This is a genomic window from Variovorax sp. PBL-E5 (assembly GCF_901827185.1).
Lineage (GTDB): Bacteria > Pseudomonadota > Gammaproteobacteria > Burkholderiales > Burkholderiaceae_C > Variovorax.
In genome coordinates this window covers 4,454,794-4,507,491 of the sequence record NZ_LR594671.1, presented here as the reverse complement: position 1 = coordinate 4,507,491, position 52,698 = coordinate 4,454,794, and the positions used below count along the sequence as shown (strand labels likewise).

General features: G+C 68.1%; 60 protein-coding genes (2 of these 60 cut by a window edge). 32 read left to right on the top strand and 28 right to left on the bottom strand.

What is annotated here, in order from left to right; translation table 11 throughout:
* Positions 1–207: the 3' portion of a hypothetical protein gene (locus WDLP6_RS21995; protein ID WP_162594065.1), read on the top strand. The gene continues 15 nt to the left of window position 1, outside the view; the window shows 207 of its 222 coding nt (coding positions 16–222); its start codon lies off the left edge, out of view; its stop codon occupies positions 205–207.
* Positions 208–286: 79 nt separating this feature from the next.
* Positions 287–655 carry a hypothetical protein gene (locus WDLP6_RS21990; protein ID WP_162594064.1) on the top strand — a complete coding sequence of 123 codons (369 nt, stop codon included), beginning with the start codon at positions 287–289 and terminating at the stop codon, positions 653–655.
* Between the two features lie 28 nt (positions 656–683).
* Here WDLP6_RS21990 and WDLP6_RS21985 read toward each other — a convergent pair whose 3' ends face one another.
* The 10 genes from WDLP6_RS21985 to WDLP6_RS21940 form a co-directional block, all read right to left on the bottom strand.
* On the bottom strand, positions 684–1,166 hold the full coding sequence (locus WDLP6_RS21985; protein WP_162594063.1) for a MarR family winged helix-turn-helix transcriptional regulator: 483 nt from the start codon (positions 1,164–1,166) through the stop codon (positions 684–686).
* A 106-nt stretch (positions 1,167–1,272) separates the two neighbouring features.
* Complete coding sequence (locus WDLP6_RS21980; RefSeq protein WP_162594062.1) at positions 1,273–3,003, bottom strand: acyl-CoA dehydrogenase family protein; 1,731 nt, start codon at positions 3,001–3,003, stop codon at positions 1,273–1,275.
* Positions 3,000–4,730 (bottom strand): tannase/feruloyl esterase family alpha/beta hydrolase, encoded by a 1,731-nt coding sequence (locus WDLP6_RS21975; protein ID WP_162594061.1) that lies wholly within the window; start codon positions 4,728–4,730, stop codon positions 3,000–3,002. Before WDLP6_RS21975 ends, WDLP6_RS21980 begins: the two co-directional genes overlap by 4 nt.
* A gap of 20 nt (positions 4,731–4,750) precedes the next feature.
* Entirely contained in the window at positions 4,751–5,479 is a 729-nt protein-coding gene (locus WDLP6_RS21970) for an ABC transporter ATP-binding protein (protein WP_162594060.1), read from the bottom strand.
* Position 5,480: 1 nt separating this feature from the next.
* Complete coding sequence (locus WDLP6_RS21965) at positions 5,481–7,301, bottom strand: branched-chain amino acid ABC transporter ATP-binding protein/permease (protein ID WP_162594059.1); 1,821 nt, start codon at positions 7,299–7,301, stop codon at positions 5,481–5,483.
* Position 7,302: 1 nt separating this feature from the next.
* Positions 7,303–8,343, bottom strand: coding sequence for a branched-chain amino acid ABC transporter permease (locus WDLP6_RS21960; RefSeq protein WP_162594058.1), 1,041 nt, complete (start codon positions 8,341–8,343; stop codon positions 7,303–7,305).
* 34 nt (positions 8,344–8,377) lie between these two features.
* Positions 8,378–9,514 carry an ABC transporter substrate-binding protein gene (locus WDLP6_RS21955; protein WP_162594057.1) on the bottom strand — a complete coding sequence of 379 codons (1,137 nt, stop codon included), beginning with the start codon at positions 9,512–9,514 and terminating at the stop codon, positions 8,378–8,380.
* 59 nt (positions 9,515–9,573) lie between these two features.
* Positions 9,574–10,338, bottom strand: coding sequence for an SDR family NAD(P)-dependent oxidoreductase (locus tag WDLP6_RS21950; RefSeq protein ID WP_162594056.1), 765 nt, complete (start codon positions 10,336–10,338; stop codon positions 9,574–9,576).
* Between the two features lie 22 nt (positions 10,339–10,360).
* Positions 10,361–12,214: a feruloyl-CoA synthase gene (locus WDLP6_RS21945; RefSeq protein WP_162594055.1), complete on the bottom strand. Its 1,854-nt coding sequence runs from the start codon at positions 12,212–12,214 to the stop codon at positions 10,361–10,363.
* The gene (locus tag WDLP6_RS21940) at positions 12,211–12,984 is read right to left on the bottom strand and encodes a crotonase/enoyl-CoA hydratase family protein (protein WP_162594054.1); all 774 of its coding nucleotides are present in this window, start codon (positions 12,982–12,984) and stop codon (positions 12,211–12,213) included. Before WDLP6_RS21940 ends, WDLP6_RS21945 begins: the two co-directional genes overlap by 4 nt.
* 116 nt (positions 12,985–13,100) lie before the next feature.
* Between WDLP6_RS21940 and WDLP6_RS21935 the strand changes: the two genes are divergently transcribed.
* Entirely contained in the window at positions 13,101–13,970 is an 870-nt protein-coding gene (locus WDLP6_RS21935) for an amidohydrolase family protein (protein ID WP_162594053.1), read from the top strand.
* 145 nt (positions 13,971–14,115) lie between these two features.
* Here the strand turns inward: WDLP6_RS21935 and WDLP6_RS21930 are convergent, their stop codons facing one another.
* On the bottom strand, positions 14,116–14,583 hold the full coding sequence (locus WDLP6_RS21930; RefSeq protein ID WP_162594052.1) for a winged helix-turn-helix transcriptional regulator: 468 nt from the start codon (positions 14,581–14,583) through the stop codon (positions 14,116–14,118).
* A gap of 115 nt (positions 14,584–14,698) precedes the next feature.
* Between WDLP6_RS21930 and WDLP6_RS21925 the strand changes: the two genes are divergently transcribed.
* Together WDLP6_RS21925 and WDLP6_RS21920 are read left to right on the top strand one after the other, a co-directional pair.
* Entirely contained in the window at positions 14,699–15,571 is an 873-nt protein-coding gene (locus WDLP6_RS21925; protein WP_162594051.1) for an NmrA family NAD(P)-binding protein, read from the top strand.
* Positions 15,572–15,588: 17 nt separating this feature from the next.
* Positions 15,589–15,972 (top strand): DoxX family protein, encoded by a 384-nt coding sequence (locus WDLP6_RS21920; RefSeq protein WP_162594050.1) that lies wholly within the window; start codon positions 15,589–15,591, stop codon positions 15,970–15,972.
* A gap of 178 nt (positions 15,973–16,150) precedes the next feature.
* Here WDLP6_RS21920 and kefC read toward each other — a convergent pair whose 3' ends face one another.
* Together kefC and kefF are read right to left on the bottom strand one after the other, a co-directional pair.
* Complete coding sequence (gene kefC / locus WDLP6_RS21915) at positions 16,151–18,010, bottom strand: glutathione-regulated potassium-efflux system protein KefC (protein ID WP_162594049.1); 1,860 nt, start codon at positions 18,008–18,010, stop codon at positions 16,151–16,153.
* A 2-nt stretch (positions 18,011–18,012) separates the two neighbouring features.
* The gene (kefF, locus tag WDLP6_RS21910) at positions 18,013–18,651 is read right to left on the bottom strand and encodes a glutathione-regulated potassium-efflux system oxidoreductase KefF (RefSeq protein ID WP_162594048.1); all 639 of its coding nucleotides are present in this window, start codon (positions 18,649–18,651) and stop codon (positions 18,013–18,015) included.
* A 63-nt stretch (positions 18,652–18,714) separates the two neighbouring features.
* Between kefF and WDLP6_RS21905 the strand changes: the two genes are divergently transcribed.
* Together WDLP6_RS21905 and WDLP6_RS21900 are read left to right on the top strand one after the other, a co-directional pair.
* On the top strand, positions 18,715–19,335 hold the full coding sequence (locus WDLP6_RS21905) for a ParA family protein (protein ID WP_162594047.1): 621 nt from the start codon (positions 18,715–18,717) through the stop codon (positions 19,333–19,335).
* Between the two features lie 8 nt (positions 19,336–19,343).
* Entirely contained in the window at positions 19,344–19,802 is a 459-nt protein-coding gene (locus tag WDLP6_RS21900) for a MaoC family dehydratase (protein ID WP_162594046.1), read from the top strand.
* A 13-nt stretch (positions 19,803–19,815) separates the two neighbouring features.
* Here WDLP6_RS21900 and WDLP6_RS21895 read toward each other — a convergent pair whose 3' ends face one another.
* From WDLP6_RS21895 to WDLP6_RS21885, 3 genes are all read right to left on the bottom strand, one after another.
* Entirely contained in the window at positions 19,816–20,106 is a 291-nt protein-coding gene (locus WDLP6_RS21895; protein ID WP_162594045.1) for a DUF4148 domain-containing protein, read from the bottom strand.
* A 152-nt stretch (positions 20,107–20,258) separates the two neighbouring features.
* Positions 20,259–20,723 (bottom strand): tRNA (cytidine(34)-2'-O)-methyltransferase, encoded by a 465-nt coding sequence (locus tag WDLP6_RS21890; RefSeq protein WP_162594044.1) that lies wholly within the window; start codon positions 20,721–20,723, stop codon positions 20,259–20,261.
* Between the two features lie 28 nt (positions 20,724–20,751).
* The gene (locus WDLP6_RS21885; protein ID WP_162594043.1) at positions 20,752–21,468 is read right to left on the bottom strand and encodes a ComF family protein; all 717 of its coding nucleotides are present in this window, start codon (positions 21,466–21,468) and stop codon (positions 20,752–20,754) included.
* A gap of 24 nt (positions 21,469–21,492) precedes the next feature.
* Here WDLP6_RS21885 and WDLP6_RS21880 point away from each other — a divergent pair, with 24 nt between their 5' ends.
* The 7 genes from WDLP6_RS21880 (at position 21,493) to WDLP6_RS21855 (ending at position 27,645) form a co-directional block, all read left to right on the top strand.
* A complete protein-coding gene (locus WDLP6_RS21880) occupies positions 21,493–22,407 on the top strand; it encodes a biotin synthase (RefSeq protein ID WP_162594042.1) in 915 nt (304 codons plus the stop codon).
* Positions 22,408–22,529: 122 nt separating this feature from the next.
* Entirely contained in the window at positions 22,530–23,006 is a 477-nt protein-coding gene (locus WDLP6_RS21875; RefSeq protein WP_162595205.1) for a DUF2244 domain-containing protein, read from the top strand.
* Between the two features lie 67 nt (positions 23,007–23,073).
* A complete protein-coding gene (gene coxB, locus WDLP6_RS21870; RefSeq protein ID WP_162569284.1) occupies positions 23,074–24,249 on the top strand; it encodes a cytochrome c oxidase subunit II in 1,176 nt (391 codons plus the stop codon).
* A gap of 15 nt (positions 24,250–24,264) precedes the next feature.
* Positions 24,265–25,896, top strand: a complete 1,632-nt coding sequence (gene ctaD / locus WDLP6_RS21865) for a cytochrome c oxidase subunit I (RefSeq protein ID WP_162594041.1) — start codon at positions 24,265–24,267, stop codon at positions 25,894–25,896.
* 12 nt (positions 25,897–25,908) lie between these two features.
* Complete coding sequence (locus tag WDLP6_RS35155) at positions 25,909–26,016, top strand: cytochrome oxidase small assembly protein (RefSeq protein ID WP_232077209.1); 108 nt, start codon at positions 25,909–25,911, stop codon at positions 26,014–26,016.
* A gap of 21 nt (positions 26,017–26,037) precedes the next feature.
* On the top strand, positions 26,038–26,667 hold the full coding sequence (locus WDLP6_RS21860) for a cytochrome c oxidase assembly protein (RefSeq protein ID WP_162594040.1): 630 nt from the start codon (positions 26,038–26,040) through the stop codon (positions 26,665–26,667).
* A 96-nt stretch (positions 26,668–26,763) separates the two neighbouring features.
* Positions 26,764–27,645: a cytochrome c oxidase subunit 3 gene (locus WDLP6_RS21855; RefSeq protein WP_162569281.1), complete on the top strand. Its 882-nt coding sequence runs from the start codon at positions 26,764–26,766 to the stop codon at positions 27,643–27,645.
* Between the two features lie 71 nt (positions 27,646–27,716).
* Here the strand turns inward: WDLP6_RS21855 and WDLP6_RS21850 are convergent, their stop codons facing one another.
* Complete coding sequence (locus WDLP6_RS21850) at positions 27,717–27,947, bottom strand: twin transmembrane helix small protein (protein WP_162595204.1); 231 nt, start codon at positions 27,945–27,947, stop codon at positions 27,717–27,719.
* Between the two features lie 27 nt (positions 27,948–27,974).
* Between WDLP6_RS21850 and WDLP6_RS21845 the strand changes: the two genes are divergently transcribed.
* From WDLP6_RS21845 to WDLP6_RS21825, 5 genes are read left to right on the top strand one after another with little or no spacing between them, the layout of a single operon-like run.
* Complete coding sequence (locus WDLP6_RS21845) at positions 27,975–28,769, top strand: SURF1 family protein (protein ID WP_232077206.1); 795 nt, start codon at positions 27,975–27,977, stop codon at positions 28,767–28,769.
* Positions 28,711–29,433 carry an SCO family protein gene (locus WDLP6_RS21840; RefSeq protein ID WP_162594039.1) on the top strand — a complete coding sequence of 241 codons (723 nt, stop codon included), beginning with the start codon at positions 28,711–28,713 and terminating at the stop codon, positions 29,431–29,433. The genes WDLP6_RS21845 and WDLP6_RS21840 overlap by 59 nt, the downstream gene beginning before the upstream one ends.
* Positions 29,433–30,623, top strand: coding sequence for a COX15/CtaA family protein (locus WDLP6_RS21835; RefSeq protein WP_162595202.1), 1,191 nt, complete (start codon positions 29,433–29,435; stop codon positions 30,621–30,623). The genes WDLP6_RS21840 and WDLP6_RS21835 overlap by 1 nt, the downstream gene beginning before the upstream one ends.
* Positions 30,620–31,525, top strand: coding sequence for a heme o synthase (gene cyoE / locus WDLP6_RS21830; protein WP_162594038.1), 906 nt, complete (start codon positions 30,620–30,622; stop codon positions 31,523–31,525). Before WDLP6_RS21835 ends, cyoE begins: the two co-directional genes overlap by 4 nt.
* A gap of 7 nt (positions 31,526–31,532) precedes the next feature.
* Positions 31,533–32,153 carry an SCO family protein gene (locus tag WDLP6_RS21825; protein ID WP_162594037.1) on the top strand — a complete coding sequence of 207 codons (621 nt, stop codon included), beginning with the start codon at positions 31,533–31,535 and terminating at the stop codon, positions 32,151–32,153.
* A 52-nt stretch (positions 32,154–32,205) separates the two neighbouring features.
* Here the strand turns inward: WDLP6_RS21825 and rpoH are convergent, their stop codons facing one another.
* Together rpoH and WDLP6_RS21815 are read right to left on the bottom strand one after the other, a co-directional pair.
* Entirely contained in the window at positions 32,206–33,147 is a 942-nt protein-coding gene (gene rpoH, locus WDLP6_RS21820) for an RNA polymerase sigma factor RpoH (RefSeq protein ID WP_162594036.1), read from the bottom strand.
* 136 nt (positions 33,148–33,283) lie between these two features.
* Positions 33,284–33,745 (bottom strand): Mpo1 family 2-hydroxy fatty acid dioxygenase, encoded by a 462-nt coding sequence (locus WDLP6_RS21815; RefSeq protein ID WP_162594035.1) that lies wholly within the window; start codon positions 33,743–33,745, stop codon positions 33,284–33,286.
* 205 nt (positions 33,746–33,950) lie between these two features.
* Between WDLP6_RS21815 and WDLP6_RS21810 the strand changes: the two genes are divergently transcribed.
* Positions 33,951–34,277, top strand: coding sequence for an FHA domain-containing protein (locus tag WDLP6_RS21810; RefSeq protein WP_162594034.1), 327 nt, complete (start codon positions 33,951–33,953; stop codon positions 34,275–34,277).
* Between the two features lie 11 nt (positions 34,278–34,288).
* Here WDLP6_RS21810 and ftsY read toward each other — a convergent pair whose 3' ends face one another.
* Positions 34,289–35,461: a signal recognition particle-docking protein FtsY gene (ftsY, locus tag WDLP6_RS21805; protein WP_162594033.1), complete on the bottom strand. Its 1,173-nt coding sequence runs from the start codon at positions 35,459–35,461 to the stop codon at positions 34,289–34,291.
* A 29-nt stretch (positions 35,462–35,490) separates the two neighbouring features.
* Here ftsY and WDLP6_RS21800 point away from each other — a divergent pair, with 29 nt between their 5' ends.
* From WDLP6_RS21800 to pxpA, 7 genes are read left to right on the top strand one after another with little or no spacing between them, the layout of a single operon-like run.
* Positions 35,491–36,948, top strand: a complete 1,458-nt coding sequence (locus WDLP6_RS21800) for a M16 family metallopeptidase (RefSeq protein ID WP_162594032.1) — start codon at positions 35,491–35,493, stop codon at positions 36,946–36,948.
* Between the two features lie 14 nt (positions 36,949–36,962).
* The gene (locus WDLP6_RS21795) at positions 36,963–38,312 is read left to right on the top strand and encodes a M16 family metallopeptidase (protein WP_162594031.1); all 1,350 of its coding nucleotides are present in this window, start codon (positions 36,963–36,965) and stop codon (positions 38,310–38,312) included.
* A 41-nt stretch (positions 38,313–38,353) separates the two neighbouring features.
* Complete coding sequence (gene rsmD / locus WDLP6_RS21790; protein WP_162594030.1) at positions 38,354–39,004, top strand: 16S rRNA (guanine(966)-N(2))-methyltransferase RsmD; 651 nt, start codon at positions 38,354–38,356, stop codon at positions 39,002–39,004.
* Positions 39,005–39,049: 45 nt separating this feature from the next.
* Positions 39,050–39,553: a pantetheine-phosphate adenylyltransferase gene (gene coaD / locus WDLP6_RS21785; protein ID WP_162569268.1), complete on the top strand. Its 504-nt coding sequence runs from the start codon at positions 39,050–39,052 to the stop codon at positions 39,551–39,553.
* On the top strand, positions 39,550–40,209 hold the full coding sequence (pxpB, locus tag WDLP6_RS21780) for a 5-oxoprolinase subunit PxpB (protein WP_443083421.1): 660 nt from the start codon (positions 39,550–39,552) through the stop codon (positions 40,207–40,209). Before coaD ends, pxpB begins: the two co-directional genes overlap by 4 nt.
* Positions 40,209–41,252 (top strand): biotin-dependent carboxyltransferase family protein, encoded by a 1,044-nt coding sequence (locus WDLP6_RS21775; RefSeq protein ID WP_162569267.1) that lies wholly within the window; start codon positions 40,209–40,211, stop codon positions 41,250–41,252. Before pxpB ends, WDLP6_RS21775 begins: the two co-directional genes overlap by 1 nt.
* Positions 41,242–41,982: a 5-oxoprolinase subunit PxpA gene (gene pxpA / locus WDLP6_RS21770; protein ID WP_162569266.1), complete on the top strand. Its 741-nt coding sequence runs from the start codon at positions 41,242–41,244 to the stop codon at positions 41,980–41,982. The genes WDLP6_RS21775 and pxpA overlap by 11 nt, the downstream gene beginning before the upstream one ends.
* A gap of 15 nt (positions 41,983–41,997) precedes the next feature.
* Here pxpA and WDLP6_RS21765 read toward each other — a convergent pair whose 3' ends face one another.
* Complete coding sequence (locus WDLP6_RS21765) at positions 41,998–42,705, bottom strand: alpha/beta fold hydrolase (RefSeq protein WP_174259888.1); 708 nt, start codon at positions 42,703–42,705, stop codon at positions 41,998–42,000.
* Positions 42,706–42,776: 71 nt separating this feature from the next.
* On the opposite strand from WDLP6_RS21765, the gene WDLP6_RS21760 reads away from it, so the two are divergent.
* From WDLP6_RS21760 to WDLP6_RS21750, 4 genes are read left to right on the top strand one after another with little or no spacing between them, the layout of a single operon-like run.
* Entirely contained in the window at positions 42,777–43,448 is a 672-nt protein-coding gene (locus tag WDLP6_RS21760) for a histidine phosphatase family protein (protein ID WP_162594029.1), read from the top strand.
* Complete coding sequence (locus tag WDLP6_RS35150; RefSeq protein ID WP_162594028.1) at positions 43,445–44,383, top strand: nucleoside hydrolase; 939 nt, start codon at positions 43,445–43,447, stop codon at positions 44,381–44,383. The genes WDLP6_RS21760 and WDLP6_RS35150 overlap by 4 nt, the downstream gene beginning before the upstream one ends.
* Positions 44,384–44,403: 20 nt before the next feature.
* Complete coding sequence (add, locus tag WDLP6_RS21755) at positions 44,404–45,468, top strand: adenosine deaminase (RefSeq protein ID WP_232077204.1); 1,065 nt, start codon at positions 44,404–44,406, stop codon at positions 45,466–45,468.
* An 11-nt stretch (positions 45,469–45,479) separates the two neighbouring features.
* Positions 45,480–46,313 (top strand): phytanoyl-CoA dioxygenase family protein, encoded by an 834-nt coding sequence (locus WDLP6_RS21750; protein ID WP_162594027.1) that lies wholly within the window; start codon positions 45,480–45,482, stop codon positions 46,311–46,313.
* On the opposite strand, the gene WDLP6_RS21745 is transcribed toward WDLP6_RS21750, so the two are convergent.
* Together WDLP6_RS21745 and WDLP6_RS21740 are read right to left on the bottom strand one after the other, a co-directional pair.
* Positions 46,310–46,915, bottom strand: a complete 606-nt coding sequence (locus WDLP6_RS21745) for a DUF4337 domain-containing protein (RefSeq protein WP_162594026.1) — start codon at positions 46,913–46,915, stop codon at positions 46,310–46,312. The two genes, WDLP6_RS21750 and WDLP6_RS21745, sit on opposite strands and share 4 nt — an antisense overlap.
* Before the next feature lie 67 nt (positions 46,916–46,982).
* Complete coding sequence (locus WDLP6_RS21740; protein ID WP_162594025.1) at positions 46,983–48,041, bottom strand: aromatic ring-hydroxylating dioxygenase subunit alpha; 1,059 nt, start codon at positions 48,039–48,041, stop codon at positions 46,983–46,985.
* 85 nt (positions 48,042–48,126) lie between these two features.
* On the opposite strand from WDLP6_RS21740, the gene WDLP6_RS21735 reads away from it, so the two are divergent.
* A complete protein-coding gene (locus tag WDLP6_RS21735) occupies positions 48,127–48,882 on the top strand; it encodes a GntR family transcriptional regulator (protein ID WP_162594024.1) in 756 nt (251 codons plus the stop codon).
* Here the strand turns inward: WDLP6_RS21735 and WDLP6_RS21730 are convergent.
* The 5 genes in view from WDLP6_RS21730 to WDLP6_RS21710 are tightly spaced (at most 9 nt apart) and all read right to left on the bottom strand, a layout consistent with a single transcriptional unit that may run on beyond the window.
* Positions 48,801–49,541, bottom strand: coding sequence for a phosphoribosyltransferase (locus WDLP6_RS21730; protein ID WP_162594023.1), 741 nt, complete (start codon positions 49,539–49,541; stop codon positions 48,801–48,803). The genes WDLP6_RS21735 and WDLP6_RS21730 overlap by 82 nt on opposite strands.
* Before the next feature lie 9 nt (positions 49,542–49,550).
* The gene (locus WDLP6_RS21725) at positions 49,551–50,381 is read right to left on the bottom strand and encodes an ATP-binding cassette domain-containing protein (protein ID WP_162594022.1); all 831 of its coding nucleotides are present in this window, start codon (positions 50,379–50,381) and stop codon (positions 49,551–49,553) included.
* Positions 50,378–51,427: an ABC transporter ATP-binding protein gene (locus WDLP6_RS21720; protein ID WP_162594021.1), complete on the bottom strand. Its 1,050-nt coding sequence runs from the start codon at positions 51,425–51,427 to the stop codon at positions 50,378–50,380. Before WDLP6_RS21720 ends, WDLP6_RS21725 begins: the two co-directional genes overlap by 4 nt.
* Positions 51,424–52,311 carry an ABC transporter permease gene (locus WDLP6_RS21715; RefSeq protein ID WP_162594020.1) on the bottom strand — a complete coding sequence of 296 codons (888 nt, stop codon included), beginning with the start codon at positions 52,309–52,311 and terminating at the stop codon, positions 51,424–51,426. The genes WDLP6_RS21720 and WDLP6_RS21715 overlap by 4 nt, the downstream gene beginning before the upstream one ends.
* On the bottom strand, positions 52,308–52,698 hold the 3' end of the coding sequence (locus WDLP6_RS21710; RefSeq protein WP_162594019.1) for an ABC transporter permease. The gene runs 587 nt beyond the window's last position; the window shows 391 of its 978 coding nt (coding positions 588–978); its start codon lies off the right edge, out of view; the stop codon is at positions 52,308–52,310. The genes WDLP6_RS21715 and WDLP6_RS21710 overlap by 4 nt, the downstream gene beginning before the upstream one ends.

The following is a 52,698-nucleotide window of genomic DNA, read 5'->3' as shown; positions in this document are numbered from 1 at the left end:
ACGACGACGTCCGCCCACCTCGAAGATTCCGAGCTGCAGAACCTCGCGGCCGAGTGGCGCATCCGCGCCATGCAGGGCGATCAGCTCGCGCATCGCATGGCCCGGGCGCTCGAAGCCGAGCAGCGCCGTCGCATTCGCGACACCGGCCTGCAGCCGCTGCCGCCGGCGGAATCCTGCGTCAACTCGCCCTGGTGGAAGTTCTGGTGAAATCCTGATGACAGCGGGTGAAAGTTTGAGCGACACTCCGAGTCCTCCTCTTTCGCTCAACGTTCGTTCCTGATACGCCATGGACACTGCGATCGGCCTTGCCCTTCTCAGCCTTTTCGCCGCCACCCTTCTTTCCAACGTCCTCGCACGCAAGCGCGACCAGCTTCTGGCCTTCGACCCCGTCACGCACGAGGCGCGCGAACTGCTGTTGCGCGAGCGCGATGCGCCCGTTCCGCTGGGCCCGACGCTCACGCCCGAGCACTGGGCCCGCCTCGAAGCCGCGCAGCCGAGGTGGCGGCGCGAGACCTTCGACGCCGCGCGCGCCCGCTACCACGAGGCGCGCAGTGCCTTCTCGCGCAACGACCTCGATGGCCAGCTCTACTACCCGGACCCGGCCGCGATCGTCGGCGCGGCGCATGCCGTGCTGATCCTCACCGAGCGCTTCTGAGGGCTGCGGTGATCGAGGTCCGCGGACCCTACTGGTAGACCTTCTTCAGCAGCCGGATCAGCGTCTCGCGCTCGCGCGGCGTGAGGCGGGCGCTGGCATCGGCCTCGAGCTCCACCACCGTGCGCTCGGCATCGCGCACCAGCGCCTCGCCGGCCGGCGTCAGGTGAAGGCCGACCGCGCGGCCGTCGTGCGGATGCGGGCGGCGCTCGATCAGGCCGCGGCCGTCCATGGCGGCGATCAGGCTCACCAGGTTGGGCGGCAGGATGTCGAGCGTGGCGCACAGCTGGCGCGAGGTGGCGCCCGGGTTGTGCGCCAGCAGCGAGAGCACCGAGAAGTCGGCCTGCTTGAGCCCGTAGACCGCCATGCGCTCGGCGAACACCGCCGTCACCGTGAGCCAGGCGCGGCGCGCGTTGTAGCCGACGAAAGCCTCTAGCACGTGCGTATCGAGCCGCTCGGAGCGCGGCGCGATCGCAGCCACGGGCAGCGGGGATTTCTTGCGGGAGTCGGCCATGACGCGAGCGTAACTGCGTTGTGCGGATCGTGCGCGCCGTCGCGTATGAGAACCTCCGCCCTGCGGGCTGCGGTGCGAGCTTGCTTGGGGCGGCCCGGCGCTGCGCTCATGCAGCGGCCTGGCGCGCGCTCACCGCCTCGCAGGCGCGCTTGACGATGCCCAGGCGCAGCTCGAACTCCGGCAGCACCCAGCGGCGGAAGGCCGCGGCGGGACGCGACCAGCGCGCATCGCCCGCGGGCGCCGCGCGCTCGATGCGCGCCCAGGCCCAGGCCAGCATCGCCAGCATCACCACGCGCAGGTAGTCGTCGGCCACCTCGAAGGGCAGGGCGGCATCGGCCGGTGCCGCCATCGTCAGCGTGGTGCCGAGGTAGCGCAGCTGCGCGAGGCGGCGCTGCACATCGGCCTCGGCTTCGCGCGATGCATCGAGCTCGTCGCGCAATTCGATCAGCAGCGCCGACATGCCGGCGCCGCCGTCGGGCAGCACCTTGCGCACCAGCAGGTCGATCGCCTGGATCTCGTTGGTGCCTTCGTAGATCATGGTCACGCGCGCATCGCGCAGCACCTGCTCGATGCCCGATTCGCGCACGTAGCCGTGGCCGCCGAACACCTGCAGGCAGTCGCTCGCGCCGTGGAAAGCCTGCTGCGTGCACGCGGCCTTGAGCACCGGCGTGACCAGCGCGCACCAGCGCTGCGCGCGCTCGCGCGCCCGCGCGTCGCCATCGTGCCGCGCGACGTCGAGCTGCACGGCGGTGCGGTAGGCGATCAGGCGCGCGCCGTCGATCCAGGCGCGCTGCGTGTCGAGGATGCGGCGCATCGCCGGATGCTCGGCGATCAGGTCGGCCGCTTCGCCGCCGCGGCTGGCCGGTTCCGGGCCGGGCGCGCGCATCTGGCGCCGTTCGTGCGCATAGGCCTCGGCCTTCTGCCAAGCCGCGTCGAGCAGGCCGATGCCCTGCAGCGCGACATGCAGCCGCGCCGCGTTCATCATCACGAACATCGCGGCCAGCCCGCGGTTCGCCTCGCCGATCAGCCAGCCGGTCGCCGCGTCGAAGCGCATCGTGCAGGTTGCGCTGCCGTGCAGGCCCATCTTCTCCTCGATACGTTCGCAGTGCACCGCGTTGCGCGTGCCGTCGGGCAGGCGCTTGGGCACCAGTGCCAGCGACAGGCCCTTGGGTCCGGCCGGTGCATCGGGCAGCCGGCACAGCACGAGATGGACGATGTTCTCGCTCAGGTCGTGCTCGCCGCTGGAGATGAAGATCTTGCCGCCCGTCACGCGCACGCTGCCGTCCGCTTGCACCACCGCGCGCGTGCGCACCTGGCCGAGGTCGCTGCCCGCATGTGCTTCGGTGAGGCACATCGTGGGCAGCCACTCGCCGCTGGCGATCTTCGGCAGGTAGCCTGCCTTCAGTGCCTCGCTGCCGTGGTGCTTCAGGCATTCGTAGGCGCCATGCAGCAAGCCGGGCGCCATCGTGAAGCCGTGGTTGGCGGCGCTGAGCCACTCGAAGAGGATCGCTTCCAGCAGCGCGGGCAGGCCCTGGCCGCCATCCTCGGGCGCGACCGACAGCGTGGGCCAGCCGCCCTCGACGAAGGCCTTGTAGGCGTCCCGAAAACCGGGCGGCGTGATGACTTCGCCATCGGCAAAGCGGCACCCGATCTCGTCGCCCGAGCGGTTCAATGGCGCGATCAGCTCGGCGACGAACTTGCCGGCCTCGTCGAGCACCTGGGCCTGCAATGCATCGTCGACTTCGGCAAAGGGCGCGAGCGCGCGCAGGCGCGCCGGCGCATCGAGCACCGCGTTCAGCAGGAAGCGCGCTTCGTCGGGACGCGGCGTGTAGTTCATGGCGTGCGGCAGGCGAAGCTGGCAGCGCTCTCGGGATCGCCACCGGTGTAGACGGCCACGCGCGGGTAGGGGCACAGCGGACGCGTGCGGTGCGGCGACCAGTCGGCCGGCACTTCGGCATTGACGATGGCGCTGCCCGGTCCGCGCGCACGCGCGATCACCGTCTGCGGCGCCTGGCCCTGCTCGACCCAGGCGACCAGCGCGCTCAGCATGTCGAACTGATCGGTGGCCGGACCGCCCGCGCAGTGGTTCATGCCGGGCACCGGAAAGTAGCGCGCGAAGGCCGAGGCATCGCCGCCGTTCGCGGTCTGCAGCCGTTCGTACCATGCGGCCGTGTCGTCCGAGGAGAACACCGGATCGCTGGTGCCGTGATAGACCATCATCTTGGCGCCGCGGTCGCGCAGCGTCGCCAGGTTGGCGGCAGCTGGTGGCGCCATGAAGGCCATCGCCGATTCACGGTAGAGGCCGCTGGCCGCATCGATCAACGGCGCATCACGGTCCATGTCGAAGCCGAGTGCGAAGGGCAGGCCGCCGGGTCGCTTGTCGAGCGGCGGTGTGGTGAAGATGAAGCCCACTGCGCCGGCATCGCGCGTCGGCGGGCTCACGAACTTCCAGTCGCGCCAGTTGCTGCCGGCCACGCCCGCATCGAAGGGGAAGCTGCTGTAGATCGGTTGCCCCGCGCTGTTGCGCGCGCCGTCGAACACGTGGGCCAGCGCGCTCTTCTGCGGCGCACTGAGGCAACGGCCATCGCGCGCGCCGACGCAGGTGGGCACGTCGGTTTCGATGTGGAAGCGCGTGCGGCAGGCCTTCACGTCGGCCACGATGCCATCGGCCAGGCCATCGAGCGCATCGCACTTCGCGAGCACGCGGTCGGCGACCAGCCGCATCTCCGCCGGCGTGAAAGCGGTCTGCAGATCGGGCAGTCCGGCCGGCGTGTTCGCACTCGCGACCTTCGCATACTGCTGCGCGCCATAGAGCTGCGCCACCGCGGCGCGCGGCAGGTTGTAGCCGGGGTCGCCGGCGAGGATGCCGTCGTACTGATCGGCCGAGCGCGCCGCGGCCACCATCGCATGCCGGCCGCCGTTGGAGCAGCCGCCGAAATAGGAGCGGTCGGGGCCGCGGCCATAGGCCTTGGCGATCAGGTTCTTCGCCATCGGCGTGAGCTGCGCGACCGCGTTGTAGCCATAGTCGAGCCGGGCCTGCGGATCGAGGCCGAAGCGCGGTCCGAGCGCGCCCGCATGGCCGGCATCGGCGCTGATCACGGCAAAGCCCATCTGCAATGCGCTGCTGGCCGGTCCGCCGCCGCCGATGCCGCCGAGCGCCGGCACCACCACGCCGTCCAGGCCGCCATTGGCCTGGTAGAAGAAGCGGCCGTTCCACGCGAGCGGCAACCGCATCTCGAAGCCGATCGCATAGGTGTTGCCGTCGACCGGGCTCACGCGTTCGTTCATGCGGCCCTGCACCAGGCAGTGGGCGGGCGCCTGCATGCTCGCGCTGCCGACCGCGATGGCGCCGGCCGGCACTTGCGAGACGGCCGTGTAGACGGTGCCCGGCAGCGCGGCCTTGGCTGCGAGGTCGGTGCACGACAACAACGCACCGGGGCGTGCCGGCGCGAGCTGCGGCAGCGCGGCGCCCGAACGGCCCGCACCGGCACAGGCTGCGAGCAGCGCGGCGACGCCGAGCGCCACGGCGGCGATCGACAGCTTCTTCGTCGGGGTCGTCTTCATCTCGTCTCCTTGACGCGGGGTCAGGCGCGCGCGGCGCCGAGGTAGGTGTCGACCACACGCGAGTCGCCCGCGAGCTGGCGCGCCTCGCCTTCGACGCTCACGCTGCCCATCTCGAGCACATAGCCGTGGTCCGCCACTTCGAGCGCGGCGCGTGCGTTCTGCTCGACCAGCAACAGGGTCACGCCGGTCGCGCGCAATGCGCTCACGGTGCGGAAGATCTCCTGCACGACCAGCGGCGCGAGCCCGAGGCTGGGTTCGTCGAGCATCAGCAGCGTCGGCTTCGACATCAGCGCGCGGCCGACCGCGAGCATCTGGCGTTCGCCGCCCGACAGCGTGCCGGCCAGCTGCGTGCGCCGCTCCTTCAGGCGCGGAAAGAGCGTGTAAACCTGCTCGAGCTGGTCGCGCCATCCACGGTTGCGCAGCCGCACCTGGCGGAAGGCGCCGAGCACCAGGTTGTCTTCGACCGGCATGGTGCCGAAGAGCTCGCGCTTCTCGGGCACCAGCGCGATGCCGAGCATCACGCGTTCTTCGAGCGACAGGCCACCGATCGGCTGGCCCTTGTAGTCGATCGCGCCCTTCGAAGGCAGCACGCCCATCAACGCATTGAGCAGCGTCGACTTGCCGGCGCCGTTGGGGCCGATCACGGTCACCACGCTGCCCTCGCCGGCCTGCAGGTCGATGCCGTGCAGCACCTCGGCGCGGCCGTAGCCGGCACGCAGGCCGTGGATGCGAAGCAAGGGGGTCGTCATGTCAGTGTTCCGTTCCGAGGTAGGCCGCACGCACCTTCGGGCTCTGCTGCACCTCGGCCGGCGTGCCTTCCATCAGATGGGTGCCGAACTCCATCACCACGATGTGCTCGCAGATGTCCATCACCAGGCCCATGTCGTGCTCGACCAGCAGGATGCTCATGCCCTCGCCGCGCAGCGTGCGCAGCACCTCGGCCAGCGCCTGCTTCTCCTTGTGGCGCAGGCCGGCAGCCGGCTCGTCGAGCAGCAGCAGCGCGGGGTCGGCGCACAGCGCGCGCGCGATCTCCAAGAGGCGCTGCTGGCCCATCGCGAGGTTGCCGGCGATCTCGTGCAGGCAGTCGCCCATGCCGACGCGGCGCAACTGCCGCTCGGCCTCGCGCAGCAGCCGGCGCTCCTCGCCACGGTCGGTGCGCAGCATCGCGGCGATCGGGCCGCGATGGCCGCGCAGGTGGGCGCCGAGCGCGACGTTCTCGAGCACCGTCATGTCGGGCACCATCTTCACGTGCTGGAAGGTGCGCGACACGCCGCGCTGCGCGATCGCGCGCGAGGACAGCCCGCCGATCGGCTCGCCGCGAAAACGCACCGCGCCGCCCGACAGCCCGAGCACGCCGGTCACGAGGTTGAAGGTGGTCGACTTGCCGGCGCCGTTCGGCCCGATCAGGCCGACGATCTGGCCGGCGCGGATCTGGAAGCTGATGCCGTTGACCGCCACCAGGCCGCCGAAGGTCTTGCGGATCGCCTGCACGTCGAGCACCACCTCGCCGGCGGCCGGCTTGGCACGCGCCGGCAGCTCGGCCGCGTCGTGCCAGTCGACCGCGCGGAAGGGCCGCGGCAGGCGCCGGTCGACGAAGGCCCAGAGCCCATCGGGCAGGTACTTGAGCACCAGCACGATCATGATGCCGAACACGATCAGCTCGTAGTTGCCGCTGGTGCCGATGAGCTTGGGCAGGAGCACCTGCAACTGGTCTTCGAGCACCTTCACCACGCCCGCGCCGGCGATCGCGCCCCACACGTGCGCGGCGCCGCCCAGCACCACCATGAAGAGGTACTCGATGCCCATCTTGATGCCGAAGGGCGAGGGGTTCACCGTGCGCTGGAAGTGCGCGAAGAGCCAGCCGGACACCGAAGCCAGCAAGGCCGCGAACACGAAGATGCCGACCTTGTGGCGCAGCGTGTCCACGCCCATCGCCTCGGCCATCTGCGAGCCGCCCGCCAACGCGCGAATGGCGCGCCCGCTGCGCGAGTCGAGCAGCCGGATCACGGCGAAGGAGGCGGCGATCGCCAGCGTCCACACCACGGCGTAGAACATGCGCTGCTGGCCGAACTCGAAGCCAAACAGCGACAGGCCCTTGACGCCGAGGATGCCGTCGTACTTGCCGAGCGCATCGACGTTGCCCATCAGGTAGTAGAGCGAGAGCGCCCACGCGATCGTGGCCAGCGGCAGGTAGTGGCCCGACATGCGCAGCGTGATCGCGCCGATGATCGCGGCGCTCAGGCCCGTCAGCGCCAGGCCGATGAAGAGCGTGAGCCAGGGCGAGAGGCCGAAGTTCACCGACAGGTAGGCGGTGGTGTAGGCCCCGATGCCGACGAAGGCCGCCTGGCCGAAGGAGGTGAGGCCGCCGACGCCGGTCAGCAGCACCAGGCCCAGCACCGGCAGCGTGTAGATGCCGATGTAGTTGAGCTGGATGATCCAGAAGTCGGGCAAGGGCAGCAGCGGTAGCGCGATCAGCAGCAGCACCAGCGCGAGCGGTCCCCAGGTGCGCAGGCTGCTTCTGCGCGGGGCGGCGATGGACGAAGGCGTCGCCGGATTCACGAACGCTTCCATTTCAGTGTTCCTCGTCCGAATGGCCGCTGCGCAGCGAGCGCCACAACAGCACCGGCAGGATGATGGTGAACACGATCACTTCCTTGAACGAGCTGGCCCAGAACGAGCCGAAGGACTCGATCACGCCGACTGCCAGCGCGCCGAGCAGCGCGCCCGGATAGCTCGCGAGCCCGCCGATCACGCCGGCCACGAAGCCCTTGAGGCCGATGATGAAGCCCGAGTCGTAGAAGATCGTGGTGGTCGGCCCGATCAAGAGGCCCGACAGCGCGCCGATCAGCGCCGCCATCGCGAAGGTCAGCTGCCCGGCCGCCTGCGTCGAGATCCCCATCAGCCGCGCGCCGAGCCGGTTGACCGCGGTGGCGCGCAAGGCCTTGCCGAACAGGCTGCGCTCGAAGAAGAGCCACAGCCCGACGATCAGTGCCGCCGAGGCGACGAAGATGATCAGCGTCTGCCCGTTGAGATTGAGCGGCCCGAGCGCGAAGCGGTCGTCCCAGAACGGCGGATTGCGAAAGCCCTCGGCGCCGAAGAACAGCAGTCCGAGCCCGGTCATCGCGAAGTGCACGCCGACCGAGACGATCAGCAGCACCAGCGAGCTCGCGCCCGCCAGCGATTGATAGGCCACGCGATAGACCAGCGGCCCGAAGGCGGTGACGATGCACAGCGTGAGCAGGGCCTGCACCAGCAGCGGCAGGTTGCGCGGTCCGGCCCAGATCGAAATCGCGCACACCACGGCCGGCAGCGCGAAGGTGCGCAGCGCGGCCAGGAAGGCCGGCGCCGCGCGGCCGCGATGGCGCCAGGTCGTGACCAGCTCCATCGCCGCCGCGACCGCAGCCAGGATCAGCAGCAGCCACACCGTGCCCGGCACCTTGCCGGTCTGGAAGATGGCCAGCGTGAGCGCGCCATAGGCGACGAACTCGCCCTGCGGAATGAAGATGACGCGCGTCACCGTGAACACGAGCACGATGCCCATGCCCAGCAGCGCGTAGATCGCCCCGTTGGTGAGTCCGTCCAGCGTCAGGATGCCGGCGATCGAGAAATCCATGGCGGGGCTTCGGTGCGGCGCGTCGTCGCGGTGCTTACTGCTCGACCTTGAACTTGCCGTCCACGACCTTGAGCATCACGCCGGTTTCGTTGGTGTAGCCCCAGTGGTCCTGCGCGCTCCAGTTGAGCACGCCGTGCGCGAGCACGGTGCGGCCCATGGTCTCGAAGGCATCGCGCAGCGCGGCGCGGAATTCGGGCGTGCCCGGCTTGGCCTTCTTGAGCGCGATCGGCACGGCCTTCTCGAGCACGGTGAGCGCGTCGGCGCCATGGCCCGCGAACTGGTTGCGCGAGCCCGGGCCGTAGGCCTTCTCGTACTGCTGCACGAAGGCGACCGCCTGCTGCTTCGACGGATGGCTGTCGGGCAACTGCTCGGCGACGGTGGCCGGGCCCGAGACCACGAAGGTGCCGTCGGCATCCTTGCCCGCGGTGCGCATCAGGTCCTGCGTGGCGGCGGCATGCGTCTGGTAGACCTTGCCCTTGTAGCCGCGCTCCATCACCGCCTTCTGCGGCATGCCGGCGCCGCTGCCCGAGGCGACGATGAGGATCGCGTCCGGGTTGGCCGAGGTGAGCTTGAGCACCTGCGCCGTGACGCTGGTGTCGGCGCGGCCGAAGCGCTCGGTGGCGACGATCTTCATGCCGTTCTTGTCGGCCTCGGCCGTCAGCGCCTTGAGCCACAGTTCGCCGTACGCGTCGGTGTAGCCGAGGAAGCCGATGGTCTTGATCTTCTGCTTCTTCATGTGCTGCACCACGGCGTAGGCCATCACGTCGTTGGACTGCGGCAGCCGGAAGGTCCACTTGTCCTTGCCGGGTGGCAGGCCCGCGGGCGACACCGCGAGCTGCACCGTGCTCGATTCGGCGGCCACGTCGGCCATTGGAATCGCGACCGGCGTGGCGGCCGAGCCGATGATGATGTCGACCTTGTCCTCGGTGACCAGGCGCTGCGTGTCCTTGACGCCGGTGGTCGGATCGGTGGCATCGTCGAGCACGGTCACCTTGAGGTTCTCGCCGGCCAGCGTCTTGGGCCAGAGCGCGATCTGGTTCTTGACCGGAATGCCGAGGCCCGATCCCGGACCCGTGAGCGGCAGCACGACGCCGACCGTGATGTCGGCATGCGCGGCGCCGAAAAGGCCGAGCGCGAGCGCGGCGGCGAGGAGGGTGGTCTTGAATTTCATGAGGCTTGTCTCCAGGAGGGGCGAACGGGAAAGGGGTGCGCTCTATCGGCCGCGCCGGCTCAGCGCGGCGCCATCCGCAAGGCGCCGTCGAGCCGGATCACCTCGCCGTTGAGGTGGCCGTTGGTCACGATCTGGCAAGCCAGCTCGGCGAATTCGGAAGGCTTGCCCAGGCGCGGCGGGAACGGGATCGACGCCGCCAGCGATTGCTGCACGGCCTCGGGCAATTCCTTGAGCAGCGGCGTCGCGAACAGGCCGGGCGCGATCGTGCAGACGCGGATGCCGTGCTGCGCGAGGTCGCGCGCCATCGGCAGCGTCATGCCGACCAGGCCGCCCTTCGACGCGCTGTAGGCCTGCTGGCCGACCTGGCCATCGAAGGCCGCGACCGAGGCGGTGAACATCATCACGCCGCGTTCGCCACCCTCAAGCGGATCGAGCTTGACGCAGCGCGCCGCATAGAGCCGCGCCATGTTGTAGGCGCCGACCAGGTTGACGTGGACGACGCGCACGAAGTCTTCCAGCGGCGCCGGGCTGCCGTCCTTGCCGACGATGCGCTTGGCGCTGCCGATACCGGCGACGTTCATCAGGATGCGCGCGGGGCCGTGCGCCGCGGCCGCCTTGTCGAGCGCGGCGTTGACGCTGTCTGCATTCGTGATGTCGCAGACGCAGGCGATGCCGCCGATCTCGGCGGCGACCTTCTCGGCCTGGGCGGCGTTGACATCGAGCACCGCGACGCGCGCGCCGAGCCTTGCCAGTTCGCGCGCCGTGGCCTCGCCGAGGCCGGATGCGCCGCCGGTCACGAGCGCGGGCTGTGCTTCGATCTTCATGCTTGTCTCCTCGGGTCCGTGTCTATCGGGGCTGCAGGATGAAAGGCAGCGTGCCGGCATGCAGCGCATCGACCTCGGCGGCGCGGTGCCTGAGCACCGCGCGCTGGTTGATCGAGCCCTTGTCGGTCACCTCGCCCTTGTCGATCGATGGCGCCTCACTCACGAGATGCGCGCGCGCGATGCGGTTGGCGCTGCCGGTGCTGGCGGCGGCCAGCGTGTCGAGCACTTGCTGGAAATGGGCACGCACGGGAGCGCTGGCCAGCACCTCGCGCAGCGTGGCATCGGGCGCGAGGCCGGCGAGGGCGCGCACCTTCTGCGTCGGGAAGATCAGCGCCCCGACTTCCTTCAGGTTGATGCCGGTCAGCACCACGTCCTGGATGTAGGGCGCGCCGGCCGCGATGATCTTCGCGCGCAGCGGGCCGACGCTGACGAAGGTGCCGGTCGCGAGCTTGAAGTCTTCGGCGATGCGGCCGTCGAAGCGCAGGCCGCGATGGATGTCGGCCTCGTCGATCCACGTCACCGCGTCGCCGGTCGCGAAGAAGCCTTCCTCGTCGAAGGCTTCGGCCGTGGCCTCGGGTGCGCGCCAATAGCCGGGCGTGATGTTGGGGCCGCGATAGCGCACCTCGGTCTTGCCGTCGACCTCGATCAGCTTGATCTCGATGCCGGGGGCCGGCAGGCCGATGTCGCCGGACTTCACGTCGGGGCTGGTGATGTAGAGCGCGAACGGGCCGGACTCGGTCATGCCGAGGCCGGTGCCCATCACGATGCGCTCGCCGACCTCGCGCTCCTGCGTGCGGTGCAGGCTGTCCCACACCGGCTGCGAGAGCGCGGCGCCGGAATAGAAGAACATCTTCACGCGCGACAGCAGGTTGCGGCGCAGCACCTCGTCGGTTTCCATCGCCTGCGCGATCGCCTCGAAGCCGGTCGGCACGTTGAAGTAGATGGTGGGCGCGATCTCGCGCAGGTTGCGCAGCGTCTCGGCCATGCCCGCGGGCGTCGGCTTGCCGTCGTCGATGTAGAGCGTGCCGCCGTTGTCGAGCACGATGCCGACGTTGTGATTGCCGCCGAAGGTGTGGTTCCACGGCAGCCAGTCGACCAGCACTGGCGGCTCGTCGCCCAGTGCGGGAATCGAATGCCGCAATTGCTGCTGGTTGGCGCACCACATGCGGTGGGTGTTGATCACTGCCTTGGGCAGCTTGGTCGAGCCCGAGGTGAAGAGGAACTTGGTGATGGTGTCGGGGCCGGTGGCGCGCATCGCGGCATCGACCGCGGGCGTGGCCGGCGTGGCGGCGAGTTCGGCGAAGGAGGTCGTCGCGCGGCCTTCGAGCCGGCCCTCGGCGATCACGACCTCGACGTCGGCCGGCACCGCGGCGGCGATGGCGCGCGCGAAGCGTCCCGCGTCGGCGGCGAACACCAGGCCGGGCGTGAGCGTGTCCAGCACGTGGCGCAGTTTCTCGAAGTCCTGGCTCACGATCGAGTAGGGCGGCGACACCGGGCAGAAGGGCACGCCGGCGTAGAGGCAGCCGAGTGCGATCAAGGCATGCTCGATGCCGTTCTCGCTCAGGATCGCGACCGGGCGTTCGGCGCTCAGTTTGCGGTCGAGCAGGGCCTGCGCGATGCTGCGCGCCTGCTTCAAGGCATCGGCGTAACTCAGGCGCAGCCAGTCGCCGGTGCTGCCGTCGGGCCTGCGTTCGCGGCGCGCGATGAAGGTGCGGTCGGGCGCGACTTCGGCCCAGTGCGCGAGGCGGTCCGTCATGCGATCGCCGTAGGGCGCGAGCGCGATCTCGGCTTGCAGGTAGCGCACGCCGGGCGCGCCTTCGCGCAGCACGGCGCGCGTCACGCCGAAGGCGAGCGGCCGGTACTTGATCGAGCTCATCCCTTGGTGACCTTGCCTGCGCGTCCCTCGAGGAAATCGCGCACGCGTTCCTTGGCTTCGGGCGCGCTCTGCGCGATGCCGGAGATCAGCGCCTCGGTGAAGAAGCCGTGATCGGCCGGCTGTTCGGCGATGCGCGGCAGCGCGTGCATCAGTGCGTAGTTGGTCAGCGGCGCGTTGGTCGCGATGCGCTGCGCGAGTTCGATGGCGCGGTCGAAGGCGGTGCCTTCGGGCACCAGATACTGCGCGAAGCCGGCGCGCTCGCCGTCCTCGGCGTTGTAGACGCGGCCGGTCAGCATCATGTCGGTCATGCGCGCGACGCCGATCAGCTTGGGGATGCGCACCGAGCCGCCGCCGCCGACGAAGATGCCGCGCGAGCCTTCGGGCAGCGCATAGAAGGTGGTGGTGTCGGCCACGCGGATGTGGCAGGCGCTCGCCAGTTCGAGGCCGCCGCCGACCACCGCGCCGTGCAGCGCCGCGATCACCGGCACCGGGCCCTGCTGCACGTGGTCGAGCGCCGCATGCCACATGCGCGAGTGGTGCAGGCCCTGGCCGGCATCGCGCTCCTTCAGTTCCGACAGATCGAGGCCGGCGCAGAAGTGCGGGCCCTCGCCGTCGATCACCGCGGCGCGCACGGTGTCGGGCAGATTCTGGAAGGTGTCGCGCAGCGCGAGGATGAGCGCGTCGGACAGCGCATTGCGCTTGCCGGCACGTGCGAGACGGACGATCGCGATGTCGCCCCTGAGTTCGAGCTGGATGTCGGTGTGGGTCATGATTGCTTTCCGGGGCTTGATGGATTATGGTTATGAAAAATAACCAATTCAAGCTGGAGTGAAGCCGCTGGCATGCGGATTTACCCTTAGTCGACAACCTTTTCGGAAGACACGCCATGGACCACCAGAACCTGATCGCGATCGACACCCACACGCATGCCGAGGTGAGCTGCTGGAATCCCTTCGACAACTATGGTGAGGAGTACGACCGCGCGGCCGACAAGTACTTCAAGTCGGGCCGCCGCCCGACCATCCAGGAGAGCATCGACTACTACCGCGAACGCAGGATCGGGCTGGTGATGTTCATGGTCGATGCCGAGTCGAACATGGGCCGGCGCCGGATCCCGAACGAGGAGATCGCCGAGGCGGCGCAGAAGAACAGCGACATCATGATTGCCTTTGCCAGCATCGATCCGCACAAGGGAAAGATGGGCGCGCGCGAGGCGCGGCGGCTGATCGAGGAGCACGGTGTGAAGGGCTTCAAGTTCCATCCGACGGTGCAGGGCTTTCATCCCTACGACCGGATGGCGTGGCCGATCTACGAGGTGATCAACGAATACGCTTTGCCGGCCGTGTTCCACACCGGCCACAGCGGCATCGGCTCGGGCATGCGCTGCGGCGGCGGTCTCCGGCTGGAGTACAGCAATCCGATGCACCTCGATGACGTTGCGATCGACTTTCCCGACATGCAGATCGTGATGGCGCATCCGAGCTTCCCGTGGCAGGACGAGGCGCTGTCGGTCGCCACGCACAAGCCCAATGTGTGGATCGACCTGTCGGGCTGGAGCCCGAAGTATTTTCCGAAGCAACTGGTGCAGTACGCCAATACGCTGCTGAAGGACCGCGTGCTGTTCGCGAGCGACTACCCGCTGATCACGCCGGATCGCTGGCTCAAGGATTTCGAGGACGCGGGCTTCAGGCCGGAGGTTGTGCCGGGCATTCTGAAGGGCAATGCGGTGCGGTTGCTGAAGCTGGATTCGCAGTGATTTCTCTTGCTCCCTCCCCCTCTGGGGGTGGGTTGGGAGGGGGCTTTCGGGCCTTTGAACTGTGCGTTGCGTTTGATCAGAGGCCGTTGGCCGGGAATTCGCCCCGGCGACCTCCGCTCTTATCGACGACTTCGATTCGCTCGGACTATGGAGCGCCGTCCGCGAAGCGCCCAGCAGACCCGCGAACAACCGAACGCGGTACATCCCGCGGCGCGCCGTCAAAGCGGGCACGCGCGTCATGGATATCGGAATAACGACGGTCGGCCCAATCGATCAGACCCGCCATCGGGTCCAGTAGCGATTGGCCTAGAGGGGTCAGACGATATTCAACACTCGGGGGCTTGGTGGGAAAGACGTGACGGGTAATCAGTCCGTCGCGTTCCAGATCGCGCAGGGTCTGGGTGAGCATGCGCTTGGAAATGTCGCGTACGGCGCGGTGAAGCTCGCTGAAGCGCTGCGACCGCGTCGCGAGGGTCATGATCATCAGGATGCTCCATTTGTCGCCGATGCGGTCGAGCACGTCTCGCACTGGGCAGTGCACTGCGTCAACCGACTGGGCGTCGTCCGTTTGAAAACGGCTGAATCTTTCGATCGCGCTCGATGCGGTGCTCATCCGGGTTCCCCTCGCCTCTCCTGGTTACTTGAAACTGCCTCCTTGTGACGCAGGACCAAGGTCTCTACAGTAGACCTTCCCTCAATTGTAGACCCTATGGGTCAGGAGAACACGCATGTTTTTAGTCATGGGAATTACGGGACAAGTCGGCGGCTCGACGGCAAGGCATTTGTTGGCGCAGGGCAAGGCAGTACGCGCGCTGGTTCGCGACCGCGCAAAGGCGGCCAGTTGGGCGGCCCAGGGCGTCGAACTGGTTGCCGGCGATTGGAACGATGCGGACGCCATTGCGCGGGCGCTCGATGGCGTCGACGGCGTGTTTGTCATGTTGCCGGCCGTTTGGGCCCCTTCGCCGGATTTCAAGGAAGCCAAGGGCGTCATTGCAAACTTCGCCAAGGCGCTGACCGAGGCCGCGCCGCCGCGCGTCGTCGCGTTGTCGTCGATGGGGGCGCACAAATCCCACGGGCTGGGGATGATCACGGCGCTGTCGTTGCTGGAGCGCGGCTTTCGCAATCTGACATCGCCAATCGCCTTCGTGCGCGCTGGCGGCTTTTTCGAAAACTTTCTTTTCGGCCTGCATGTCGCCCAGGCCGGCACGCTCCCCGTCTTCTACAACCCGACCAACCGAAAATCAACCATGGTCGCGACCAACGACATCGGCGCCGAAGTGGCGACGCTCCTGACCGGGCCGGCGTGGTCGGGGCAGCGAGTCATCGAGCTCGGTTCGATGGTCAGCGCCGATGAAGTCGCCGCGCAATTGGGGAAGGTCCTTCAGCGCGACGTCAAAGCCTTTGCCGTTCCGCGGACCGGGTGGTCGGCAGCATTCGAGCAGTTTGGCATCCCGAAGGGACAGACAGGACAGGCCGAAGCGATGTACGAGGCGATCAACTCGGGCTGGATGGACGTCGGGGTCGAAGGTACGGAGCACGTCGCGGGCACGACATCACCCGGCGATGTCTTCGCGGCGGCAAAGAACGCCACCACGAAGTAGTTCCGAAGGACCGATCAATGTCTAAGACTACTTGGCGCCAAGTCCTACCCCTGGCTCTCGCCGCGTTTTTCGTCGTGGGGTCACTCAGTAATATTTTTGCCCCGCAATCTATCGACGAGGAATACCTGAGGTGGGGATATCCGCATTGGTTCCATTTTGTGACCGGGTCACTGGAACTCACTACCGCCATTCTGCTGGCCAGGGCACCGAGCCGCCTCCTGGGCTCCGCGCTCGGCTGCGCTGTCATGTTGGCGGCACTCGGGACCGTCACGATCCACGGCGAATATGGGCACGCGGCGCCCCCTTTCGTCGCGGCGGCACTTTCGATTTTCGTCGGCTGGATTACCTGGCGCAAGCGGCTCTCCGACTCAGGGATGACTGACACGACTCCTGCCGTCTAAAGGCTGTCTTGCATCCGGCACGCTGGCGGCGTCGCTTCTTTTGGCGAGACAAAAGAAGTGAGTCGCCCGCCGGGGCGAGTCCCGGCTCCGGCCTTCGATCAAACGCAACGCGCAAGGCAAAGGCCCGGGCGCCCTCACCCCAACCCTCTCCCAGAGGGAGAGGGAGCAAGACAAGGCCTCAGGGGATCTGCTCTTCCTCGATCCGCTCCTCCTCGAGCCGGTCCCAGTCGCGGCCCGCGCGCTCCTTGCGCTCCGCGCGCTCGCGCGAGATCTGCTCCTGGAACTGCTGGCGTCCTTCCTTGGCCACCGCGATGACCTTCGCGCGGTCCTTGTAGTGCGGATAGATCTCGCGCATGAGCTGGATGTTGCGCACGCGAAAGCGCATCGCGGCCTGACGCGCCTCGTGCGCCGGCCAGCCCAGCACCTCGAGCACCGAGCGCGCGCTGCGCAACGAGGATTCGAACAGCTCGCGCTCGACGTACTCCACGTTGCGGTCGAGCAGCTGGTAGAGGTGCCCGACATTGCGTGCGCGCGCGACGATCTTCGCGTCGGGGAAATGCTCGCGCGCGAGGTCGACGATGGCCAGCGACTGCTCGATGTCGTCGACCGCGACCACCAGCACCTTGGCCGTGCCGGCGCCGGCGGTGCGCAGCAGGTCGAGCCGCGTGGCATCGCCGTAGAACACGCGAAAGCCGAATGCGCGCAGCGACTCGATGGTGTCCGGATCGTGGTCGAGCACCGTGACCTGCATGCCTTGCGAGCCCAGCATGCGGCCGACGATCTGGCCGTAGCGGCCGAAACCGCAGATCACGACCTTGGCGTCCTGCTGCTCCGAGATCTCTTCCATCGTCACGACATGGTGCGCGCTGTAGTGCGGCAGGATCCATTTGTCGATCACCACCAGCAAGAGCGGCGAGACCAGCATCGACAGCGCCACCGCACCGATCAGGAACGAGGCGACACCGGGCGGCAGCACCTCGGGGCCGGCGGCCTGGAACACGACGAAGGCGAACTCGCCGCCCTGCGCCAGCAGCAGCGTGAACACCGGCCGCTCCTGGTAGGGCAGGCCCATCACCTTGGCGATGGCGTAGATGACGACGAACTTGAACAGCATGAAGCCGATCACCACCATCACCATCAGGCCCGGCTGCCGGAGCAGCACACCGAAGTCGATGCTCATGCCGACCGCGATGAAGAAGAGGCCGAGCAGCAAGCCCTTGAAGGGCTCGATGTCGGTTTCGAGTTCGCGCCGGTATTCGCTCTCGGCCAGCAGCACGCCGGCGAGGAAGGCGCCCAGCGCCATCGAGAGACCGATGAACTGCATCAGCGCCGCGATCGCCACCACCAGCAACAGCGAGGCGGCGGTGAAGATCTCGGGCGTGTTGCTGCGTGCGATCCAGCGCAGGAGCGGGCGCAGCGCCAGCCGGCCGCCGAGCACGATGCCGCCGATGACGGCGACGATCTTCAGCGTTTCGAGCGCGCGGTCGAGGCCGGTGATCGCCGAGCCGGTGACCGACCCCACCGCCAGCACCGGCAGCAGCGCGAGGATCGGGATCGCGGCCACGTCCTGGAACAGCAGGATCGAGAAGCCGGCCTGTCCGCTCGCGGTGCGCAGCAGGTTGCGCTCGCCGAAGACTTGCAGCGCGATCGCGGTCGACGACAGGGCCAGGCCCAGTGCCGCGACCAGCGCGACGCGCCAGCTCGCGCCGCCGGCCCAGCCGGCCAGGAACAGCACGGCCGCGCAGGCCAGCACCTGGCCCGAGCCCCAGCCGAAGATCGGGCGGCGCAGGTTCCACAGGCGCTTGGGTTCGAGTTCGAGCCCGACCAGGAACAGCATCAGCACCACGCCGAACTCGGCGAAGTGCAGGATGTCCTCGACGTTGGTGACCAGCCCCAGGCCCCAGGGGCCGATCGCGATGCCGGCCGCGAGGTAGCCGATGATCGAGCCGAGGCCGAGCGCCTTGGACAGCGGCACCACCAGCACGGCGGCGCCGAGGTAGATCAGCGAATTGACAAGCCAGGCCGGGGCGTGCTCCATGCTCAGGCCTCCTCGCGTTCGACGGGGCGGTCGGCCTCGGGCACCACGCAGGCGGGACAGCCTTCGAGGTCTTCCAGCTCGGGCCAGTCGGGATAGGACGCGAGGCGCTGCCGGAAGACCTCGACGTGGGCCGTCACCTCGCTGCGGGGTGCGCTGCGCGCGCCGTGGAACAGGAGCGGTGGCAGAAAGCGCATGCCGCAGAGCGCGGCGGTCTGCTCGTAGGGCGGCAGGAAGGCGTCGAAGAAATAGCGGTTGTAGCTTTGCGGGTGGTAGCTTGCCTCGGGGCCGCCGGTGGTCGCGACCAGCCAGCAGTCCTTGCCTTCGAGCGCCTTGCCGCCGGGACCGTAGGCCCAGCCGTAGGCGAACACCTCGTCGATCCAGAGCTTCTGCAGCGCCGGCATCGAATACCACTGGATCGGATGCAGCAGCACCAGCAGCTCGGCGCGCGCCAGCCGGGCCTGCTCGGCCTCGACGTCGATCAGGTAGTCGGGATAGCTCTCGTAGAGATCGTTGACGTCGACACCGGGTATACCCTGCGCCGCCTTCAGCAATGGCAGGTTGACGCGCGAGTCGCGCCAGTGCGGATGCGCCGCGATCAGGTAGATGCGAGGGTCGTTTCCCGGGCTGGTGGTCGTAGGCATGCCGCGAACATAGCGCATGCGCGGCTACCATGGCGCCTGTCTTCAGCCTGCGAGGAGTTTCACATGCCCGTGGTTCTGGTCGCCAATCCCAAGGGAGGGGTCGGCAAATCGACGCTTGCAACGCAGGTTGCGGGCTATTTCGCGAGCCGCGGCCATGCGGTGATGCTGGGCGATGTCGATCGCCAGCAATCCGCGCGCCTGTGGCTCGGCCTGCGGCCGCCGCAGGCGCGGTCGATCACGACCTGGGACGCTTCGGGCGACAGCAGCGTGGTGCGGCCGCCGCGCGGCACCACGCATGCGGTGCTCGACACGCCGGCCGGGCTGCATGGCTCGCGCTTCAAGGAGGTGGTGGCGCTGGCCGACAAGGTGCTGGTGCCGCTGCAGCCCAGCATCTTCGACATCTATGCCACGCGCGACTTCCTCGACAAACTGCTCAGCCATCGCAATGCAGCGAAGACTCGGATCGGCGTCGTCGGCATGCGCGTGGATGCGCGCACGCTGGCGGCCGACCGGCTGCGCGAGTTCGTCGCCGGCCTCGGCGTGCCGGTGCTGGGCGAGCTGCGCGACGCGCAGATCTACGTGCAGCTCGCGGCGCGCGGGCTCACGCTGTTCGACATCGCGCCGGGCCGCGCGCAGCGCGACCTCGAGCAATGGCAGCCCTTGTGCGAGTGGCTCGATACCTGAGTGAAACCATGAAAAGGACATTCCAGACCCTTCAGGATCTTGCTGCCTGCGTCGGCCAGGAGGTCGCGGTGAGCGACTGGCTCACCGTCACCCAGCAGCAGGTCAATCAGTTCGCAGAGGCGACCGGCGACCATCAGTGGATCCACGTCGACGTCGAACGCGCCAAGGCGGGGCCGTTCGGCGCACCCATCGCGCATGGCTTCCTGACGCTGTCGCTGCTGCCGAAGTTCTTCGAGTCGGCGATCGAGGTGATCGAGTCGCGCATGGGCGTCAACTACGGCCTCAACCGGGTGCGCTTCATGTCGCCGGTGCGGGTCGGCAGCAGGCTGCGCGCGCGCATGAAGCTGCTCGGCGCCGAGCCCATTGCCGACCAGGGCGTGCAGATGACCTGGGAAACGAGCATCGAGATCGAGGGCGCCGCCAAGCCCGCCTGCGTGGCGGAGTCGGTGGTGCGGCGCTACCCCTGATCCGGCGCGCACATCACATCGGCATGCCGAGCTTGCCGTAGTTGGCCGAGCCTTCGCGCGCGGCCTCCACGGCGGTCGCGCGCACCCCGGCACGCTCGACGTTGCCGGTGCGCAGGCCCATCGCGCCGGTGCCGCCGTTGCTGATGTGCAGCGGCTGGCGCGCTTCGACCTGGACCTGCGCACGCGTGAGCGTCGACTGGAAGGGGGCGGGCGGCAGCGGGCTCTGTTCGCCTTGGTAGGCTTGCGCGGCGCCGGCGAAGGCAAGGGTGGCGAGCGCGGCGAAGGTGATCGTTCGGGTGTTCATGGCGTGGCTCCTGAAATGCGTTGAAGGGTGGCATGCCGGCTCGAACGGATGTTTCGAACCTGCATGCCATGGATACGCCGGAGCGCGGACGGTGGATGCAGAACCATGCGGCCTGCACGCCTGTTCGTGCCGGGACCTTGTGATGCCGTGCTTCAGCCGAAGCCGTTCTGGCGCCAGGCCTCGAACACCGTCACTGCCACCGCGTTCGACAGGTTCAGGCTGCGCTGGCCGGCGCGCATCGGCAGCCGCAGGCGCTGCGCTTCGGGGAAGAAGCCGTCGCGCAAGGCGGGCGGCAGCCCGCGGGTCTCGGAGCCGAACACCAGCCAGTCGCCGGGCGCGAAGCGCAGCTCGAAGGCCGGGCGCGAGCCGCGCGTGGTCAGCGCGAACATGCGCTCGTGGGCGGGCTGCTCGTTGTCGAGCAGGGCCTGCCAGTCGGCATGGCGCCTGACCTCCGCGTACTCGTGGTAGTCGAGGCCGGCGCGGCGCAGCAGCCTGTCGTCCATCGAGAAGCCCAGCGGCTCGACCAGGTGCAGCATGCAGCCGGTGTTGGCTGCGAGCCTGATCACGTTGCCGGTGTTGGGCGGGATCTCGGGTTCGACCAGGACGATGTGGAACATGGCGCCGATTGTCGGTCGGCCCCGGCGTTCAGTCGGGGAGTTCGGTGCGCGCCAGCACCACTGCGGTGATGTTCTGCGCGCCGCCCGTGCGCAGAACCTGCGCGGCGGCGAACAGCGACGCGCCGCTGGTCATCACGTCGTCGACCAGCACGATGCGCCGACCCTGCACGGCCTGCGCACGAAGCGGCTCGAGCGCGAACGCGCCGCTGAGGTTCCGAAGCCGCTCGGCCCGCGTGAGGCCGCTTTGGGCCGTCGTCTCCCGGATGCGCAACAGCAGGCGGGCATCGGCTTTTCGCGGCGCCAGCCGGCGCGCCAGTTCGTGCGCCTGGTTGAAGCCGCGCTGCCGCAGGCGCGCCGGCGCCAGCGGCATCGGCAGCACGAGATCGGCCTGTTCGAGTGCCGGTTCCACCCAGGGTGCACTGCGCAGCAGGGTTGCGAGCGGCGCGGCCTGCCCGGCGTCGCCGCGGAACTTGAACTGCGCAAGGCACCCGGGCCATGGCCAGACGTAGGCGCAGGCGGCCAGACAGGCATCGAGCGGCGGCGGATGCAGCACGCAGTCGCCGCATTGCGCCACACCCGCCGGCACCGGCAGGGCGCAGGTTGCGCAACGCGGCGTGGGCGGCGCGAAGCGTGCCACGCAGGCGTCGCACACCGGCTGCGAGGGCCAGGCGCGGCACACTGCGCACTGGCTCGGAAGGCGCTCGAGCAAGGACGAAAAAGGCCGTTCGGACCCGCGGTGGAACATGCCCTCAATATACTGGCCGATCTGATGACCACCGATCCCGCACAGCGTCCGCCGACCATCGATGCCACGGCGGCCGCGCGCTGGAGCCGGCTCGCGCCTGCAGCGGGTTCGCCCTGGCTGCACGAGGAAATCGGCCGCCGCATGGAGGATCGCCTGCAGTGGATCAAGGCCCAGCCGAAGCGCTGGGCCGACTGGTCACCGCTGCATGGCGGCCTCGAGGCGCATGCGCTGCTGTCACGTCGCTATCGCACGGCCGAGTCGTTCGTGATCGAGCCCGAGGCGCCGCTGGTGCCGGCCACCGGCCGGGCGCTGGCGGCGCCCTGGTGGACCGCACGCCGCTGGCAGGGCCCGCGGCCGCGCTTCGAGGCGCCGCCGGAGGAGGGCGTGGACGTGCTATGGGCCAACATGGCGCTGCACATGGCGGCCGACCCGCAGGCGCTGATTGCGCGCTGGCACCGTCTGGTCGCGACCGACGGCTTCCTGATGTTCTCCTGCCTGGGGCCCGACACTCTGCGCGAACTGCGCCTGCTGCACGAGGCTTCGGGCTGGCCGCCGCCCAGCCACGAGTTCACCGATATGCACGACTGGGGCGACATGCTGGTGGGTGCCGGCTTTGCCGAGCCCGTGATGGACATGGAGCACATCGTGCTGACCTGGCCCAGCGCGGAACGCGCACTGGCCGAGCTGCGCACGCTGGGACGCAATCTCCATCCGCAGCGCTTTCGCGCATTGCGCGGCCGACGCTGGCATCAGGCGCTGTGCGAAGCGCTGCCCCGGTTCGCGCCCGCGGCGGAAGGCAACGGGCACATCGCGCTGACCTTCGAGATCATCTACGGCCATGCGTTCAAGCCCGCGCCGCGGGTGGCGCTCGCGGCCGAAAGCGCCGTGTCCCTGCGCGAAATGCGCTCGATGCTGCAGCGCGGGCGACCCGGCGCCTGAGCGCCGCTCTTCGACCCGCTACAATCCGGCGCTGCGTGAACTCCCGGGTATTGTCCCGTGATCGAGGCCTGTCAGGAATGGGTTTGACAACGCTTCGACGCACCGATTTGCCGAACTCGCCCGTGTCGAATTCCGTGTTTCGTTTTGCCACTGTGTCAGGCCAGAGCATCCACTGGTTCCTGAAGCGCAACTGCTCGGTGACGCCGAGCCAGCTCGGCTGGCTGTACGCGTCGCTGTGCGTGCTGTCGCTTGGCATCGGAATCGTGTTCTGGTGGCATGGCGCACGTCTCGTGCTGCCGTTCGCGTGGCTCGAGCTGGCCGCCGTGGGTTTCGCGTTCCTGCTGTACGCACGGCACGCGACCGACGGCGAAAAGATCGCGCTGCAGGGCGGCCGCCTTGTGGTCGAGCTCGAAAACGGTGGGCACTACGAGCGCACGGAATTCTTGCCGCACCAGGTGCGGGTCGAGCCTCATGACAGCGATCGTTCGCTGATCGAGGTCTCGGGTCAAGGTCGTTCGGTCAGGGTGGGGCGCTATGTGCGCCCGGAATTGCGTGCGGCGCTGGCGCGCGAAATTCGCATGGCACTGCGCAGCGCGTGAGGCGGCTGGGCGATGTGGCACCCGGGCTGGGCCGGTGGGTTAACTGGAAAATGAAGAAGTGAACACGATGAAGAGCATTTGGTACAAGCCGGCGAATCTGCTGTTGGCGGCCGGCGCGGCGTTCAGTGGCGCTGCGCATGCAGTCAACGACCTGCCGGGCGGCCCGATGGTGCGTCAGTTGAACCTGCCGGTGGGCGTCACCAAGATCGCGCAAGAGCAGTACCTGCTGCACAACGGGATGATGATCCTGTGCACGGTCATCTTCATCGCGGTGTTCGCGGTCATGTTCTATTCGATCTGGAAGCACCGCAAGTCGGTCGGCCACAAGGCGGCCAACTTCCACGAGTCGGTGGTGGTCGAAGTGATCTGGACCATCGTGCCCTTCATCATCGTGATCCTCATGGCGCTGCCGGCCACCAAGGTGCTGGTCGCCCAGAAGGACACCACCAATGCCGACCTCACCATCAAGACCACGGGCTATCAGTGGAAGTGGGGCTACGACTACATCACCGGCGAGGGTGCGGGCATCGGCTTCATCTCGACCCTGCTGCCGTCGCATCGCGAATTCTCGAACAGCGGCGCGAAGGGCAACGTGCCCGACAACTACCTGTTCGAGGTCGACAACCCGATGGTGGTGCCGGTCGACAAGAAGGTCCGGATCATCACCACGGCGGTCGATGTGATCCATGCCTTTGCTGTGCCGCAGTTCGGCCTCAAACAGGACGCGATCCCCGGCTTCGTGCGCGACACCTGGTTCCGCGCCGAGAAGATCGGCGACTACTATGGAGAGTGCCAGGAACTCTGCGGCAAGGAGCACGCCTTCATGCCGATCCACGTGAAAGTGGTCTCGGCCGCCGACTACACCACCTGGGTGGACGCCAAGCGCAAGGAGGCGGCGGCCAAGCTGGACGACCCGACCAAGGTCTGGACGCTGCCGGACATCATGGCGCGCGGGGAAAAGGTCTATGCGGCCAATTGCGCGGCCTGCCACCAGGCGAACGGCAAGGGCGGCGGCCCGATCAAGCCGCTCGACGGTTCGGCGGTCGTGCTGGACGCCAACCATGCCGACCAGATCGACACCGTGCTCAACGGCCGCGTCGACAAGGGCATGCCGTCCTGGAAGACGCTCAGCGACACCGACATCGCTGCCGTGATCAGCTTCACCAAGAACAACTGGTCCAACAAGACCGGCCAACTGATCCAGCCGTCTGAAATCGTGGCGGAACGCGCCAAGTTGAAGTAAGCAAGGAATTTCCCCATGAGCGCAGTCCTCGATCCCCACGGCCACGCCCCCGGCGACCATGCCCACGACGACCACCACGGCGCACCGACCGGCTGGCGCCGCTGGGTGTTCGCGACCAACCACAAGGACATCGGCACGCTGTACCTGCTGTTCTCCTTCACGATGCTGATGGCGGGCGGGGTGCTCGCGCTGCTGATCCGCGCCGAGCTGTTCCAGCCCGGCCTGCAGCTGGTCAATCCCGAGCTGTTCAACCAGTTCACGACCATGCACGGCCTGATCATGGTGTTCGGCGCGATCATGCCGGCGTTCGTGGGCTTCGCGAACTGGATGATCCCGATGCAGATCGGCGCGGCCGACATGGCCTTCGCGCGGATGAACAACTTCAGCTTCTGGCTGCTGATCCCGGCGGCGCTGATGCTGGTCGGCTCGTTCTTCATGCCCGGCGGTGCGCCGGCCGCGGGATGGACGCTCTATGCGCCGCTCACGCTGCAGATGGGCCCGTCGATGGATGCCGGCATCTTCGCGATGCACATCATGGGCGCGTCGTCGATCATGGGTTCGATCAATATCATCGTGACGATCCTGAACATGCGCGCACCCGGCATGACGCTGATGAAGATGCCGATGTTCTGCTGGACCTGGCTCATCACCGCCTACCTGCTGATCGCCGTGATGCCGGTGCTCGCCGGCGCGATCACCATGACGCTGACCGATCGCCACTTCGGCACCAGCTTCTTCAATCCCGCCGGCGGCGGCGACCCGGTGATGTACCAGCACATCTTCTGGTTCTTCGGCCACCCCGAGGTCTACATCATGATCTTGCCGGCCTTCGGCATCATCAGCCAGGTCGTGCCCGCGTTCTCGCGCAAGCGCCTGTTCGGCTATGCCTCGATGGTCTATGCGACCTCGTCGATCGCGATTCTGTCGTTCATCGTCTGGGCGCACCACATGTTCACGACCGGCATGCCGCTGACCGGCCAGCTGTTCTTCATGTACGCGACGATGCTGATCGCGGTGCCGACGGCGGTGAAGATCTTCAACTGGATCGCCACCATGTGGCAGGGCTCGATGACCTTCGAGTCGTCGATGCTGTTCGCGGTCGGCTTCATCTTCGTGTTCACCATGGGCGGCTTCACGGGCCTGATCCTTGCGGTCGCCCCGATCGATACACAGCTGCAGGACACCTATTACGTGGTGGCCCATTTCCACTACGTGCTGGTGGCCGGTTCGCTGTTTGCGATGTTCTCCGGCTTTTACTACTGGTCGCCCAAGTGGACCGGCGTGATGTACAACGAAACGCGCGGCAAGATCCATTTCTGGTGGTCGCTGATCTCGTTCAACGTCACCTTCTTCCCGATGCACTTCCTGGGGCTGGCCGGCATGCCGCGGCGCTACGCCGACTATCCGATGCAGTTCGCCGACTTCAATGCGGTGGTGTCGATCGGCGCGTTCTTCTTCGGTTTTGCGCAGGTCTATTTCTTCCTGTTCATCGTGCTGCCGACGATGAGGGGCAAGGGCGAGAAAGCGCCGCAGAAGCCGTGGGAAGCTGCCGAGGGCCTCGAATGGGAAGTGCCTTCGCCCGCACCGTTCCATACCTTCGAGACGCCGCCGCGCCTCGATCCGACGGCGACCAAGGTCATCGGCTGATCCGTTCGTGCAATGACGCCTGAACAAAAGAAAAGCAATCGGCGCATGGGGCTCACGCTGGCCTCCATCGCGCTGATCTTCTTCCTCGGCTTCATCGTGCGGATGGCCTGGGTCCACTGAGGCTGCTGAAGGATATTCATCATGGCTACCGCCGGTCAACGCATCCGCCGCGAGAACCTTCGCATGGTCGGCAAGCTCGTCGTCGTCGCCGCGGGCATGTTCGCGTTCGGCTATGCGCTGGTGCCGGTCTACCGGTCGATCTGCGAGCTGACCGGGATCAACATCCTGGCCCGGGCCGAACTCGAGGTGCCTGGGGGCGCCAGCGGCGGTGCGGACGTGCGTTTGCCGGACAACACGCAGGTCGACATGAGCCGCACGATCACTGTCGAGTTCGACTCGAACGTGCGCGGCCTGTGGGACTTCAAGCCGGCGTTGAACACCATGCAGGTGCATCCCGGGCAGCTCAACACCGTGATGTACGAATTCCAGAACGTGCAGAACCGCCGCATGTCGGCGCAGGCCATTCCGAGCTACGCGCCGCAGCAGGCTGCGCCGTACTTCAACAAGATCCAGTGCTTCTGCTTCAACCAGTACACGCTCGATCCCGGCGAGAAGAAGGAGTGGCCGGTCGCGTTCGTGATCGATCCGAAGATCTCCAAGGACGTGAAGACGATCACCTTGTCATACACCTTTTTCGAGGTCGGAAGCAAGACGCCGCCAGCGCCCGTGGCGGTCGATACCCATGCTGCCGTGGCGGAGCCGAAGTCGTGACCACGGCCGCCGCGCGTCGGCGGGTCCGATGGGTTGTCGCTCCCTGAAGACGCATCCCCACAGAATTGAATCGAGAGAAGAAAGCCAGGACCTGATATGAGTTCAACCACCCACGGCACCACGCCCTATTACTTCGTGCCCGCGCCATCGCCGTACCCGGTCATGGCGGCGATCGGGCTGCTCTTCGTGATCTTCGGCGCGGCCCAGTGGGTCAACGGCAACGACTGGGGGTCCTGGGTGCTGCTGATCGGCATGCTGTGGTGGCTCAGCACGCTGTTCGTCTGGTTTCGCCGCTCGATCTCCGAAAGCGAAGGCGGCCAGTACGGCCACAAGGTCGATCTCTCGTTCCGCTGGAGCATGAGCTGGTTCATCTTCTCCGAGGTGATGTTCTTCGGCGCGTTCTTCACCGCGCTGTGGTGGACCCGCACGCACGCGTTGCCTGCGCTCGGCAGCCTGGACAACGCCTTGCTGTGGCCCGATTTCAAGGCCGTATGGCCCACCATGGCGATCGGTGCCACCGGCTCGCCGGCCGACATCGTCGAGCCCTTCCAGACGGTCGGGCCCTTCTGGCTGCCGACCATCAACACGGCGCTGCTGCTGAGTTCCGGCGTGACGCTGACCATCGCCCACCATGCCTTGCGTGCCGATCATCGCGCGCAGGCCGTGCGCTTCATGTGGCTCACGGTGGCGCTCGGCTTCAGCTTCCTGTGCGTGCAGGGCTACGAATACCACCACCTGTACACCGAGATGAACCTCAAGCTCAGCTCCGGTGCCTACGGCTCGACCTTCTTCATGCTGACCGGCTTCCATGGCCTGCATGTGTTCATCGGCATGCTGATGCTGCTGTTCATCACGCTGCGGCTGCGCAGCGGCCATTTCACGCCGGAGCGCCATTTCGGCTTCGAGGGCGCCGCGTGGTACTGGCACTTCGTCGACGTCGTGTGGCTCGGCCTCTACATGCTGGTCTATTGGCTTTGAGCATCCGGGACGGCAAAACAAAAAAGCGCCGCAAGGCGCTTTTTTCATGGTTCTCGTGGAACGAGAACAACCTACTTGCCGAGCGGCAGGCCCCTTGGCTGGATGTAGCCGAGTTTCCAGGCCACGAGGACGCAGAGGAACAAAACGACCGAAAGGCCGATCCGAACCGTGAGCGCGCGCGCCATGCCGCCGGACTTGGCGCGGCCATCGCGCCCGTCCTTCAGCATGAAGTACAGCGCGAATCCGAGGCTCGCCAGGATGCCCAGGAAGGCGAGGGCGACGAAATATTTCATGACCCACATTATCGGCCGCCAGGGCCGCCCCATGGTTTGAACACCGACTTTCAGACGGCTTCGCGCACCTCGCGAGGTGGCCGTTTCTGGCTCGTCACCGTGGCTGCCGTGCTCACCATCGCGGCCACCGTTTCGCTCGGCCGCTGGCAGCTCTCGCGCGCCGCGCAGAAAGAAGCCATCCAAGCGGAGATCGACTCGCAGCAGAGCCTGCCGCCGCTCGACCAGCAGGCCTTTCTTGCGCTTGACCGGCCCGCTTCGTCGCTGCAACGGCCGGTGCAGCTGCGCGGCCTCTGGCTCAAGGAACAGACCGTCTATCTGGACAATCGCCAGATGCACGGCGTGCCCGGCTTCTACGTGCTGACGCCGCTCGCGCTCGAGGGCAGCGATCAGACGGTGCTGGTGCAGCGCGGCTGGATCCAGCGCAACTTCAACGACCGAACCCACCTGGAGCCGGTCGAGACGCCGTCGGGGCTGGTCGAAGTGACCGGCAGGATCGCACCACCGCCCGCGCATCTGCTCGATCTGGGCAAGGCCGATGCAGCGGCGCCGACGCAGGCGGGGGTGGGGTCTTCGCCGATCCGGCAGAATCTCGATCTCGAAGCGTTCCGCGCCGAAACCAGTCTTCCGCTGCGAACCGATGTCTCGCTCCAGCAGACCGGTGCGGCCTCCGAAGGCTTGCAGCGCGACTGGCCGGCCCCGGCGCTGGGTATCGAGCGGCACTATGGCTATGCTTTCCAGTGGTTCGGGCTCGCGGGCCTCGTCGTATTCCTCTATGTCTGGTTCCAATTCATCGCCCCCTACCGCAGCGCACGCCGTGCACGCCGCCGCTGACGAGCCGCTCGGCCTGACCGTGCACTCGATGCCGTCGCCGCGCCAGGCGCTCGACGGCGTCGAGCGGCGCACCGTGCTCGGGCGATGGAAGATGATCATCGTGGGGCTGTGCTGCGCCGCGCCGGTGATCGCCTCCTACTTCACCTACTACGTGGTTCGGCCCGAAGGCGGGCATGCGTACGGCGAACTGATCGATCCGCAGCGTCCGTTGCCCGAGCTGGTGGCGACCGCGCCCGACGGCACCCAGGTCCATTTGCCGACGCTCAAGGGCCAGTGGCTCCTGATCGCGGTGGCCGACGCGGCATGCGACGCGCTGTGCGAGCAGCAGCTCTATCTGGAGCGCCAGCTGCGCGAAAGCCTGGGGCGCGAGAAGGAGCGGCTCGACCGCGTCTGGCTGGTCAGCGATTCGGCACCGCTGCCCGAGCGCCTCGCCAACGGTCTGCATGGCGCGACCGTGCTGCGCGTACCGGCCGCCGAGCTGGCGCGTTGGCTGACCCCGGCGCCAGGCCATGCGCTGTCGGAACATCTCTATGTGGTCGATCCGATGGGCAATTGGATGATGCGCTTTCCCGCCCGCATGGATGCGGCCGGCGCCGGCCGTGCCAAGCGCGACCTCGACCGCCTGCTGCGCGCCTCCGCATCCTGGGACGAACCGGGCCGTTGATCATGAACACGACCTCGCTCTACGACCTCACACCGATCGCCTGGCTCATGGCGATGGGCGTACTGGTCGCGCTGGGCCCGCTGTTCTGGGTATGGCGGCGCAATGCCGGTAGCCGCTCGGCACGGCGGCTTCACGCGCTGACCGTGCTGACCTTGTTTCTCACCTTCGATCTCACCCTGTTCGGTGCCTTCACGCGCCTGACCGATTCGGGCCTCGGCTGCCCCGACTGGCCCGGTTGCTATGGCAATGCGAGCCCCGTGGGCGCCCGGCACGAGATCGCGGCGGCGCAGGCGGCGCAGCCGACCGGGCCGGTGACGCACGGCAAGGCCTGGGTTGAGATGGTCCATCGCTACCTGGCCACGGGCGTGGGCGTGCTGATCCTCGTGCTGGCCATCGCGACCTGGGTCGCGCGGCGGCGTCAGCGGCTGGCCGAGCATGCGCACGAGCGCGCGCTCAGTGCATGGTGGCCGGCGGCAACGCTGGCGTGGGTGTGCCTGCAGGGCGCCTTCGGCGCCATGACCGTGACCTGGCGGCTCTATCCCGCCATCGTCACGCTCCATCTGATCGGCGCGGTCGTCCTGCTGGCCCTGCTGTGCATCCAGGCGGTGCGCTACCAGCAGGCTGCGGCACAACGCCTGCCGACGCCCATGCCGTCGGCATTGCGCGGTCTGCTGATCATTGCGGCTGCGATGCTGGCGGTGCAGATCGCACTCGGCGGTTGGGTCAGCACCAACTATGCGGTGCTCGCATGCACGCAGTTCCCGACCTGCCAGAACAGCTGGTGGCCGCCGATGAATTTCGCCCAGGGCTTCGAGATCTGGCGCTCGCTCGGTGAAACTTCCGGCGGCACGCCGATCGACTTCTCCGCCCTGACCGCGATCCACTACGTGCATCGCCTGATGGCCTATGCCGTGTTCGTCGTCATCGGCGTGCTCGCGTGGCGCTTGCGCCGCGTCGCGCCACTGCGCACGCAGGCAAGCTGGCTTGCCGGCCTCGCGTTGTTGCAGCTCGCAACCGGACTGGGCAACGTGCTGCTGGGTTGGCCGCTCGCCGCCGCCGTCCTTCATACCGGCGGTGCAGCCGCGCTCGCGGTGGTGCTGACCTGGACGGTTTGCGAAAGCCGTCGCGAGCACACGGCCGCAACTGCCAGTGCGCCTCGCGCCCGTCGCGGCGACATGGAAATCGCATGAGTGCACCGGCTTCGACCCATCACGTGACGACGGCCGGTGTGCTGCGCCAGTTCTACGCCCTCACCAAGCCGCGCGTGGTGCAGCTGATCGTGTTCTGCGCGCTGATCGGCATGGTGCTGGCCGTGCCTGGCGTGCCGACGCTGGCCGACCTGCAGCATGGCTTGCTGGCGTGCATCGGCATCTGGCTGGTGGCCGGCGCGGCGGCGGCGTTCAACTGCCTGGTCGAGAAGGGCATCGATGCCAAGATGAAGCGCACTGCGTGGCGGCCGACCGCCCGCGGGCAGCTGAGCGACCGGCAGGCGCTGATCTTCTCGGCCGCACTGTGTGCGGCGGGCTCGGCGCTGCTGTGGTTCAGCGTGAATCCGCTGACGATGTGGCTGACCTTCGCCACCTTCGTCGGCTATGCCGTGGTCTACACGGTGATCCTGAAGCCGCTCACGCCGCAGAACATCGTGATCGGCGGCGCCTCGGGTGCGATGCCGCCGGTGCTGGGCTGGGCCGCCATGACGGGCGACGTCGGCCCGGAGGCGCTGATCCTTTTTCTCATCATCTTCCTGTGGACGCCGCCGCATTTCTGGGCGCTCGCGCTGTACCGGGTCGAGGACTACCGCAAGGCCGGCCTGCCGATGCTGCCGGTGACCCATGGCAACGAATTCACGCGCCTGCAGATCCTGCTCTACACCTTCGTCCTGTTCGCCGCCTGCCTGATGCCCTTCATCTATGGCATGAGCGGCTGGCTCTACCTCGCGGTCGCAGTCGCGGTGAGCATCGGCTTCAGCGGCTACGCCTTCGCACTGTGGCGCAACTATTCCGATGCGCTCGCGCGCAAGACCTTTCGCTTTTCACTGATCCATCTCAGCGTTCTTTTCGCGGCGCTGCTGGTCGATCACTATCTCCGGTAACACACAGATGAACAAGCGGGACGCACTTCGATGGATCGCCAGGACGGCAGCCTGGGCGGGCGCCGCGGCCGTGCTGGGCGGGAATCTCGCCGCCTGCAGCGAGGCCAAGCCGAGCTTCAACGCCGTCGACATCACGGGCGCCGACTATGCCAAGGACTTTGCCCTGACCGATGCCGACGGCAAGCCGCGCACGCTGGCCGACTTCAAGGGCAAGGTGGTCGTGCTGTTCTTTGGCTATGCGCAGTGCCCCGACGTCTGTCCGACGACGATGACCGAGATGGCCCAGGTCAAGCAGCAGCTCGGTGCCGACGGCGACAAGCTGCAGGTGCTGTTCGTCACGGTCGATCCGGCGCGCGACACCCCGCAGGTCATGAAGGCGTACATGGGCGCTTTCGATCCGACCTTCGTGGCACTGATCCCCACGCCCGAGCAACTGGCCGCGACGACGAAGGACTTCAAGGTCTACTACAAGAAGGTCGAGGGCAAGACGCCGACGAGCTACTCGATGGATCACTCGGCCGCGAGCTTCGTCTACGACACGAAGGGGCGCCTGCGCCTCTATACGCGCTACGGCGCGGGCGTACCGGCCATGGTGGCGGACGTGAAGACGCTGCTCGCCGCGTCCTGACAAAGAAAAAGCCCGGCGTGAGCCGGGCTTGTCGTCGGGGAGCGGGCGCGTCTTACGCGTATTCGACCAGCGCCTTCTTCATCTTCTTCATCGCGGCCACTTCGATCTGGCGGATGCGCTCGGCGCTGACGCCGTACACGGCAGCCAGGTCGTGCAGCGTCATGCCGCCCGAGCCGTCGTCGTTGACCTTCAGCCAGCGCTCTTCCACGATCCGGCGGCTGCGGTCGTCCAGCGTTTCGAGCGCGGTCGAGATGCCGTCGGTCGACAGGCGATCGCGCTGGCGCGATTCGAGCTGAGCCGTCGGTTCCTGTGTGGCGTCGGCCAGATAGGCGATCGGGCCGAAGCCTTCCTCGCCGTCATCCGAAGGGCTCGGGTCGAGCAGCACGTCGCCGCCGGACAGGCGCGTTTCCATCTCGAGCACTTCCTCGGGCTTCACGTTCAGCCGGGTGGCCATTTGCGACACTTCGTCGGGACTCAGTGTGTCGCGGTGCGTGCCGCCGTCGGCTGCGGCCGAATCGGCCTTGAAGCTCTGCTTCATCGAGCGCAGATTGAAGAACAGCTTGCGCTGGGCCTTGGTCGTCGCGACCTTGACCATGCGCCAGTTCTTCAGGATGTACTCGTGGATCTCGGCCTTGATCCAGTGCATGGCATAGCTCACCAGCCGCACGCCCTGGTCCGGGTCGAAGCGCTTCACGGCCTTCATGAGACCGACGTTGCCTTCCTGGATCAGGTCGCCGTGCGGCAGCCCGTAGCCCAGGTATTGGCGGGAAATGGAAACCACGAGGCGCAGGTGCGAAAGGATGAGCGCACCGGCCGCTTCGAGGTCGTTGTCGTCGCGCAGCCGGCGCGCGAAGCCCTGCTCTTCTTCGAGCGTCAGCAGGGGGAGGCGGTTGGCTGCCGAAATGTAGGCGTCCAAGTTACCCAGCGGAGGCACCATCGACCAGGGATTGGCGACCGCGAGCTGGTTGGCAGAGGCTCCAGACACTGTTGTCATTGGGGAAACTCCTTCGTTCATGCTCATATTAGCACTCGGTTGGAGAGAGTGCTAAGCCAGGGGTTCCTGCCCCTATTCAATCGAGGCGATAGCCTGAGACTGTCGGGAAAGAAGCCGACGCGGCGCGGATGAGCGCCTACCAGCGCAGGCCGAGGTGCTGGAATATGCGGGAAAGCACGAACAGCGGCCCGACCCAGAGGTATTGGATGTCCTCGAAGAACGAAGGTTTCCTGCCTTCGATCCTGTGCCCGATGAATTGAAAGATCCATGCAATGACGAAGATGGTGGCGGAAATGGGCAGTGCAAGACCTCCCATCGCGTGCACCGCAGCCAACAGAAGCACCGTGCCGCCCAGCATGGCGATCAGGAAGGCCGGCGAGCGCAGCGTCGCGTAGTAGACGAGGCTCGCCGCCACGAAAAGATAGGCCGCCCAGGGATGGAGCGCGAACAGCAGGCCCACGAGGCTCAGCATGATCGCCGGAATGGCGACCATGTGAATGACTTCATTGGTCGGATTGCGGTGGCTTTCGCCATAGTGGGCGAGCAGGCGATCGATCTTCCGGCCGATCCCGGCTGGCTGCGTGGCGGCTGCTTCCATGGGGCTCCTCGGCCGGTCTGGCGAACCGAAAGATGATGCCAGACCCTGCGCACCGGGGCAAAGCCGCATGGACGGTGGTGCTGAGCACTTGAGGTCAAAAGTGTTAACTTTTTACTAACGCCTGCGCTGACTCTTGCGGCACATTCACCCTCATACCAAGGCCTGTCGCAGATGGGCGGCATTTCAACAGTCAACGGAGAAGAGGATGGCGAAGTTGGTCCTGATTACCGCCCGTGGCGTGAAGCTCATCGATCTGAGCGGCCCCAGGCTGACCATCGGGCGTTCCTCGAAGTGCGATCTGGTCATCGACCGGCCCTTGCTCAGCCGCATCCACGCCGCGCTGTCCGCCGTCGAAGGAGGCGGCTTTTCCATCTGCGATCTCGACAGTCGCAACGGCACCTTCGTGAACGGCGAGCGGATCCATCGCCATCTGCTGCGTCACCACGACACGATCCGCATCGGCGACTGCGAGCTGCGCTACCTGGACGCGCCGGTGAAGAGCCGGCCCGGCGTGCTCGGCCTGGTCGGCTGAGGCGCTCGCCTCTACCCCAGCAGCGCCTGGGCGAACTCCCGCGCCTTGAAGGTCTCGAGGTCTTCCAGCTTCTCGCCCACGCCGATGAAATAGACCGGGATCGGCCGTTCGCGGGCGATGGCGCACAGGACACCGCCCTTGGCCGTGCCATCGAGCTTGGTGACGACCAGGCCCGTCAGGCCCAGGGTCTCGTCGAAGGCCCTGACCTGCGCCAGCGCGTTCTGGCCGGTATTGCCGTCAATCACCAGCAGGACTTCATGTGGCGCCGTGGCGTCGGCCTTGTTGACCACGCGCTTGATCTTCTTCAGCTCGTCCATCAGATGGAGCTGGGTCGGCAGCCGGCCGGCCGTATCGACCAGCACCACGTCCTTGCCGCGCGCCTTGCCCGCGTTGACCGCATCGAAGCTCACTGCCGCGGGATCGCCGCCTTCCTGGCTCACGATCTCCACGGTGTTGCGATCGGCCCAGACCAGCAACTGCTCGCGCGCCGCCGCGCGGAAGGTATCGGCCGCGGCCAGCAGCACCGACGCGCCTTCGTTGGCCAGATGCTTGGTGAGCTTGCCGATGGACGTGGTCTTGCCGGCACCGTTGACGCCAGCCACCATGATCACGGTCGGCGTGTGCTCGCCGATGACCAATGCCTTTTCCAGCGGCCGCAGCAGATCCGTGATCGCATCGGCGAGCAGCCCTTTCACCTGGGAAGCCTCGGTCGCCATGTTGCTTCGGACTCGGCGCCGCAAGTCTTCGAGCAGGTGTTCCGTGGCCTTGACCCCGGTATCGGCCATCAGCAGCGCCTCTTCGAGCTCTTCGTACAGCGCGTCGTCGATCTGCGCATTGACGAAGGCGGCGGTGATGGTGCTGCCGGTCTTGCGCAGGCCGGTCCTGAGCTTGCCGAGCCAGCCGCTGCGCTCGGGTTCGGGCTCGGGTGCAGCGGCGACTGGCGCCTGCGGCGCGGGCGGTGCAACAAAGACAGGTTCGGGTTCGGGTGCGGGTGCGGGCGGCGACGCCACCACCGGCTCGGTCGGTGCCGGCTTGCCCCCGAACCAGCTGGACGGTGAAAAAACCGACTTGGCGGGCGCCGGCGGCTCGACGCGAGCCTCGGTCGGCGCAGGTGCCGGTGCGGGCTCGGGCTGCGGCGTTGCGGCAACTTCGGCTGGGGGTTTTTTCTTGAAGAAACTGAACATCGGAAGCTTTTTACAATCCGACCCATTCTATGAAACACCCTTCGCCACGCCGCGCTGCGTCTGGTGCGGTGCTGGCCTCGGTGCTGATGGCGCTCTGGGCCTTGCCTGCGCTTGCGCAAAATCTTCCGCCCGCCAATGTTGCATCACCGGCCGCCATCGCGCCGGTTCCCGCCCAGCAGTTCACGCTGGCCAATGGCATGACCCTGATCGTGAAGCCCGACCGGCGCGCGCCGACCGCGGTGCAGATGGTCTGGGTCCGCGTCGGTTCCGTCGACGAGGTCGACGGAACCTCCGGCGTCGCGCACGCCCTCGAGCACATGATGTTCAAGGGCACGAAGGATCTGAAGGTCGGCGAGTTCTCCCGCCGCGTCGCTGCGCTGGGTGGCCGCGAGAACGCCTTCACCACGCGCGACTACACCGGCTTCTACCAGCAGATCCCGACCGGCAAGCTGGAGCAGATCATGAAGCTGGAATCCGACCGCTTCGCGAACAACCAGTGGCAGGACGACGAATTCAGGCGCGAGATCGAGGTGGTCAAGGAAGAGCGCCGCATGCGCACCGACGACCAGCCGCGCGCATTGCTCAACGAACAGCAGAACGCCGCCGTCTTCAACGCCTCGCCCTATCACCGTCCCGTCGTCGGCTGGATGAGCGACCTCGAGGCGATGAAGCCGGATGATGTTCGCGATTTTTTCCGGCGCTGGTACGTGCCGGCCAACGCAGCCCTCGTCGTTGCTGGCGATGTCGACGTGGCGCAGGTCCGCGCCATGGCCGAGAAGTATTACGGCCGCATCCCGGCCCGCGCGCTGCCCGAGCGCAAGCCGCGTACCGAACCCGTGCAGCGCGGCATCCGCCGTGTCGAGTTCAAGGCGCCGGCCGAGCAGGCCTACGTGTCGCTCGCGTTCCGCGTGCCGCAGATCGCGGGCGGCCAGGCCTTCGACGGCGACAGCGACGCCTATGCGCTGGTGGTGCTGTCCGCCGTGCTCGACGGCTATGCCGGTGCGCGGCTCGACCGCGCGCTGACGCAGGGCCCTGATCGCGTCGCCGATTCGGCCGGTGCGTATTCCGGCTTCGTCGGCCGCGGCCCGCAGCTCTTCGTTCTCGATGGCGTGCCAGCCGCCGGCAAGAGCCCCGAGGCCGTCGAGGCCGCGCTGCGCGCCCAGGTGGCGCGCATCGCGCGCGAAGGTGTCGGCGCCGCCGAGCTGGCGCGTGTGAAAACGCAATGGGTTGCCAGCGAAACCTACAAGCTCGACTCGGTCATGGCCCAGGCGCGCGAACTCGGCAGCAACTGGGTGGAGGGCCTGCCGCTCGATGCCAGCACGCGCATCATCGCGAAACTGCAGGCCGTCACGGCCGAGCAGGTGCAGGCCGTGGCCGCGAAGTACTTCGGCGACGACCAGCTGACGGTCGCCATACTGCGGCCGCTGCCGCCCGATCCTCATCGCCGCCCGCGCGGTTTCGCAGCGCCGGCCGGCGATCTGCGCTGAAAGGCCGCTTCTTCATGTTCACTCCCAGACAACTCGTGCTTCGCGTGGCGTTCGCCGGTGCTGCGACGGTTCTTGGCGCGGGCGCCCAGGCCGCCATCCCGATCCAGCACTGGACGCTGCCCAACGGCGCGAAGATCTACCTGGCCGCCACCCGCGTCCTGCCGATCGTCGACGTGGAACTCGACTTCGATGCCGGCAGCCGGCGCGATCCGGCAGCGCAGTCCGGCCTGGCCGAAGTGAGCGCCGAAATGGTCGAGAAAGGCGTGCTGGCCCGCGGCAGCGATCCCGCGATGGACCAGAACGCGCTGGGCGAGGCCTGGGCCGATCTGGGCGCGAATTTCGACGTCGGCGCCGGTGCCGACCGCACGAGCTTCACCTTGCGCAGCTTGTCCGACCCGGCGCTGCTCGGCAAGGCGGTGCAGCTCGCCGCGCGCGAGATCGGCGAGCCGGCATTCCCGGCCGATGTGTGGGCGCGCGAGCGCGAGCGCCTGGATGCCGCCATCAAGGAGGCCAACACCAAGCCCGCGACCATCGCCGGCCGCGCCTTCTCGCAGGCCATCTACGGCACGCATCCCTACGGCTTCGACACCACCGAGGAAACGCTGGCGCGGATCGACGTCGACGCGATGCGCCAGCGCTACCAGCGATTGATCGTGCCGTGCCGCGCCAAGCTCAGCATCGTCGGCGCGGTCACGCGGCAGCAGGCCGAGGACATCGCGACCACGCTGCTGTCGCGCCTGCCGCCCGCGGACGCCACTGCCTGCGCGGCGTTGCCCGCCGTGCCCGAAGTGGCCCCGCTCACCGCACCCAAGGAAGAGCGCATTCCCTTCGATTCGGCGCAGACGCACGTGCTCATCGGCGAGCCCGGCTACAAGCGCACCGATCCGGACCATTTCGCGCTCACGGTCGGCAACTACATCCTCGGCGGCGGCGGCTTCGTGTCGCGCCTGACCGACCAGGTGCGCGAGAAGCGCGGCCTGACCTACAGCGTCTACAGCACCTTCTCGCCCGGCCTTCATGCGGGCGCGTTCCGCATCGCCTTCCAGACCCGGCCCGACCAGGTGGACGAAGCGGTGAAGGTGTCGCGCGAAGTGCTGGCGAAGTTCGTTGCCGACGGACCGACCGAGGCCGAGCTCAAGGCTGCCAAGGACAACCTGATCGGCGGCTTCCCGCTTCTGCTCGACAGCAACCGCAAGCTGCTCGGCAACATCGCCAACATCGCCTGGAACGACCTGCCGCTCGACTACCTCGACACCTGGATCGATCGCATGAACGCCGTCACCGTGGCCGACATCAAGGCCGCGTTCCAGCGCAAGCTGCAGCCCGATCGGATGGTGACGGTCATCGTCGGCGCCAAGCCTTGAACCGGCGGCGCGCGCCGCGCGCGTGGCGTTAAGCTGTACGCGTGAAACCGAAGCCCAGAACACCCGCCGCCGCACCTGCCACGCCTTCCAAGCTGGCCAAGGCGCCGCATTTCGTCCGCATCATCGGCGGCCAATGGAAGCGCACGCGCCTCGCCGTCGCCGACAAGCCCGGATTGCGCCCCACGCCGGACCGGGTGCGCGAAACGCTCTTCAACTGGCTCGCCAGCCTGGCAGGCGCCGGCGGCGGCGAACTGCCGGGCTGGCATTGCGTCGATGCCTTCGCAGGCACGGGCGCGCTCGGGCTCGAAGCGGCATCGCGCGGTGCCGCCTCGGTGCTGCTGTGCGAGCAGGACGCCGCGCTGGTCGCGCAGTTGCAGACGCAGAAGGCCAAGCTCGCCGCCGAAGCGGTGCGCATCGAGCGCGGCAACGGCGTCACCGCGCTGGAGCGCGCGGTGGCCGGCAGCCTGCACGCGGTCTTCCTCGATCCGCCCTTCGAGAACGAGGCGCTGTACGCGCCGGCCTTGCGCGCCGCCGCGCGTGCGCTGCGCCCCGAGGGCGTGATCTACCTCGAGGCGGCTCGCCGCTGGGCCGATGAGGAGCTGGCCGCGCTGGGTCTGGCCGTCTTGCGCCATTTGAAGGCAGGCGCGGTGCATGCCCACCTTCTCCAAAGCACCGCGGATACGGCTGCATAATCCGCCGAATCCAGGCCGCATCGGCTGAACGAGGAGGAAGCCACCATGTCCAGCAACGTGATCGCGGTATACCCCGGCACTTTCGACCCCATGACCCTGGGCCATGAGGACGTGGTGCGCCGCGCGACCCAGTTGTTCTCCAAGGTCATCGTCGCCGTCGCGGCGGGCCACCACAAGAAGGCGCTGTTCTCGCTGCAGGAGCGCATCGACATGGCGCGCCAGGCCGTGCGGCCCTTCAGCGACCAGGTCACGGTCGAGAGTTTCTCCGGCCTCTTGCGCGATTTCGTCGTCGCGCGCGGCGGCAAGGCGATGGTGCGCGGCCTGCGCGCCGTGACCGACTTCGACTACGAATTCCAGCTCGCCGGCATGAACCGCTCGCTGATGCCGGAGGTCGAGACCGTGTTCCTGACACCGAGCGACAAGTACCAGTTCATCTCCAGCACCTTCGTCCGCGAGATCGCGATGTTGGGCGGCGAGGTCGACAAGTTCGTATCGCCGATCGTCCAGGAAAGCCTGCTCGCCAAGGTGCGCAGCATCGCGCGCGAATGAGTCTGCCGGCGCTGCGCCTGCATCCTCTGGGCGAGGCGGCCCTGCTGTGCGAACTGCCGCCGCCGGCGACACTGGCGCAGCAGCAGCGGATCTGGGCGCTCGCGCAGGAGGCCGTGCAGTGGCGCGGCGTCCGCGAAGTCCTGCCCGGCATGAACAACCTCAGCCTGTTGTTCGACCCGGGCCAGATCGATGGCGTCGAACTCGAGATGCAGGTCCTGTCGGCCTGGCCGCAACTGGCCTCGGCGTCGATCGAGGGCCGCGAGATCGAGATCCCTGTCGCCTACGGCGGCGAAGCCGGACCCGACCTGGCCGATGTGGCCGCGCACACGGGCCTGACGCCGGCCGAGGTCGTGCGGCGTCACAGCGAGGGATCGTACGTGGTGTACCTGCTCGGCTTCCTGCCGGGCTTCGCGTTCATGGGCGGCCTCGCGCCCGAGCTCGCGACGCCGCGGCGTGCCGAGCCGCGGATGGCGGTGCCGGCCCGCTCGGTCGGCATCGGCGGCGAGCAGACCGGCATCTATCCGCTGGTCTCTCCGGGCGGCTGGCAACTGATCGGGCGCACGCCGCTCGCGCTGTTCGATCCGCTCGCAGCCGAACCCACGTTGCTGCGGCCCGGCGATCGCGTGCGCTTCGTCGTCGAGAGCTTCGAGGCGTGATGGCGCCGACCGCGGGCATCGCCGTTCTGCGTCCCGGCATGATGGCCTCGGTGCAGGACCTGGGCCGGCACGGCCATCGCCAGCTGGGCATCTGTCCGGGCGGCGCCCTCGACACCCTGGCGCTCACGCTGGCCAACCGGCTGGTCGGCAATGCGGACGGCGCGGCCGGGCTCGAACTCACGATGGGTGCCTGCGAGCTTCGCTTCGACACCGCGACCCGCATCGCGCTCGCCGGCGACGATTTCGATGCCCGGCTCGACGGCGCGCCGCTCTGGCCCTGCTGGAGCGTGCCGGTCGCGGCCGGCCAGGTTCTCAAGCTCGCGAGCGCGAACCGATGGCGTGCCAAGAAGGGCCTGCGCAGCTGGCTGGCTGTGGCGGGCGGCATCGACGTGCCGCTGGTGCTCGGCTCGCGCAGCACCGACCTGAAGGCGGGGTTCGGCGGCCACGAAGGCCGCGTGCTGCGCAAGGGCGACCTGCTGCCGCTGGGCAAGCCGGCCCTGGATGCAGCCCGCATGGCGCGCCGCGCCTTCGGTGTGCGCGCGCCCGAGGGCGGTTTCGACGCCGACACCGGCATGATCGCGCTGCGCGTGATGCCCGGTCCCGAGTTCGAGCAATTCACGGTGGCCTCGCGCGATCTGCTGTGGCGCGAGGCCTGGCGCATCACGCCGCGCAGCAACCGCATGGGCAGCCGGCTCGAAGGCCCGGAACTCAAGCGCAAGCGCAGCGTCGACATGCTGTCCTCGGCGGTCATTCCCGGCACTGTCCAGGTCCCGCCTTCGGGCCAGCCGATCATCCTGATGGGCGATGCGCAGACCACCGGCGGCTATCCGCGCATCGGCGTCGTCATCCGCGCCGACCTCTGGAAGCTCGCGCAGGCGCCGCTCAACGGCCGCCTGCGGCTGGTGCAGGTCGATGCCGCCGCCGCGCTGGCGGCGTGGGACGCGCAGCAGCGCTACCTGGCGCAGGTCGCGCAAGGCCTCGCGTCTGCAGGCTGGACCCCGCCGGCCCACAATCCGCGGGAAGGAGAACGCGATGCAGATTGATCTCAACGCCGACCTCGGCGAAGGCTGCGGCAACGACGAAGCACTGCTCGACCTCGTGAGTTCGGCCAACATCGCCTGCGGTTGGCATGCCGGCGACGCGCGCACCATGCGGCAGTGCGTGCGATGGGCCATCGACCGCGGTGTCGCGATCGGCGCGCATCCGAGCTTTCCGGACCGTGAGAACTTCGGCCGCAGCGAGATGCAGCTTGCGCCCGACGAGGTCGTGGCCGGCGTGCTCTACCAGGTCGGCGCGCTCGCCGCGATCGTCAAGGCCGAGGGCGGCAGCCTGTCCCACGTCAAGGCGCACGGCGCGCTCTACAACCAGGCCGTGAAGGACCCCGTGCTGGCCGATGCGCTGTGCGAGGCGGTGCGGCGCTTCGATCCCGGCCTGCGCTTCTTCGGGCTCGCAGGCAGCGGCATGATCGGCGCCGCCGAGCGCGCGGGTCTGCGGCCGGTGGAGGAAGTCTTTGCCGATCGCGGCTATCGGCCCGACGGCAGCCTGGTGCCGCGCAGCCAGCCCGGCGCGCTGATCGACGACGAGGAACAGTCGCTGGCCCAGACGCTGTCGCTGGTGCGCGACCACCGCGTGAAGGCGATCGACGGCAGCATGGTGGCCGTCAATGCCCAGACCGTCTGCCTGCATGGCGACGGCGCGCATGCGCTGGCCTTCGCGCGCCGCATCCGCGCGCGCCTGGCGGCCGAAGGCATCGAGGTCGCCGCGCTGGGCTGAGCGCGGCGCGCGCCTTCAGGCCGTCAGCAGGCGTTGCAGCCAGGCACCGAGCGCCGCATTGACCGGCGCAGGCTTTTCCATCGTGAGCATGTGGCCGCATTGCGCCACCCACACCAGCTCCGCATGCGGCACCAGTGCGGCGATCTCGCGCGAGCACTCGGGCGGCGTCAACCGGTCGCCGTCGCCGCACACCACGAGCACCGGGCAGTGCAGCTGTGGCAGATGGGGACGCGCATCGGGACGCTCCATCAGTGCGCGGTTCTGGCGCACCAGCTGGGCGACGCCTGCATCGAGGATCAGGTCGACATAGCGCCGGGTCAGCGCCGCATCCGCGGCTTGGAGTGGATGAAAGGCGAAGCCGGCATTGAGCTCGATCACGTCGCGCGCCTCGCCGCGCTCGAACAGCTCGATGGCCGACTCGCGCAGCTGGACCATCTCGGGCGTCTCGGGCCGTGCATTGGTGCCGAGCAGCGCGAGCCCGGCGATGCGTTCGGGCGCCTGGCGCGCGACTTCCATCGCGACCATGCCCCCCATCGAGGCGCCGCACAGGACGAGCGGCCCTGCGTGCTCGCGCAGCACGGCGGCGGCCATGGTTTCGATGCGGTCGTGGTGCATGTGGACGTCGCTCACGTGGACGTCGAAGGCGGAGGGCAGGGCGGGAAGCTGGGCTTCCCACAGGCGCTCGTCGCAGGCAAGGCCGGGCAGGAGAACAAGGGTCGGCATGCACGAATTCTCCGCGATCGGATCGCCGACATCACGAGGTCACCCGGTGCGCGGACAATAGACACCATCCTATGCCCACCACCGAACTCATCCTGATCCGTCACGGCGAGACCGACTGGAACCGTGAACTGCGCTTCCAGGGCCATGTCGACGTTCCCCTCAACGACGCCGGCCACGAGCAGGCACGCCGCCTCGGCCTTCGGCTCGCGGGCGAAGCGGTGCAGCAACTGATCAGCAGCGACCTCATGCGCGCGCAGCAGACTGCGGCGCCGGCCGCGCGCCTGCTCGAACTGCCGATCGTCACCCAGGCGGCGCTGCGCGAGCAGCACTTCGGCATCGTCGAAGGCATGCGCGCCGAGGAGATCCAGAACCTGCATCCGCGCGCCTGGGAAGACTGGCTCCAGTTCCGCGAGGACCATGCGATGCCGGAGGGCGAATCGGCACGCCAGTTCCATGCGCGCATCATGGACGCGCTGGGCCGCATCGCCACGGCGCATGCCGGCCAGAACGTGCTGGTGGTGACGCATGGCGGCGTGCTCGACATGGTCTGGCGCACCGCGCGCGGCCTGGGGCTGAACGGGCCGCGCCAGAGCGAGATTCCCAACGCCGGCTTCAATCGCATCCGCATCGCCGACTCGGCCAAGCCCGAGCAGATCGAGATCGTCGACTGGGCCGACACGCGGCACCTGGCCGACCTGCCGCCGCAACCCACCTACGACCAGAGCCGCCATCTGAAGAAATGAAGCGCGTCTGGATCGACACCGACATGGGCTTCGACGATCTCGCGGCCGTGCTGACGGTTGCGCAGACGCCGGGTTGGCGCATCGATGGCCTGTCGCTGGTCGCCGGCAATGCGCCGCTCGAGGTCGTGATCGACAACGCCTTGCGCTCGGCGGCGTACTTCGGCTGGGACTTTCCGATCCATGCCGGCTGCGCACGGCCGCTCGCCGGCGAACTCGTCACGGCGCAGAACATCCTCGGCGCCGATGCCATGGGCTCCGCCGGCCGCAGCCTGCCGCCCGCGCGCGCCGCCTTGACTGACGTCGATGCGGTCGGTGCGCTGGGCCGCTACCTGGCCGCGGCGGGCGAACCGGTCGCGCTGCTGGCACTCGGGCCGCTCACCAACATCGCGACCCTGCTGCGGCAACGCCCCGAGCTCGCAGCGCGGATCACACCGCTGATGTGGATGGGCGGCAGCGCGGGGCCGGGCAATCACACGGCGGCGGCCGAGTTCAACGCGGCCGTCGATCCGGAGGCGATCAACGCCGTGCTCGACGCCGGTGTGCCGCTGCAGATGGTGGGCCTCGATGCCTGCCGCCAGGTGCGCGTGCACGCCGCCGATGCCGACGCGCTGCGCGCCCTCGGCACCGACAAGGCCGAGGTGCTGGCCGACCTGCTGCTCGGCTACGTGCGCATCGCCAGTTCCGACGGCAGCCTGCCGATGGCGCTCTACGATCCGAGCGCCGCCGCCGCGCTGGTCGCGCCCGGCTGCATGCGCTTGCGGCCCGCGCACGTGGTGGCGGAATGCCAGGGCGAGCACACGCGCGGCATGACGGTGGTGGAGTGGCGCGTGCCGCGCCGCGCGGCGGCCAATGCCCAGGTCGCCAGCGTGGCCGACGAGGCCCTGCTGCGCCGCGTCGTGCTGGACGCCCTGGCGCAGGCCGCGCGCGCGGCCTGAAGCGCGCGTACGATCGCTGCGTGAGCTTCCAACTTTCAGACTTCTGCCGCGCGATCCCCAAGGTCGAGCTTCATTGCCACCTGCTCGGCACGGTTCGCCATGCGACCTTCAAGGCGCTCGCGCACCGTGCCAAGGCGTCACTGAGCGATGAAGAGATCGACGCCTTCTACATCCGCGGCGAGAAGCCGATCGGCGTGCTCAAGGCGCTGCGCGCGCTCGACGCGCACCTGCTCAAGACGCCGGACGACCTGCATCGCATCAGCTACGAATACCTGCAGGATGCGGCTGCGCACCGGGTGCGCTATGCCGAGTTCTTCTGGAATCCGACCGGCACCGCACGGCAATCCGGCATCCCCTACGCGAGCGCGCAGGACGCGATCGTGCGCGCCATCCACGATGCGCAAACCGACCATGGCATCGTCGGCCGCCTCGTGCCTGCCATCGACCGCGAGGCTTCGCCCGAGGCCGCGCTGGAGATGGTGCAGTGGGTCGCGGCCCATCGGCGCGAGGAGGTGGTCGGCATCGGCATCGACTACAGCGAGATCGATCATCCGCCCGAACACTTCGTCGATGCCTACACGGCCGCGCGCCGTGCCGGCCTGAAGACCACGGCGCATGCCGGCGAGTTCGGCATGCCATGGACCAACGTGAAGACTGCCGTCGAGTTGCTGCAGGTCGACCGCATCGACCACGGCTACACGATCGTCGATGCGCCCGAGTACGCACGCGAATGCGCCGAGCGCGGCATCGTGTTCACCGTGGTGCCGACCAACTCCTACTATCTGCGCACCCTGCCGCGCGAGCGCTGGGCGCTCGACCATCCGATCCGCAGGATGCCGGGCCTGGGTCTGCGCATCCATCCCAACACCGACGACCCGACGCTGCACCTCGTGACGCCGACGCAGGCGTGGCAGAAGATGGTCGACGATTTCGGCTTCTCGATCGCCGACCTGCGCGGCTTCATGCTGAACGGGCTCGATTCGGCATGGATCGACGACGGCACGCGCAAGCAGTGGCGCGGCGAATTCACGCAGGCCTTCGATGCGCTGGCGCGGGGTGGCCTCGACGGCAAGGCTTGCATTTGAGAGGTGCATCCATGGCACGGCTGTCCACGCAGGAGATCGAGCACTACCAGTCCGAAGGCTGGGTGATTCCGCAGTTCCGGCTGCCGCCCGCGCGCGTCGCGGCGATGCGCGATGCGCTCGACGCGCTGATCCGCGACAACCCCGGCGTGCGGCCCGAGAAGCTGGTCTCGGCGCACATCGAAGGCGACAACGGCGAAGGCGTGCGCGGCCGCAGCGACTTCCTCGAACTCGCGAAGGACCCGGAGATCGTCGAGCTGGTGTCCGGCGTGATCGGCGACGACGTGATCCTCTGGGGCTGCCACGTGTTCTGCAAGCCGCCCGCCGAGGGCTATGAAACGCCGTGGCACCAGGACGGCCACTACTGGCCGATCCGTCCGCTGGCCAACTGCACCGTGTGGGTCGCACTGGAAGAATCGGTGGCCGAGAACGGCTGCCTGCGCGTGATCCCGCGCTCTCACCGCGACCACGCGCTGCACCCGCATCTGCACGAAGACCGCGACGACCTGACGCTGAACCAGCGCATGGCGGCCGGCAGCTTCGACGAGGCCGAAGCGGTCGACCTCGAACTGCAGCCGGGCCAGATGTCGCTGCATGACGTCTACATGATCCATGGCGCCAGGGCCAACGGCTCGCGCAAGCGCCGCACCGGTGTCGCGCTGCGCTACATGCCATCGACCTCGGTCTTCGAGCGCAGCCTGCGGCCGGCCGACGGCAAGACCGGCGTGGCGGTGAACTTCGCCGAGAGACCGCTGTGGCTGCTCAGGGGCGTGGACCGCAGCGGGCGCAACGATTTCGAAGTCGGCCATCGCCGCGCGGCGGATGCCGGCGCGACCGGTGTTCGCTAGGACAGCAGCTTCACCAGCGCATCCGGATGGATCGGCAATCCGGCCAGGCCGGCAACGCCCATCAGCACGCCGAACGCCGTCGGCACGAGCGCGGCCCAGTACAGCGGCCAGAGCCCGGTCAGCGCTGTGACGGCCAGCATCGCGATCGCAATGGCGAGCAGTGCGTCGGACAGGTCGAACTGGTCGTCGCGGTAGTTCAGGGCGTCGTAGTTCTTCTGGTCCTGCTCGGCCGCGGCGCGCAGTTGCTCGCGCTTGTCGCGCTGGTCGGCCGCGATCGCGCGGTATCTGGCGACGGCGGCATTGCGGGCGCCCGAGGCCGCGGTCGACGGCGGCTGCGCCACTTCGAGCTGCACCGCGGTCGCCTCCGCGATGTCCTGACGGATCGTTCGTGCCTGGTAGTAGGCCCAGTGATCGATCTTGTCCGCCTGGGCCTGCTGCATGCCCTGGACGATGTTGTCGTCCTTGACCTTGCAGATGCCCATGAAAGTCGCCAGCACGGCGACCGTGATCGCGACCAGCGCGTTCAGCCGGGCCTTGCGTGCGGCCTGGATTTCATTGGCGGCCTTGGCGCTCTCGATGATGTCTTTCGGGTCGATGTCCATGGATGCGCGGCTCCCTGTGAGAGCCGCGACTATAGGGCAGCAAGCTGACGCGACGGCCGCCGCGCGCTCAGGCGGCCGCTGGCGATGCCTCCGCGGCCGGCCCCTGCTCGGCCGCGATGATGCGGTCGAGCACGCGCCGCGACTGCACGCCGCCGGCATCGATGTTGAGCTTGAGCACGTTGCGCCCGGGCCAGGCCAGCAGGTTCTTCTGCTGGCGCTCCAGCATCTCCAGGTCTTCGCTGAAGATCTTGCCCTGGCCTTCGCGGATGCTGGCCGTGAGCGCCTTGTCCTTCGGATTGAAGTTGCGCGCCATGCCCCAGAAATACCAGATCGAGGTGTCGGTTTCGGGCGTGATGAAGTCGACCACGATGCTCGAGGCCTTGTACTGCGGCTCGGCCTCGTAGCCGCCCTTGCCGGCCAGCGCCACGCCGACCTCGATCATCACGTGGCTGGGCGGCGTGAAGCGGCAGATCTGCCAGCGGTCGACCGGCTGGTCGTCGGGCAGGTGGTTGCCGCGCAGCGCCATCTTCCAGAACGGCGGCGCCATGATGTTCTCCATGAAACGGCTGGTGATGACCTCGTCGCCCTCGGCCTTCGTGGCCGGTGGCGCCTCGTCGATTTCCTTCTGGCCGATGCTGCTCGCGTGCACGTAGGTCTCGTGCGTGAGGTCCATCAGGTTGTCGATCATCAGCCGGTAGTCGCAGGCGATGTGGAACATGCCGCCGCCGTGCGCCCACTCGGGATTCTCGGCCCATGCGAGGTGGTGGATCTTGTCGGCATCGGCTTGCGCCGCGTCGCCCGGCCAGACCCAGATGAAGCCATGGCGTTCGACCACCGGGTAGGTCCGGATCGCCGGGAAGCCGCGCACGCGCTGACCGGGCATCGCGACCGTCTTGCCGTCGCAGCCCATCTCCAGGCCGTGGTAGCCGCAGACCAGCTTGCCCTCGACCACCTGGCCGAGCGACAGCGGCGCGCCGCGGTGCGGGCAGAAATCCTCCAGCGCGGCGACCGCGCCGTCGGGGCCGCGGTAGAACACGATCTGCTCGTTGCAGATCTTGCGGCCGAGCGGCCGGTCGTCGATCTCGTTGGGCGTGCAGGCCACGTACCAGGCATTCTTGAGGAACATGTTTTCTCCGTCATCGCAATTACTGGATCCAATTATGAAGGAAAATAAGATTTCAACCGAAAAAATTCGACTGAATGGATCCCATATGAGTCAAAAACAGGATTCAAGCCCGCGCGCCGAAGACAGCGGCAGCGTGGTCGCGACGCTGCGCAAGCTGATCATCGAAGGGCATTACGCGGCCGGCTCGCGCGTGGCGGAAATCGCGGTCGCCGAGGCCTTGGGCGTCTCGCGCACGCCGGTGCGCATCGCCTTCCGCACGCTGGAGCAGGAAGGCCTGCTGCAGCCGGCGGGCAAGCGGGGCTTCGTCGTGCGCGAGTTCTCGGACCATGACGTGCAATGCGCGCTCGAAGTGCGTGGCGTGCTCGAAGGCCTGGCGGCACGGCGTCTTGCCGAGCGCGGCATGCCCGACGCGGTGCGCCAGACATTGCAGGGCTGTGTCGACGAGGGCGGCCGGCTGCTCGCCAAGGGCCATCTGACGCAGGAGGACGTGGGCGCCTGGAGCCGGCTCAACAACCGCTTCCACCGCGCGATCGTCGAATCGATCGAGAGCTCGGTCATCGCCGACGCGATCGCGCGCAACAACCATCTGCCTTTCGCGTCGGCCGATTCGATCATCATCGACCCGGCGTCACTGGACCGCGAGTACGAGAAGCTGCGCTTTGCCCAGCTGCAGCACCAGCTGGTCTTCGAGGCGCTGGAGCAGCGCGAGTCCGCGCGCGTCGAGATGCTGATGCGCGAGCATGCCTACATCGGGCTGCGCTACGGCAAGCTGTTCGGGCTGCAGGCCGGCAGCATTGGGAGTGCCTCGTCGCGCAGCACCCACCCCTCGGGCACCGCCTGAAGCAGCGGGCTCTCGAACACGCCCACCACGCGCGCGGCGCGTTCGGTGCCGAGCTTGTTGGCCCATTGCGTGCCCTGAAGCATCGCCACGCCACAGGCGACGACCTCGCCGCCCAGCGATTCGATCAGTTCCCACGCGGCCCGCAGCGTGGTGCCGGTGCTGACCGCATCGTCCACCAGCACGAGGCGCCGGCCCTCGATCAGCGGCCGCAGGTTCGGATCGAGGTAGATGCGCTTGCCCGGCACCGGCGAGGTGATCGAATGCACCGGCGCCGAGAGCGCATCGTCGTACCAGAACTTGCGCGAGTAGCCGAGCGGCAGATAGCGCGCGTGGCCCAGCGCGCGGGCGACCAGCGGCGCGAGCGCGAGGCCCAGGGTCGGCAGTCCGATCACCAGCTCGGGAGACAGCGGCGCGAGCCGGTGTGCCAGCAGCGTGCCCAGCGTGTCGACCACGTCGAGCGCCGCATGGTTGACCAGCAGCGAGGCCACCGCATGCCGGGGTTCGTTCGCCAGCTGCCGTATCGGCAGCATCAGCATGCGGCCATCGGGCAGGCGTGCCGGGTAGCCGAAGCGCCACGGCGGCCCCGGCTGTGCGAGCTCGTCGGCCTCGGCGATGCGCTGCCAGTAGCCGGTGGTCGCTTCGGTGAAATGGCGCGTCATCGTGCGACCTCAATCCTGCAGCTGGCGCGACGGATCGGGCACCGGCGTGGCCGCCAGCAGCCGGCGCGTGTAGTCGTGCTGCGGCGCATCGAGCACCGCGTCGGCATCGCCGCTCTCGACCACGCGGCCCTGGTGCATCACCATCACGCGGTCCGCCATCGCGCGCACCACGCCGAGGTCGTGCGTGATGAAGAGGTAGGCCAGGTTCTTCTGCCGCTGCAACTCGGCCATCAGCTTGAGGATCTGCGCGCGCACCGAAACATCGAGCGCGGACACCGGCTCGTCGGCAATGATCACGGCCGGGTTCGAGGCCATCGCACGCGCGATGCCGACGCGCTGCCGCTGGCCGCCCGACAGCTCGTGCGGCAGGCGATGGCGGAAATGCGCGGCGGGCAGGCCCACCTGTTCGAGCAGCGCATCGACTTCGATCGCGGCCGCACGCGCGTCGAGGCCACGGTGATGCACCAGCGGCAGCGCGACGCTCTGGCCGATGCTGCGACGCGGATTCAGCGAGCCGCCCGTGTCCTGGAACACCACCTGCACCGCGCGCCGGAAATCGCGTGCGGCCGCGCCCGAGCGCGCGGCGATGTCCTGTCCCTTGTAGAGGATCGCGCCTTCGCTCGGCGCCGTGAGGCCGAGCAGCATGCGCCCGAGCGTGGTCTTGCCGCTGCCGCTTTCGCCGACCAGCGCCAGCACCTCGCCGGGCCGAATCGACACCGACACGCGATCGACCGCGCGCTGCATCTGCCGCGCGCGGAACAGCCCGCCGCTCGCACGCACCGGGAACAGCCGGCTCACCTCGCGAGCTTCGAGCAAGGGCGCCTCGTTGCCTATGGTCATGGCGTGGCTCCCTCTCCCCTCTGGGGAGAGGGTTGGGGTGAGGGGCCTGCAGCCTCCCAAGTGCGCGCGGCCATCGCTTCGTCACTCAGATGACAACGATCCGCCCCGCCCCCGCGCGTCTTCAACCCAGGCTCCACGACATCGCACAGCCCCTCGCGCGCGATCGGGCAGCGCGGATGAAAGCGGCAGCCCGCAGGCCAGTGCCCCGCGATCGGCACGCCGCCCGGAATCGAGAACAGCGAATGCGCGCGCGAGGCCGGGTTGAGGATGCTGGCCAGCAGCCCCTGCGTGTACGGATGGCGCGGCGCGGCGAACAGCGGCCCGACCTCGCTGCTTTCGACGATCTGGCCCGCGTACATCACGTTGACGCGCTGGCAGGTCTCGGCCACCACCGCGAGATCGTGCGTGATCAGCAGGATGCCGAGATCGAGTTCGCGGCGCAGGCGCATCAGCAGCTTCAGGATGCCGGCCTGCACCGTGACGTCGAGCGCGGTCGTCGGCTCGTCGGCGATCAGCAGCGCGGGCCGCATGGCCAGCGCGGCCGCGATCAGGATGCGCTGGCGCATGCCGCCCGAGAGTTCGTGCGGGTACTTGCGCGCGATCTGTGCCGCATTCGGCAGCTCCATCAGGTCGATGAGTTCGAGCACGCGCGCATCGAGCCCGTCGGTGCGCCCGTGCGCGCGCAGCGCCTCGGCGATCTGCCGGCCCACCGGCATCAGCGGATCGAGGTAGCTCGTCGGATCCTGGAACACCATCCCCACGCGCGCGCCGCGCATCGTGCGCAGCGCGGCGCCGGGCAACTGCGCGAGATCCTTGCCTTCGAGCAGGACCTGCCCCGCCGCCACGCGCGCGAGCGGCGAGGGAAAGAGGTTCATGATCGCAAAGGCCGTCATCGACTTGCCCGAGCCCGATTCGCCGACCAGCCCCACGGCCTCGCCGCGGCGCACCGACAGCGAAACATCGTTCACCACCCGCAGCGGCGCCGATGCACCCTGGCGGATGTCGACCGAGAGGCCGCGCACGTCGAGCAGCAGATCGGCGCTCATCGCGAACTCGCGCGCGGGTTCAGCGCATCGTTGAGCGCATCGCCCAGCAGGTTGAAGCTGAGCACCGTCAGCGCGATCGCCAGGCCCGGAAAGGCCGACATCCACCAGGCGTCGCGCAGGTACTGCTGCGCGTCGTTGAGCATCGCACCCCAGGACACCTGGTTCGGATCGCCGAGGCCGAAGAAGCTCAGGCTGGCCTCGATCAGGATCGCCATCGCGATGTCCAGCGAGCCCAGCACGGTGATCGGCGCCGCCACGTTGGGCAGGATCTCGCGCACGATGATCGCGCCGTCGCCCATGCCGGCCACGCGCGCCGCATCGACGAACTGCGATTGCGCCAGCGTCGCGACCGAGGCCCGCACCACCCGCGCGAGCTGCGGCCACGAGAGCGCGGCGATCACCACGATCATCTTGAACACGCTGGTGCCGAACAGCGCGATGACGATCAGCGCCACCACGAAGCGCGGCAGCGTCTGGAAGAACTCGGCGATGCGCATCAAGAGCGTGTCCAGCCAGCCGCCGAAGTAGCCCGCCAGCGCGCCGACGATCACGCCGACAATGACCGCGAACAGCGCGCTCGCCACGCCGACCGTGAGCGAGATGCGCGTGCCGTAGACCACGCGCGCCCAGATGTCGCGGCCCAGGTCGTCGGTGCCCAGCCAGTGGCCGGGCGACAGCGGCGCGAGCAGCGAGCTGTCGCCGCCGCCCAGCGGGTCGTAGCCGCTGACCAGCGGCGCGAGCACCGCCAGCGCGAACAGCAGCGCGACGAAGGCCAGCGCGAGCACCGTCGTCGGGCGGCGCAGCAGCCGCTTCCGGAAGCCGGCCTTGCGCAACGGCGTGCCAGCGGCAGGCACTGCGATGGGCGTCAATGGAAGATCGCTCATGCGCGTTCGATCCGCGGATCGATCAGCCGATGAACGATGTCGGTGACGAGGTTGGCGAGCACCACCGTGACCGACACCATCAGCAGGATCGCGAGCATCACCGGGTAGTCGCGCTTGGAGATCGATTCATAGAGCAGCCGGCCGATGCCGGGCCAGGCGAACACGGCCTCGATCAGTGCCGAGCCCGCGAGCACGAAGCCGACGTTGTAGCCAATCACGGTGATCACCGGCGCCGCCGCATTGCGCAGCGCATGCACCACCACCACGGTCCACTCGGTCGCGCCGCGCGAGCGCGCAGCGAGGATGAAGTCGGCGTTCATCACCTCCAGCATCGCGGCGCGCGTGATGCGCGTGATCAGCGTCAGGTAGCGCAGCGACAGCGCGAAG

What these genes read in the sequence shown, in the direction of transcription:
- WDLP6_RS21765 (WP_174259888.1), bottom strand. Translation starts at nt 42,705, where the DNA reads ATGCCGACCCTTGTTCTCCTGCCCGGCCTTGCCTGCGACGAGCGCCTG.
- coaD (WP_162569268.1), top strand. Translation starts at nt 39,050, where the DNA reads ATGTCCAGCAACGTGATCGCGGTATACCCCGGCACTTTCGACCCCATG.
- WDLP6_RS21760 (WP_162594029.1), top strand. Translation starts at nt 42,777, where the DNA reads ATGCCCACCACCGAACTCATCCTGATCCGTCACGGCGAGACCGACTGG.
- WDLP6_RS21955 (WP_162594057.1), bottom strand. Translation starts at nt 9,514, where the DNA reads ATGAAATTCAAGACCACCCTCCTCGCCGCCGCGCTCGCGCTCGGCCTT.
- WDLP6_RS21745 (WP_162594026.1), bottom strand. Translation starts at nt 46,915, where the DNA reads ATGGACATCGACCCGAAAGACATCATCGAGAGCGCCAAGGCCGCCAAT.
- WDLP6_RS21990 (WP_162594064.1), top strand. Translation starts at nt 287, where the DNA reads ATGGACACTGCGATCGGCCTTGCCCTTCTCAGCCTTTTCGCCGCCACC.
- WDLP6_RS21920 (WP_162594050.1), top strand. Translation starts at nt 15,589, where the DNA reads ATGTCTAAGACTACTTGGCGCCAAGTCCTACCCCTGGCTCTCGCCGCG.
- WDLP6_RS21895 (WP_162594045.1), bottom strand. Translation starts at nt 20,106, where the DNA reads ATGAACACCCGAACGATCACCTTCGCCGCGCTCGCCACCCTTGCCTTC.
- WDLP6_RS21860 (WP_162594040.1), top strand. Translation starts at nt 26,038, where the DNA reads ATGGCTACCGCCGGTCAACGCATCCGCCGCGAGAACCTTCGCATGGTC.
- WDLP6_RS21970 (WP_162594060.1), bottom strand. Translation starts at nt 5,479, where the DNA reads ATGACGACCCCCTTGCTTCGCATCCACGGCCTGCGTGCCGGCTACGGC.
- WDLP6_RS21980 (WP_162594062.1), bottom strand. Translation starts at nt 3,003, where the DNA reads ATGAACTACACGCCGCGTCCCGACGAAGCGCGCTTCCTGCTGAACGCG.
- WDLP6_RS21810 (WP_162594034.1), top strand. Translation starts at nt 33,951, where the DNA reads ATGGCGAAGTTGGTCCTGATTACCGCCCGTGGCGTGAAGCTCATCGAT.
- WDLP6_RS21930 (WP_162594052.1), bottom strand. Translation starts at nt 14,583, where the DNA reads ATGAGCACCGCATCGAGCGCGATCGAAAGATTCAGCCGTTTTCAAACG.
- WDLP6_RS21905 (WP_162594047.1), top strand. Translation starts at nt 18,715, where the DNA reads ATGCCCGTGGTTCTGGTCGCCAATCCCAAGGGAGGGGTCGGCAAATCG.
- coxB (WP_162569284.1), top strand. Translation starts at nt 23,074, where the DNA reads ATGAAGAGCATTTGGTACAAGCCGGCGAATCTGCTGTTGGCGGCCGGC.
- WDLP6_RS21855 (WP_162569281.1), top strand. Translation starts at nt 26,764, where the DNA reads ATGAGTTCAACCACCCACGGCACCACGCCCTATTACTTCGTGCCCGCG.
- WDLP6_RS21750 (WP_162594027.1), top strand. Translation starts at nt 45,480, where the DNA reads ATGGCACGGCTGTCCACGCAGGAGATCGAGCACTACCAGTCCGAAGGC.
- WDLP6_RS21730 (WP_162594023.1), bottom strand. Translation starts at nt 49,541, where the DNA reads ATGACGCGCCATTTCACCGAAGCGACCACCGGCTACTGGCAGCGCATC.
- WDLP6_RS21740 (WP_162594025.1), bottom strand. Translation starts at nt 48,041, where the DNA reads ATGTTCCTCAAGAATGCCTGGTACGTGGCCTGCACGCCCAACGAGATC.
- WDLP6_RS21960 (WP_162594058.1), bottom strand. Translation starts at nt 8,343, where the DNA reads ATGGATTTCTCGATCGCCGGCATCCTGACGCTGGACGGACTCACCAAC.
- kefC (WP_162594049.1), bottom strand. Translation starts at nt 18,010, where the DNA reads ATGGAGCACGCCCCGGCCTGGCTTGTCAATTCGCTGATCTACCTCGGC.
- WDLP6_RS21775 (WP_162569267.1), top strand. Translation starts at nt 40,209, where the DNA reads ATGGCGCCGACCGCGGGCATCGCCGTTCTGCGTCCCGGCATGATGGCC.
- WDLP6_RS21975 (WP_162594061.1), bottom strand. Translation starts at nt 4,730, where the DNA reads ATGAAGACGACCCCGACGAAGAAGCTGTCGATCGCCGCCGTGGCGCTC.
- WDLP6_RS21720 (WP_162594021.1), bottom strand. Translation starts at nt 51,427, where the DNA reads ATGAGCGCCGATCTGCTGCTCGACGTGCGCGGCCTCTCGGTCGACATC.
- WDLP6_RS21900 (WP_162594046.1), top strand. Translation starts at nt 19,344, where the DNA reads ATGAAAAGGACATTCCAGACCCTTCAGGATCTTGCTGCCTGCGTCGGC.
- WDLP6_RS21735 (WP_162594024.1), top strand. Translation starts at nt 48,127, where the DNA reads ATGAGTCAAAAACAGGATTCAAGCCCGCGCGCCGAAGACAGCGGCAGC.
- ftsY (WP_162594033.1), bottom strand. Translation starts at nt 35,461, where the DNA reads ATGTTCAGTTTCTTCAAGAAAAAACCCCCAGCCGAAGTTGCCGCAACG.
- WDLP6_RS21940 (WP_162594054.1), bottom strand. Translation starts at nt 12,984, where the DNA reads ATGACCCACACCGACATCCAGCTCGAACTCAGGGGCGACATCGCGATC.
- WDLP6_RS21965 (WP_162594059.1), bottom strand. Translation starts at nt 7,301, where the DNA reads ATGGAAGCGTTCGTGAATCCGGCGACGCCTTCGTCCATCGCCGCCCCG.
- WDLP6_RS21880 (WP_162594042.1), top strand. Translation starts at nt 21,493, where the DNA reads ATGACCACCGATCCCGCACAGCGTCCGCCGACCATCGATGCCACGGCG.
- WDLP6_RS21800 (WP_162594032.1), top strand. Translation starts at nt 35,491, where the DNA reads ATGAAACACCCTTCGCCACGCCGCGCTGCGTCTGGTGCGGTGCTGGCC.
- pxpB (WP_443083421.1), top strand. Translation starts at nt 39,550, where the DNA reads ATGAGTCTGCCGGCGCTGCGCCTGCATCCTCTGGGCGAGGCGGCCCTG.
- WDLP6_RS21950 (WP_162594056.1), bottom strand. Translation starts at nt 10,338, where the DNA reads ATGAAGATCGAAGCACAGCCCGCGCTCGTGACCGGCGGCGCATCCGGC.
- kefF (WP_162594048.1), bottom strand. Translation starts at nt 18,651, where the DNA reads ATGCCTACGACCACCAGCCCGGGAAACGACCCTCGCATCTACCTGATC.
- WDLP6_RS21985 (WP_162594063.1), bottom strand. Translation starts at nt 1,166, where the DNA reads ATGGCCGACTCCCGCAAGAAATCCCCGCTGCCCGTGGCTGCGATCGCG.
- rpoH (WP_162594036.1), bottom strand. Translation starts at nt 33,147, where the DNA reads ATGACAACAGTGTCTGGAGCCTCTGCCAACCAGCTCGCGGTCGCCAAT.
- WDLP6_RS21945 (WP_162594055.1), bottom strand. Translation starts at nt 12,214, where the DNA reads ATGAGCTCGATCAAGTACCGGCCGCTCGCCTTCGGCGTGACGCGCGCC.
- WDLP6_RS21725 (WP_162594022.1), bottom strand. Translation starts at nt 50,381, where the DNA reads ATGACCATAGGCAACGAGGCGCCCTTGCTCGAAGCTCGCGAGGTGAGC.
- WDLP6_RS21815 (WP_162594035.1), bottom strand. Translation starts at nt 33,745, where the DNA reads ATGGAAGCAGCCGCCACGCAGCCAGCCGGGATCGGCCGGAAGATCGAT.
- WDLP6_RS21890 (WP_162594044.1), bottom strand. Translation starts at nt 20,723, where the DNA reads ATGTTCCACATCGTCCTGGTCGAACCCGAGATCCCGCCCAACACCGGC.
- WDLP6_RS21825 (WP_162594037.1), top strand. Translation starts at nt 31,533, where the DNA reads ATGAACAAGCGGGACGCACTTCGATGGATCGCCAGGACGGCAGCCTGG.
- WDLP6_RS35155 (WP_232077209.1), top strand. Translation starts at nt 25,909, where the DNA reads ATGACGCCTGAACAAAAGAAAAGCAATCGGCGCATGGGGCTCACGCTG.
- WDLP6_RS35150 (WP_162594028.1), top strand. Translation starts at nt 43,445, where the DNA reads ATGAAGCGCGTCTGGATCGACACCGACATGGGCTTCGACGATCTCGCG.
- WDLP6_RS21925 (WP_162594051.1), top strand. Translation starts at nt 14,699, where the DNA reads ATGTTTTTAGTCATGGGAATTACGGGACAAGTCGGCGGCTCGACGGCA.
- ctaD (WP_162594041.1), top strand. Translation starts at nt 24,265, where the DNA reads ATGAGCGCAGTCCTCGATCCCCACGGCCACGCCCCCGGCGACCATGCC.
- WDLP6_RS21840 (WP_162594039.1), top strand. Translation starts at nt 28,711, where the DNA reads ATGTCTGGTTCCAATTCATCGCCCCCTACCGCAGCGCACGCCGTGCAC.
- cyoE (WP_162594038.1), top strand. Translation starts at nt 30,620, where the DNA reads ATGAGTGCACCGGCTTCGACCCATCACGTGACGACGGCCGGTGTGCTG.
- WDLP6_RS21795 (WP_162594031.1), top strand. Translation starts at nt 36,963, where the DNA reads ATGTTCACTCCCAGACAACTCGTGCTTCGCGTGGCGTTCGCCGGTGCT.
- WDLP6_RS21885 (WP_162594043.1), bottom strand. Translation starts at nt 21,468, where the DNA reads ATGTTCCACCGCGGGTCCGAACGGCCTTTTTCGTCCTTGCTCGAGCGC.
- WDLP6_RS21715 (WP_162594020.1), bottom strand. Translation starts at nt 52,311, where the DNA reads ATGAGCGATCTTCCATTGACGCCCATCGCAGTGCCTGCCGCTGGCACG.
- WDLP6_RS21935 (WP_162594053.1), top strand. Translation starts at nt 13,101, where the DNA reads ATGGACCACCAGAACCTGATCGCGATCGACACCCACACGCATGCCGAG.
- WDLP6_RS21850 (WP_162595204.1), bottom strand. Translation starts at nt 27,947, where the DNA reads ATGTGGGTCATGAAATATTTCGTCGCCCTCGCCTTCCTGGGCATCCTG.
- pxpA (WP_162569266.1), top strand. Translation starts at nt 41,242, where the DNA reads ATGCAGATTGATCTCAACGCCGACCTCGGCGAAGGCTGCGGCAACGAC.